This is a genomic window from Bacillus sp. RC252 (assembly GCF_044909215.1).
In the GTDB taxonomy this organism is placed as follows: domain Bacteria; phylum Bacillota; class Bacilli; order Bacillales; family Bacillaceae_G; genus Bacillus_A; species Bacillus_A mycoides.
In genome coordinates this window covers 115344-173014 of sequence record NZ_JBIYDV010000008.1, presented here as the reverse complement: position 1 = coordinate 173014, position 57671 = coordinate 115344, and the positions used below count along the sequence as shown (strand labels likewise).

Annotated in this window: 60 protein-coding genes, 1 pseudogene and 2 other annotated features (2 of these 63 cut by a window edge); of the genes and pseudogenes, 36 read left to right on the top strand and 25 right to left on the bottom strand. The window is 36.9% G+C overall.

What is annotated here, in order from left to right; all coding sequences use genetic code 11:
* Positions 1 to 827, top strand: the 3' portion of a protein-coding gene (locus tag ABH960_RS13950; protein ID WP_219301718.1) for an RluA family pseudouridine synthase. The gene continues 67 nt to the left of window position 1, outside the view; 827 of the gene's 894 nt are visible here — the last part of the coding sequence; its start codon lies beyond the left edge, outside the window; it ends in the stop codon at positions 825 to 827.
* 45 nt (positions 828 to 872) lie between these two features.
* Here ABH960_RS13950 and ABH960_RS13945 read toward each other — a convergent pair whose 3' ends face one another.
* The 7 genes from ABH960_RS13945 to ABH960_RS13915 form a co-directional block, all read right to left on the bottom strand.
* Positions 873 to 2267 (bottom strand): peptidase G2 autoproteolytic cleavage domain-containing protein, encoded by a 1395-nt coding sequence (locus tag ABH960_RS13945; RefSeq protein WP_404445862.1) that lies wholly within the window; start codon positions 2265 to 2267, stop codon positions 873 to 875.
* Positions 2268 to 2490: 223 nt separating this feature from the next.
* Positions 2491 to 3231, bottom strand: coding sequence for a bis(5'-nucleosyl)-tetraphosphatase PrpE (gene prpE, locus ABH960_RS13940; RefSeq protein WP_404445858.1), 741 nt, complete (start codon positions 3229 to 3231; stop codon positions 2491 to 2493).
* Between the two features lie 79 nt (positions 3232 to 3310).
* The gene (locus ABH960_RS13935) at positions 3311 to 4471 is read right to left on the bottom strand and encodes an FtsW/RodA/SpoVE family cell cycle protein (protein WP_404445855.1); all 1161 of its coding nucleotides are present in this window, start codon (positions 4469 to 4471) and stop codon (positions 3311 to 3313) included.
* A 130-nt stretch (positions 4472 to 4601) separates the two neighbouring features.
* Positions 4602 to 5528: a glycosyltransferase family 2 protein gene (locus ABH960_RS13930; RefSeq protein ID WP_404445852.1), complete on the bottom strand. Its 927-nt coding sequence runs from the start codon at positions 5526 to 5528 to the stop codon at positions 4602 to 4604.
* Positions 5529 to 5534: 6 nt separating this feature from the next.
* Positions 5535 to 6293, bottom strand: coding sequence for a class I SAM-dependent methyltransferase (locus ABH960_RS13925; RefSeq protein ID WP_404445849.1), 759 nt, complete (start codon positions 6291 to 6293; stop codon positions 5535 to 5537).
* Positions 6294 to 6517: 224 nt separating this feature from the next.
* The gene (locus ABH960_RS13920; protein WP_113937689.1) at positions 6518 to 7363 is read right to left on the bottom strand and encodes a TylF/MycF family methyltransferase; all 846 of its coding nucleotides are present in this window, start codon (positions 7361 to 7363) and stop codon (positions 6518 to 6520) included.
* 123 nt (positions 7364 to 7486) lie between these two features.
* The gene (locus tag ABH960_RS13915) at positions 7487 to 8329 is read right to left on the bottom strand and encodes a BclA C-terminal domain-containing protein (protein WP_404445845.1); all 843 of its coding nucleotides are present in this window, start codon (positions 8327 to 8329) and stop codon (positions 7487 to 7489) included.
* Between the two features lie 165 nt (positions 8330 to 8494).
* On the opposite strand from ABH960_RS13915, the gene ABH960_RS13910 reads away from it, so the two are divergent.
* The 10 genes from ABH960_RS13910 to ABH960_RS13865 all read left to right on the top strand — a co-directional run bounded on the left by ABH960_RS13910 (position 8495) and on the right by ABH960_RS13865 (position 16516).
* Complete coding sequence (locus tag ABH960_RS13910; protein ID WP_404445842.1) at positions 8495 to 9592, top strand: tetratricopeptide repeat-containing glycosyltransferase family 2 protein; 1098 nt, start codon at positions 8495 to 8497, stop codon at positions 9590 to 9592.
* A 155-nt stretch (positions 9593 to 9747) separates the two neighbouring features.
* Entirely contained in the window at positions 9748 to 10437 is a 690-nt protein-coding gene (locus tag ABH960_RS13905) for a class I SAM-dependent methyltransferase (RefSeq protein ID WP_002125965.1), read from the top strand.
* Positions 10434 to 11120, top strand: coding sequence for a glycosyltransferase family protein (locus ABH960_RS13900; RefSeq protein WP_002140852.1), 687 nt, complete (start codon positions 10434 to 10436; stop codon positions 11118 to 11120). The genes ABH960_RS13905 and ABH960_RS13900 overlap by 4 nt, the downstream gene beginning before the upstream one ends.
* 11 nt (positions 11121 to 11131) lie before the next feature.
* Positions 11132 to 11812: a glycosyltransferase family protein gene (locus ABH960_RS13895; RefSeq protein ID WP_404445838.1), complete on the top strand. Its 681-nt coding sequence runs from the start codon at positions 11132 to 11134 to the stop codon at positions 11810 to 11812.
* Between the two features lie 14 nt (positions 11813 to 11826).
* On the top strand, positions 11827 to 12564 hold the full coding sequence (locus tag ABH960_RS13890; protein WP_215555590.1) for a sugar phosphate nucleotidyltransferase: 738 nt from the start codon (positions 11827 to 11829) through the stop codon (positions 12562 to 12564).
* An 8-nt stretch (positions 12565 to 12572) separates the two neighbouring features.
* Positions 12573 to 13118, top strand: a complete 546-nt coding sequence (gene rfbC, locus ABH960_RS13885; RefSeq protein WP_404445834.1) for a dTDP-4-dehydrorhamnose 3,5-epimerase — start codon at positions 12573 to 12575, stop codon at positions 13116 to 13118.
* A gap of 15 nt (positions 13119 to 13133) precedes the next feature.
* Positions 13134 to 14105, top strand: coding sequence for a dTDP-glucose 4,6-dehydratase (gene rfbB, locus ABH960_RS13880; protein WP_404445831.1), 972 nt, complete (start codon positions 13134 to 13136; stop codon positions 14103 to 14105).
* 11 nt (positions 14106 to 14116) lie between these two features.
* Complete coding sequence (rfbD, locus tag ABH960_RS13875) at positions 14117 to 14971, top strand: dTDP-4-dehydrorhamnose reductase (protein WP_215552755.1); 855 nt, start codon at positions 14117 to 14119, stop codon at positions 14969 to 14971.
* A 108-nt stretch (positions 14972 to 15079) separates the two neighbouring features.
* Positions 15080 to 15850 carry an enoyl-ACP reductase FabI gene (gene fabI, locus ABH960_RS13870; protein WP_002011384.1) on the top strand — a complete coding sequence of 257 codons (771 nt, stop codon included), beginning with the start codon at positions 15080 to 15082 and terminating at the stop codon, positions 15848 to 15850.
* A 147-nt stretch (positions 15851 to 15997) separates the two neighbouring features.
* Positions 15998 to 16516, top strand: coding sequence for a CotO family spore coat protein (locus ABH960_RS13865; protein ID WP_002030408.1), 519 nt, complete (start codon positions 15998 to 16000; stop codon positions 16514 to 16516).
* Between the two features lie 48 nt (positions 16517 to 16564).
* Here the strand turns inward: ABH960_RS13865 and exsY are convergent, their stop codons facing one another.
* Positions 16565 to 17029: an exosporium assembly protein ExsY gene (gene exsY / locus ABH960_RS13860; RefSeq protein WP_002125979.1), complete on the bottom strand. Its 465-nt coding sequence runs from the start codon at positions 17027 to 17029 to the stop codon at positions 16565 to 16567.
* 124 nt (positions 17030 to 17153) lie between these two features.
* On the opposite strand from exsY, the gene ABH960_RS13855 reads away from it, so the two are divergent.
* Complete coding sequence (locus ABH960_RS13855) at positions 17154 to 17513, top strand: DUF1360 domain-containing protein (RefSeq protein ID WP_000899658.1); 360 nt, start codon at positions 17154 to 17156, stop codon at positions 17511 to 17513.
* A gap of 164 nt (positions 17514 to 17677) precedes the next feature.
* Entirely contained in the window at positions 17678 to 17863 is a 186-nt protein-coding gene (locus tag ABH960_RS13850) for a hypothetical protein (protein ID WP_002064286.1), read from the top strand.
* Positions 17864 to 17939: 76 nt separating this feature from the next.
* On the opposite strand, the gene exsF is transcribed toward ABH960_RS13850, so the two are convergent.
* From exsF to ABH960_RS13820, 6 genes are all read right to left on the bottom strand, one after another.
* Positions 17940 to 18443 (bottom strand): exosporium protein ExsF, encoded by a 504-nt coding sequence (gene exsF / locus ABH960_RS13845; protein WP_002011391.1) that lies wholly within the window; start codon positions 18441 to 18443, stop codon positions 17940 to 17942.
* A 167-nt stretch (positions 18444 to 18610) separates the two neighbouring features.
* A complete protein-coding gene (gene cotY / locus ABH960_RS13840; protein WP_404445824.1) occupies positions 18611 to 19081 on the bottom strand; it encodes a spore coat protein CotY in 471 nt (156 codons plus the stop codon).
* 143 nt (positions 19082 to 19224) lie between these two features.
* Complete coding sequence (locus tag ABH960_RS13835; RefSeq protein ID WP_016094540.1) at positions 19225 to 21291, bottom strand: ATP-dependent helicase; 2067 nt, start codon at positions 21289 to 21291, stop codon at positions 19225 to 19227.
* 99 nt (positions 21292 to 21390) lie between these two features.
* Positions 21391 to 21813, bottom strand: a complete 423-nt coding sequence (locus ABH960_RS13830) for a GNAT family N-acetyltransferase (RefSeq protein WP_404445821.1) — start codon at positions 21811 to 21813, stop codon at positions 21391 to 21393.
* A 1-nt stretch (position 21814) separates the two neighbouring features.
* Complete coding sequence (locus ABH960_RS13825) at positions 21815 to 22333, bottom strand: YjcG family protein (protein ID WP_113733636.1); 519 nt, start codon at positions 22331 to 22333, stop codon at positions 21815 to 21817.
* Positions 22334 to 22423: 90 nt separating this feature from the next.
* Positions 22424 to 23155, bottom strand: a complete 732-nt coding sequence (locus ABH960_RS13820) for an alpha/beta hydrolase (protein ID WP_002135007.1) — start codon at positions 23153 to 23155, stop codon at positions 22424 to 22426.
* Between the two features lie 199 nt (positions 23156 to 23354).
* Here ABH960_RS13820 and ABH960_RS13815 point away from each other — a divergent pair, with 199 nt between their 5' ends.
* The gene (locus tag ABH960_RS13815) at positions 23355 to 24266 is read left to right on the top strand and encodes a DMT family transporter (RefSeq protein WP_000806933.1); all 912 of its coding nucleotides are present in this window, start codon (positions 23355 to 23357) and stop codon (positions 24264 to 24266) included.
* 181 nt (positions 24267 to 24447) lie between these two features.
* Complete coding sequence (locus ABH960_RS13810) at positions 24448 to 25023, top strand: Crp/Fnr family transcriptional regulator (RefSeq protein ID WP_404445817.1); 576 nt, start codon at positions 24448 to 24450, stop codon at positions 25021 to 25023.
* On the opposite strand, the gene ABH960_RS13805 is transcribed toward ABH960_RS13810, so the two are convergent.
* Entirely contained in the window at positions 25013 to 25684 is a 672-nt protein-coding gene (locus tag ABH960_RS13805; protein ID WP_404445814.1) for a DUF4386 domain-containing protein, read from the bottom strand. The two genes, ABH960_RS13810 and ABH960_RS13805, sit on opposite strands and share 11 nt — an antisense overlap.
* An 88-nt stretch (positions 25685 to 25772) precedes the next feature.
* Between ABH960_RS13805 and ABH960_RS13800 the strand changes: the two genes are divergently transcribed.
* Complete coding sequence (locus ABH960_RS13800) at positions 25773 to 26216, top strand: PH domain-containing protein (RefSeq protein WP_404445811.1); 444 nt, start codon at positions 25773 to 25775, stop codon at positions 26214 to 26216.
* Here ABH960_RS13800 and ABH960_RS13795 read toward each other — a convergent pair.
* Positions 26195 to 26593, bottom strand: a complete 399-nt coding sequence (locus tag ABH960_RS13795) for an Ig-like domain-containing protein (RefSeq protein ID WP_002064293.1) — start codon at positions 26591 to 26593, stop codon at positions 26195 to 26197. The two genes, ABH960_RS13800 and ABH960_RS13795, sit on opposite strands and share 22 nt — an antisense overlap.
* Before the next feature lie 163 nt (positions 26594 to 26756).
* Entirely contained in the window at positions 26757 to 28235 is a 1479-nt protein-coding gene (gene putP / locus ABH960_RS13790) for a sodium/proline symporter PutP (RefSeq protein WP_269480915.1), read from the bottom strand.
* Between the two features lie 307 nt (positions 28236 to 28542).
* Positions 28543 to 28781 (top strand) — a binding site (T-box leader).
* Positions 28782 to 28823: 42 nt separating this feature from the next.
* Positions 28824 to 29068, top strand: a binding site (T-box leader).
* A 51-nt stretch (positions 29069 to 29119) separates the two neighbouring features.
* On the opposite strand from putP, the gene trpE reads away from it, so the two are divergent.
* The 10 genes from trpE (at position 29120) to ABH960_RS13740 (ending at position 38314) form a co-directional block, all read left to right on the top strand.
* Entirely contained in the window at positions 29120 to 30538 is a 1419-nt protein-coding gene (gene trpE / locus ABH960_RS13785; RefSeq protein WP_002086925.1) for an anthranilate synthase component I, read from the top strand.
* Positions 30535 to 31122 (top strand): anthranilate synthase component II, encoded by a 588-nt coding sequence (locus ABH960_RS13780; RefSeq protein WP_002086924.1) that lies wholly within the window; start codon positions 30535 to 30537, stop codon positions 31120 to 31122. The genes trpE and ABH960_RS13780 overlap by 4 nt, the downstream gene beginning before the upstream one ends.
* The gene (gene trpD, locus ABH960_RS13775) at positions 31119 to 32144 is read left to right on the top strand and encodes an anthranilate phosphoribosyltransferase (protein ID WP_002140867.1); all 1026 of its coding nucleotides are present in this window, start codon (positions 31119 to 31121) and stop codon (positions 32142 to 32144) included. Before ABH960_RS13780 ends, trpD begins: the two co-directional genes overlap by 4 nt.
* A 1-nt stretch (position 32145) precedes the next feature.
* Entirely contained in the window at positions 32146 to 32907 is a 762-nt protein-coding gene (trpC, locus tag ABH960_RS13770; protein WP_404445806.1) for an indole-3-glycerol phosphate synthase TrpC, read from the top strand.
* Positions 32904 to 33518 (top strand): phosphoribosylanthranilate isomerase, encoded by a 615-nt coding sequence (locus ABH960_RS13765; protein WP_219376099.1) that lies wholly within the window; start codon positions 32904 to 32906, stop codon positions 33516 to 33518. The genes trpC and ABH960_RS13765 overlap by 4 nt, the downstream gene beginning before the upstream one ends.
* Positions 33515 to 34708 (top strand): tryptophan synthase subunit beta, encoded by a 1194-nt coding sequence (gene trpB, locus ABH960_RS13760; protein WP_002086917.1) that lies wholly within the window; start codon positions 33515 to 33517, stop codon positions 34706 to 34708. The genes ABH960_RS13765 and trpB overlap by 4 nt, the downstream gene beginning before the upstream one ends.
* Positions 34709 to 34711: 3 nt before the next feature.
* The gene (gene trpA / locus ABH960_RS13755; protein ID WP_404445801.1) at positions 34712 to 35488 is read left to right on the top strand and encodes a tryptophan synthase subunit alpha; all 777 of its coding nucleotides are present in this window, start codon (positions 34712 to 34714) and stop codon (positions 35486 to 35488) included.
* A gap of 74 nt (positions 35489 to 35562) precedes the next feature.
* Positions 35563 to 35913: a DUF4029 domain-containing protein gene (locus tag ABH960_RS13750; protein ID WP_002086916.1), complete on the top strand. Its 351-nt coding sequence runs from the start codon at positions 35563 to 35565 to the stop codon at positions 35911 to 35913.
* Between the two features lie 127 nt (positions 35914 to 36040).
* Positions 36041 to 37540: an L-lactate permease gene (locus ABH960_RS13745; RefSeq protein ID WP_404445797.1), complete on the top strand. Its 1500-nt coding sequence runs from the start codon at positions 36041 to 36043 to the stop codon at positions 37538 to 37540.
* A gap of 90 nt (positions 37541 to 37630) precedes the next feature.
* Complete coding sequence (locus ABH960_RS13740; RefSeq protein ID WP_219301738.1) at positions 37631 to 38314, top strand: DUF2278 family protein; 684 nt, start codon at positions 37631 to 37633, stop codon at positions 38312 to 38314.
* 14 nt (positions 38315 to 38328) lie between these two features.
* Here ABH960_RS13740 and ABH960_RS13735 read toward each other — a convergent pair whose 3' ends face one another.
* Positions 38329 to 39162 (bottom strand): hypothetical protein, encoded by an 834-nt coding sequence (locus ABH960_RS13735; protein WP_219301739.1) that lies wholly within the window; start codon positions 39160 to 39162, stop codon positions 38329 to 38331.
* A 200-nt stretch (positions 39163 to 39362) separates the two neighbouring features.
* Between ABH960_RS13735 and ABH960_RS13730 the strand changes: the two genes are divergently transcribed.
* Together ABH960_RS13730 and ABH960_RS13725 are read left to right on the top strand one after the other, a co-directional pair.
* Positions 39363 to 40145 carry a zinc ribbon domain-containing protein gene (locus ABH960_RS13730; protein ID WP_404445794.1) on the top strand — a complete coding sequence of 261 codons (783 nt, stop codon included), beginning with the start codon at positions 39363 to 39365 and terminating at the stop codon, positions 40143 to 40145.
* Between the two features lie 19 nt (positions 40146 to 40164).
* A complete protein-coding gene (locus ABH960_RS13725) occupies positions 40165 to 41403 on the top strand; it encodes a TcaA 3rd/4th domain-containing protein (protein WP_404445791.1) in 1239 nt (412 codons plus the stop codon).
* A gap of 166 nt (positions 41404 to 41569) precedes the next feature.
* On the opposite strand, the gene ABH960_RS13720 is transcribed toward ABH960_RS13725, so the two are convergent.
* Positions 41570 to 41992: a hypothetical protein gene (locus ABH960_RS13720; protein ID WP_404445788.1), complete on the bottom strand. Its 423-nt coding sequence runs from the start codon at positions 41990 to 41992 to the stop codon at positions 41570 to 41572.
* A gap of 197 nt (positions 41993 to 42189) precedes the next feature.
* Here ABH960_RS13720 and ABH960_RS13715 point away from each other — a divergent pair, with 197 nt between their 5' ends.
* Complete coding sequence (locus ABH960_RS13715) at positions 42190 to 43524, top strand: FAD-dependent oxidoreductase (RefSeq protein ID WP_404445785.1); 1335 nt, start codon at positions 42190 to 42192, stop codon at positions 43522 to 43524.
* 158 nt (positions 43525 to 43682) lie between these two features.
* Complete coding sequence (locus ABH960_RS13710) at positions 43683 to 44093, top strand: DUF3908 family protein (RefSeq protein WP_002030461.1); 411 nt, start codon at positions 43683 to 43685, stop codon at positions 44091 to 44093.
* 31 nt (positions 44094 to 44124) lie between these two features.
* On the opposite strand, the gene ABH960_RS13705 is transcribed toward ABH960_RS13710, so the two are convergent.
* From ABH960_RS13705 to odhA, 6 genes are all read right to left on the bottom strand, one after another.
* Entirely contained in the window at positions 44125 to 44715 is a 591-nt protein-coding gene (locus tag ABH960_RS13705; RefSeq protein ID WP_404445781.1) for a class I SAM-dependent methyltransferase, read from the bottom strand.
* Positions 44716 to 44807: 92 nt separating this feature from the next.
* The gene (locus ABH960_RS13700; protein ID WP_404445778.1) at positions 44808 to 46370 is read right to left on the bottom strand and encodes a SagB family peptide dehydrogenase; all 1563 of its coding nucleotides are present in this window, start codon (positions 46368 to 46370) and stop codon (positions 44808 to 44810) included.
* A gap of 22 nt (positions 46371 to 46392) precedes the next feature.
* A complete protein-coding gene (locus ABH960_RS13695; protein ID WP_404445775.1) occupies positions 46393 to 48342 on the bottom strand; it encodes a TOMM precursor leader peptide-binding protein in 1950 nt (649 codons plus the stop codon).
* Positions 48339 to 50258, bottom strand: a complete 1920-nt coding sequence (locus tag ABH960_RS13690; RefSeq protein ID WP_404445772.1) for a putative thiazole-containing bacteriocin maturation protein — start codon at positions 50256 to 50258, stop codon at positions 48339 to 48341. Before ABH960_RS13690 ends, ABH960_RS13695 begins: the two co-directional genes overlap by 4 nt.
* Positions 50259 to 50383: 125 nt before the next feature.
* Positions 50384 to 51652, bottom strand: coding sequence for a 2-oxoglutarate dehydrogenase complex dihydrolipoyllysine-residue succinyltransferase (gene odhB / locus ABH960_RS13685; RefSeq protein WP_404445769.1), 1269 nt, complete (start codon positions 51650 to 51652; stop codon positions 50384 to 50386).
* 129 nt (positions 51653 to 51781) lie between these two features.
* Positions 51782 to 54649: a 2-oxoglutarate dehydrogenase E1 component gene (gene odhA / locus ABH960_RS13680; protein ID WP_404445766.1), complete on the bottom strand. Its 2868-nt coding sequence runs from the start codon at positions 54647 to 54649 to the stop codon at positions 51782 to 51784.
* An 826-nt stretch (positions 54650 to 55475) separates the two neighbouring features.
* On the opposite strand from odhA, the gene ABH960_RS13675 reads away from it, so the two are divergent.
* From ABH960_RS13675 to ABH960_RS13650, 6 genes and pseudogenes are all read left to right on the top strand, one after another.
* Positions 55476 to 55691 (top strand): helix-turn-helix transcriptional regulator, encoded by a 216-nt coding sequence (locus ABH960_RS13675; protein WP_002140896.1) that lies wholly within the window; start codon positions 55476 to 55478, stop codon positions 55689 to 55691.
* Positions 55688 to 56065, top strand: coding sequence for a hypothetical protein (locus ABH960_RS13670; RefSeq protein WP_001109902.1), 378 nt, complete (start codon positions 55688 to 55690; stop codon positions 56063 to 56065). Before ABH960_RS13675 ends, ABH960_RS13670 begins: the two co-directional genes overlap by 4 nt.
* A 28-nt stretch (positions 56066 to 56093) precedes the next feature.
* Positions 56094 to 56276 (top strand): DUF3976 domain-containing protein, encoded by a 183-nt coding sequence (locus ABH960_RS13665; RefSeq protein ID WP_002086895.1) that lies wholly within the window; start codon positions 56094 to 56096, stop codon positions 56274 to 56276.
* A gap of 134 nt (positions 56277 to 56410) precedes the next feature.
* A pseudogene (locus ABH960_RS13660) lies at positions 56411 to 56773 on the top strand (hypothetical protein).
* Positions 56774 to 56789: 16 nt separating this feature from the next.
* Entirely contained in the window at positions 56790 to 57059 is a 270-nt protein-coding gene (locus tag ABH960_RS13655; RefSeq protein ID WP_404445762.1) for a hypothetical protein, read from the top strand.
* An 80-nt stretch (positions 57060 to 57139) separates the two neighbouring features.
* Positions 57140 to 57671, top strand: the 5' portion of a protein-coding gene (locus tag ABH960_RS13650; RefSeq protein ID WP_404445759.1) for a hypothetical protein. The gene runs 14 nt beyond the window's last position; 532 of the gene's 546 nt are visible here — the first part of the coding sequence; the start codon lies at positions 57140 to 57142; its stop codon lies beyond the right edge, outside the window.

Below are 57671 nucleotides of genomic sequence, written 5' to 3'. Positions count from 1 at the left end.
TGAAAACAAAAGGGATTTCGAAAGCTGCTTTAACGGATATAAAGTTCCGCGGGGGAGCAATTGAAGTAAACGGTCAACACACAAGTGTTCGTCACAAGTTACAAGCTGGTGAAGAGTTACAAATCTTTTTTCCAGTGGAGGAAAGAAGTGAAGGGATGGAAGTGGAAGAAATCCCTTTATGTATCGTATATGAAGATGATGCGGTTCTTGTTATAAATAAAGAAGCAAATATGTCGACGATTCCGTCTAGGGAGCACCCGTCAGGAAGTATTGCAAACGCTCTTTTATATCATTATGATAAACAAAATCTTGCAAGTACGGTGCACATTGTGACGAGGTTAGACCGTGATACTTCAGGGCTTATGTTAATTGCGAAAAATAGATTCGTTCACCACCTTTTATCGAAGCAGCATCAACAAAAAGGGGTGAAACGAACGTATGAGGCAATCGTTCATGGGACTATTTTAGAAGAAGTAGGAACGATTGACGCGCCAATCGGACGAAAATCGGATAGTATTATCGAGCGAACTGTCTGTGAAGATGGTCAAAGAGCTGTTACTCATTTTAGAGTGATGGAGAGTTCTTCCGATAAGACGCATGTAGCGCTTGAGCTCGAGACGGGAAGAACACATCAAATTCGTGTACATATGGCATATATAGGACATCCGCTACTTGGGGATGATCTATACGGTGGCCGAAGAGATGTGATAAAACGTCAAGCGCTGCATAGTACATCTTTGACGTTTTATCATCCTATTTTAGAAAAGGGAATGACTTTTACCGTAAGTATCCCAGAGGATATGCAATACGCTTTACATAACAATTAAAAGGGAACAAAATTCTTATCATAAAAAGAATTTTGTTCCCTTTTTTTAGCGAAATAATATTAAAATTTGATTTTCACCAGTACGTTTTATAACGAAAAAGCCACTTTCAGCTTTTGTGGCAATGCCGTCATCATTTGGACGACAATATCCGTGTGTTTCGCAAGTGCCGTCATCACGTACTAACATTTGTCCAATTAATCCGACAGGAAGCCACTCAGTACGGTCTCTTCTTGATATATACTTACAAGCTGGATCCCATTCTGTATTTAAAAGGGGGTGTATTTCTTGTTTGTTAGTACGTGTATATTGACGTTTTCCGAAGCTGTCTGTTTCATAGCGTTTTTGCCAACTTAAAGCACCGCTATTTCCTATGAGAGCAGGAGTAGCGCTGGATATGCCTAATATGAATGTATCATTTGAAGTAGCTTTTCGAATTTTTTCTTCGCTACTAAATGTAATGAAATAGCCGATATCAATAGGGCTATGATCTGCTGCCTCAAACATTTGTGCAAAATCAGTACCACCTGCATTGTAAGAAGCACCATCGATATACATTTCTCCGTTATGGGCAAGCCATTTGGCACCTATATTATAATCAGTGTCATTTGTCCCATTTGCGATAAACCAGGAATAAGCTTCTTCTGCTGTACCAAATTTCCCCATAATATGGCTGCCTGCAAAATTAGCTGTTGATGTATGATTTCCTTCCGCATGAGATGAGAATCCGTTAGCGATAGTTGCGGTTCCTTCTGCATGTGCTGCTTCTCCCAAAGCAATTGCATGTTTTCCTTCTGCATGAGAATAAGAGCCGCCTGCTGTCGTTTCACTTCCTTCGCTATGCGAACTATGTCCAGTTGCCTTTGTTTTTGTCCCTTCTGCATGAGAAAAGGGACCCGTTGCATGTGTAAGAAGCCCTTCTGCATGTGAAGCGATTCCATCAGCTTTAGAGTGAAGTCCTTCTTTATATGCGTGACGAGCTCCTTTGTTATTTTCTTTTTTTATAGGTGTAGGTACAGGAGCCTGAATAGGGGCGGATCCTTCTATTTGTACATCGTTGCCCGAGATTAATGCTTCTTTTATTTTTTTTACTTGATTTATAATAGTAGCTGGAATTTCTGGTTGTACTTTTTCCTTTATTGCTGCAGGAATGTTTTCTTCTATATTTTCTTGTATCTTTTCCGAATTAAGCACAGGTTCATCATTATTAGAAGCGAGCTTCTTTTTTTGTTTTGCTTTTATTTTCCTGCTATCTATAATTCGCCTCATAACAGCATTTTCTAAAGAGATATATTTTTCTCTCGGTTTGCTTTTTTTTGATGACTCTTGTTCTTCTATTTCTTCTATAGCTGCAGCTCGAATACTGCACCAGTTGTTAATTCCATACATGGGATAGTATAAAGGGTGGAATTTTCTTTTTTGTTTAGAAGATTTTTTCTTCATTCCGTCACCTCCTGCGACAGTATATGCCGTGCAATTAAAAAAAGATGCACTTTATTGCATCTTTTTTTAATTGCTTTATCTAGTTTTAGTGTGGAATATGTCTAGAAAACACCATGATCCTCTGCAAATCGTGAATTGTATTAAGTAGAGGTATTTATCCCGATTGGTGCGGGCTAATAATCAGTGGGGGATGAACAAAACCCCCACTGATTAAAGTTTCACTTTATGAAATTGGGCGGAACTTTTCAGGGACAAAAGGTAGGGAAGAAGGGACAGAAACGGTCTCCAACTCAGGGTAACGTAGTCCAGTTAGTTTACCACCAAATACAGCACCAGTATCAATATTGACTGTATGATTCACAAAGCGAGGTTCATTGACAGGTGTATGTCCATAAACAATCCATGTTTCACCCTTATACTCTTTCGCCCAATCTCGGCGGACAGGTGAGCCGTCAGGGTGTTTTTCGCCTGTAATATCACCATATAATACAAAGGTTTGTACTTTTTTATCTTGTCTTCCTATGTAATCTTGCCGAATACCAGCGTGACAGACGGTTAATTTTTTTTCATCCAGTATGTGATATAGCGGTGATTGTTCGTAAAGAGTAATGAATTTTTCTTTTATTATTTGTTGCTTATTAGAAGGCAATGCTTCATATTCTGCAACAGTTGTTTCGAGCCCATGAGCGATTGTAACATTACGTCCAAGGAAGAAACGATACAGTTTATTACAGTGATTCCCTGGAGCATAATAAGCATCTTTTCTATTTATTACGAGCTCCCATACAATTTCAATCATCCGTAATGAATGAGGACCTCGGTCTGTAATATCACCAACGAATGCAAGCCTTCGTTTTGTGTTATGAATTGGGATACCACTATCCCAGCTATACCCGAGTTTCGTTGTTAAATCTTGAAACTCTTGGAAGCATCCGTGAATATCACCTATAATGTCATATTTCATATTTAAACCTCCAGCTCATTTTTTCATTAGTATATCTAAAATGGACATAGAAAAAAACCATACCGTTTTTCGATATGGTTCATTTAAACATAAAGATTTTAGTTCTTGAGCGTACGTTTAAAATAAATCCAATAGCAACCATATATGTGAGCAGTGAACTCCCGCCGTAGCTCATAAGCGGTAACGTTATTCCTGTAATAGGGAGTAAACCAATTGTCATCCCAATATTTTGGAATACTTGGAACGTAAACATTCCAATTGTACCAGCACAAATATAACTACCGAAAGGTTCATTGCTTTCTAAAGCGATATGGATCATTCGGTAAATGAGTAAGAAAAAAAATGAAATAATAACACTTGCTCCTAAAAAACCGAATTGTTCAGCGATATTTGTAAAAATAAAATCTGTATGTGGCTCTGGAAAATATACTTGTCTATTTTCCCATCCTTTTCCTTGCATCTCTCCTGATCCAGTAGCTAAAAATGCTTGTCTTAATTGGTATCCTTGTGCGTCATATTCATAAGGTGCAAGCCAACCATAGAAGCGATTTAATTGATATTCTTTTAGAATGTGCTCTTTAAAGAACTCTGTATGCGTGAAATAAATATATGTTAAGGTAGAGCCTATGGCGAAAATACCGGAGGTTAATCCGAGGATAAAGCGCCAACGTATACCAGAAACTAAAACCATTGTTGCAAGCATCGCTGAAATGACCATTGTGTTTCCTAAATCAGGTTCTTTTGCGATTAGAAGTAGTGGAGGTAAACTAGCTGCAAATATTTTTAAAAGTAAAATGAAATCTTCACGAGTTGTCCGAAAAAGGTATTTTTCATTATGATTCGCTATAATTCGTCCAACGACGATAATCAAAAATAATTTCATAATTTCAGAAGGCTGAAAGTTTCCGATGCCTGGAAGTCTGTACCACGCGGTAGCCCCTTTAATTGTAACGGCGCCAGGAACTTGAAGTTCTAGGCCAATTAGAAGTATGAGTGCAAAGCTATATAAATACCAAGCAATTTGTTTATAGCGATCGAAATCAATAATCATAATAACACCAATGGCGATAAATCCAATGGCATACCATTGGATTTGTTTTAATACAAAATTTACGTTTTGTAAAAATGGTGGTAAAGAAGCTTGTGCACTTGCGATAGCAAAGCAGCTAACAATCCCAATGGCAAATAAAATGAATATTAATATGTAGTCTATTTGATATTGAGTGTTCGGATCTTTCACTGTATGAATTCCTTTCTACTGCTCTCTATATTAGTGGGTTTTAGTTGGTGCATCACATAGTTTAAAAAGAATGTATGAACTATACGCATTATTCACGTAAAGCTCACACATTTTATTTTCGCAGAATAGACTAATGATGTAGCTCTTTTATAATTATGTCCAAACAATGGGAAAGACGTACATGTGTATCTGGAATGAGGTTTGGTAGCTGGCTATAATATTCTAAGGAATTTTTACACCATTTATAAGCGCTAATTAGACCTAGTCTATAATCTGTATTATCTTGTAAAAATCCGTATTCTTTTGAAGTTATAACGAGGTGCGTAAAATCCTCAGATCCTTCAAGGAGCTTGCTGTGTATTTGTTGCCCAGTATGGTAGCGAAATTGGCTTAAAGGTTCGGATATGTATACTGCGTTTCCTTTAGAAAGTAAGGAAATCCATGATGCCATATCGACACTACAAGAATAGTGCCTTCCTTTTAGCGTGCCGAAGGGTTCAGTGAGTAACTGTTTTCTAAACAGAATAGTTGTAGGCTCACCGATAATGTTATGTCCACCTTTTAACATCCAGTCGCCTAAAAATATTCCGTTTAATTGAATGTCTTCGCTATATAATCTTTGTGTTGGATGAGCATCTCCAATTAAATTTCCGTGATCATCAATACGTACTCGATAAGAAGTTATAAGAGCGAGATTTTTATTTGTGTCTTGCTCAAAATAAGCCATCATTTTTTTTATTTTATGATTATAAAACACATCATCGTCCATTAAAAAATTTATATACTCCCCATTAGATTTCTCTAAGAGCATAAGATCGTTATGAAATTGTCCTAAAGTAGTGGTATTTCGAATGTATGTTATGTTTTTATAATTAGGTAAATACTGTTCATTTATTAAGATTTCTGTTTCATCATTTGTACTATCGTCTCCTATAATAATTTCAATGTTTGGATAAGTTTGTGCTAATGCACTTTCTAGAGCGATTTTGAAATAATGTGGTCGATTATAAGTGGGAATAAGGATGGAAACGAGAGGTGGCTTTTTTTCATTATTCATACGAAACTACCTTTCAGAAGCTTTTTTTGTAAGAACGATATCTTGATAACTTGTATACTCATTTCTGCCGCACCATAAACCATAATGCGGTTTATTAATTACCTCTAAGCCATATTTATTTAATAAGATGCGGATATCTTCTTCAGGATAGGCAACTGCAAAATTAGGAATATCTTTATTCACAACATAACAATTTTCAATTTGATGATAAAAACCTAATGTACTTAGCCCTGAATTTAAGTAATAGGATGATTCAGGGTTAATGAGAAAGAAGGTAATAAAACATCTCCCATCTTTTTTTAGAACACGTACAATCTCAGATACGTAATGTTCTAATTCTTTCGGAAGGAGATGGGTAAATACAGAAGTTAAAAAAACAAAATCGAATGAATCATCTTCATATGGAAATTTGTATTGAGAAGCATCTTCTTTTCCTTCTGGGTTGTAGAATTGATTATATATATCAACGTGTTCAAAATGAAAATTGCTACGGGCAGCTGAAATATTATTTTTGCACCATGTAATGCCATCTTTAAATAAATCAAATCCATAATAAGCTCCATCATCACCTAAGTAATTCATTAATGGAACCGCCATTCGACCGACACCACAACCTACATCTAACACTGTTTCATTGGATTTTAAACTACCAATTTGAATAAAATGCTTTATGAATTCTTTTCCAACCTTTTGAAAGTCGCCACCTACATATTGGACGAGTTCGGGAGGTGGGATTAATACGATTTTTTTTTCAAGCTCGCTCATAATTTCACTCCTTCCTTGTAGTAAATAGGGAACCAACATTTTTAATATGCAGCTAACATTTTATAGTGGGAGGGGAAACGATATTAGAACTGTTGTGATATGTAAAAAGCTCCCTAGAACAACTGGAAATAGTAATGGGAGCTTTTGTTTTTATTTATCATGCTATTGGCGAAGGCTAATAATTAGTGTGAGATGGAGAAACCCTAACTGAATAAAGTTTCGCCCTATTCTTTTCGCCAATAAACCCCGAATACATCAATTTTAGTAATAGGAGCTTTTAAGTTTCTTTGATTTCTAAAGTCTGTCACAGCCTCAGCACATGGTGGTAGCCCATAGTCATCGATAATTATATAGCCGCCCTTAGAAACTTTATCGTATAAGTTTACGAGACCATCCATCGTTGATTCATACATATCACCGTCAAGGCGAGCAATCGCAATTTTTTCTATCGGTGCTGACGGTAAAGTATCTTTAAACCAACCTTTTAAAAACTTTACCTGGTCATTTAATAAATCGTATTTTCTAAAGTTTTCTTGTACTTGTTCTAAAGAAACACGTAAATAATCAAAGCTGTGTAAGTAATCGCCGAAATCTCTCGGGTATTGTTCTATATTTGGTGTTGGGAGGCCCTCAAATGAATCGGCAACCCATACATTGCGATCAGTAATGTTGTTTGCTTGTAAAAAACCATTCATAAAAATGCACGATCCCCCGCGCCACACACCTGTTTCAATAAAATCACCTTCTATATTTTCACGGACAACTGTTTCTAATGCTTCATGTAATTGATTCATGCGTTCCCGGCCGATCATACTGTGTGCTGCTCTTGGCCAATCCATTCCGTCTTGACGTTCGCTTTTTAAAACATTAGGTTTAATAATTTTTAAATTATGATTTTCTGCATATTGTTTAATAAATAAAGGGAGTGGAACTGTAACGGGTTCGTATGGAAGTTCCTTAGATATATGTAACGAAGCAGGTAAATATGGCTCATACTCTAGCCATATTTCAAACAGAATTGTTTTCTTTAACAACTCGAGATAAAGCCGGACAGCAGATTTATTTTCCATATAGATGCCTCCTGCGAAATGTCATACAACAATATGATTATGTAGGTAGTGAAGGTTTCATGATTGAATTCATAATTGAAAAAGCAGTAAAACTGATATCAGTTTTACTGCTAAGTAAAAAAATTAAGCGATTTTTTCAATAATAATGGATGCACTTGTACCAAGAGCTAGAGATAATCCAAGTCCTGTAACAACAGCTTCAACCATTGATGGCGTTATTGTAATTTGTGTAATTGCCTGGATAACGAGAGGCGCTCCAAGTGAGATTAAACTTGTTCCAGCGCCAGGTATATTAACGCCGTTCACTTGAATTGCAAGGCTACCTAATACACTTACTAATGCAGTATATGCGATAACAGTAATTTTGTAGAATCCAGTTTCACTTATGATGAAAGTATCGGCATCTAATTGAGAAATTGCTGTACCAAACTGAGATCCAACAGTATTAAATGGTACTGGCTCATTAACTCCAAGAGCTACGCTAATTGTAGCAGAGTTAAATGCATACAATCCTGCTGGAAGTCCTAATCCAGATGGCCCAGTCGGCCCAGTAGGTCCAGTGGCACCAGTTGGCCCAGTCGGTCCAGTTGCGCCAGTGTCTCCAGTAGGCCCAGTCGGTCCAGTTGCGCCAGTGTCTCCAGTAGGCCCAGTCGGTCCAGTTGCGCCAGTGTCTCCAGTAGGCCCAGTAGGCCCAGTCGGTCCAGTTGCGCCAGTGTCTCCAGTAGGCCCGGTAGGTCCAGTCGCGCCAGTTGTACCAGTGTCTCCAGTAGGCCCAGTCGGCCCAGTAGGCCCAGTAGGTACGGTAGGTCCAGTAGGTCCAGTAGGCCCAGTCGGTCCAGTAGGCCCGGTTGGAAGTGTAAACGGTGGTATTGGTGGTAAAGTTGGACCTACAAGATTAGGATCAAATGCACTAGCTGATAAGAATTCATCAGGATTTAAGCCATCTGAATAATTATTATTTGACATAAATTCACCTCCATAAAGCTTTCATTATATAGTAGATGCAAAATCACAAGAAAATGACACGGACATTTGAATTATTAAAAAGAAATCTTAAATAGCTTGAACAAGTTAAAAAAATGGAAAGTTTATTGTATGTATAACATATGATTGAGTTGGAAGAGGGTGATTATGTTGAACAAGCAAGGAATTACAATTAGTCTATGTATGATTGTTCGCGATGAGGAAAATACAATAGATCGATGTTTGGACGCGGTAGAAAAAATTGTTGATGAAATTATTGTAGTTGATACAGGATCCACTGATCGAACGAAGGAAATTGTAGCAAAATACACTTCTAACATACACGATTTTCCGTGGATTGATGACTTTGCGGCAGCTAGAAATTTTGCGTTTTCAAAAGCAACGCAAGAATATATATTATGGTTAGATGCTGACGATGTGTTATTAGAGGAAGCTCAAGAATCACTGAAAACATTAAAACGAGAGTTAGATGGTAAAGTTGACGCTGTTTCTATGCCTTATTATCTTGTAATGGATTCTAATGGGAAACCTTTATATTGCACAAGAAGATATCGACTTGTAAAGCGTGAAAAACAATTTCAATGGTTTGGAAAGGTGCATGAGTATTTAGCTGTTTCTGGTGAGATTTACAATAGTAATGTCGCCATTACACATAAGAAAGAAAAAGAAATAACGAATCGTAATTTGAAAATTTTTCAAAATGCTGTAGCAGCTGGAGAAGAATTAAGCCCGAGAGATTTATTTTATTACGGTAATGAATCTATGGATAATCAAAAATACGACGATGCGGTTCTTCTGTATGAAACATTTCTTAATCAAGAGGAAGGATGGCATGAAGAGAAAATTTATGCATGTGGTAAGTTAGGAGATTGTTATGCGAAGTTAGGAGACTGGGAGAAGGCAGTTGAAACTTGTACGAAGTCGTTTCGTTATGGTATTCCTAGAGGAGAGAATTGTACAAGAATAGGATATATATATATGGAACAACAAAAGTATAATGAAGCGATATTTTGGTTTAAGCTAGCAACTGAAGTGCCGCTAGCAGAGGATAGCCCTTTTCACAGTCCGGCTAGTTATACGTGGATTCCATATTTACAAATGTGTATTTGTTATAGCAGATTAGGAGATCAAGATAAAGCTTATTATTATAATGAATTGGCAGCTTCTTATGTTCCGAATAATGCTGCGATTGAATATAACCGTAAATATTTTAGAGGCGTCTATGATAAACAATATAAAATGTAATTTGTTCTATTTTTAGGAAATGACTTGTCGCTATTCTAATGATAGTAGAATGGCTATATATTAGAGTATCGGTAATGCAACCAATAGAGATGGCATCCTTTGTAGAATATCTTTTGTTTCTATTTCAAATTCAATTTGCATAAGGAGTGTGTGAAATGAATCGGGAGAAAAGTTCTTTATACGAAGAAAAATCTGAACATTATTATAATGCGATAAATCCTAATTTATTCAAGCATATAAAAAAGGAATGGCAAGAAGTTCTTGATATTGGTTGCTCGAGCGGTGCATTAGGGGCGGCTATAAAAGAAAATGGAGCACGTGTATCAGGAATTGAGGCGTTCCCAGAGGCTGCCGAAAAAGCGAAAGAAAAATTAGATCATGTTATTTTAGGTGATATAGAAACAATGGATCTTCCTTATGAGAAGGAACAATTTGATTGTGTCATATTCGGGGATGTATTAGAGCATTTATTTGATCCGTGGGCTGTCATAAAGAAAGTAAAGCCATATATAAAAGAAAATGGTGTGATTTTAGCTAGCATACCAAACGTTGCGCACATTTCAGTATTAGCTCCCTTACTCGCTGGAAATTGGACGTATACAGAATATGGCTTATTAGATAAAACGCATATTCGTTTCTTTACTTTTAATGAAATGCTAAGAATGTTTTTAAAAGCAGGATATTCTATTAGTAAAGTAGATCGTGTATATGTTGATCATAAAATATATGAGCCACTTATTGAAGAGTTATATGGAATTTGTAAAAAGTATCGTCTTGGAAGTGGCTTCATGGCTGAGACAGTTGTATTTCAATATATTATTGAAGCAGAAAAATCACAATTATGAGTGCTGCAGAAAAAACAATACTATTTGTTACATGTATAAATGATCGGAAATTGTATGCACAATGTGCGCGACATATATTGAAATTGGCAGTACCTCCTGGGTATACTATACAATTTATGCCGATTCGAAATGCAAAAAGTATGACGAGCGGATACAATCAAGCCATTTCACATCCAGCGAAGTATAAAGTGTATTTACACCAAGATGTCTTTATTATAAATGGAGCCTTTCTATACGGATTAATTCAATTATTTGAGGAGCATGAACATCTTGGGATGATTGGGATGGTTGGATCCCAATATGTTCCTCCAAATGGTGTATGGAACGAAGGGCGTGGGATTGTCGGGAAAGTCATTGGTTATATGAACGATTTGTTTTATATGGCAAGTTTAGAGCAACCATTTCATGAATCAAAAACGTTTATTCCTGTGGAATGTATTGACGGTTTATTGATGGCGACACAATATGATATTCCGTGGCGAGAGGACTTATTTGATGGGTTTGATTTTTATGATGTATCCCAATCTTTTGAATTTAAAAAAGCTGGGTATACAGTCGGTGTCCCTGTGCAGCGTGATGCTTGGTGTATTCATTATCATTTCGATGTAAATATGACGAACTATGAAAAGTATAGAAAAGTATTTGTAGAGAACTATATGTCAGATGTGAATAAGGAAGAATAGAGGGCTACAAAATGAAAGATCATACAATATTAGTTGTTGTTTGTGTAAATAATGAAGAGCTTTTCGAGCAATGCGAAAGGCAAATAAGAAACATTGTTGTTCCCCCTGGCTATGTAGTGCAAATTTTTCCGATACGAGATGCGAAAAGTATGGCAAGTGCGTACAATCGAGCACTTTCATATCCGGCGAAATATAAAGTATATACACATCAAGATACTTACCTTATTAATCGTGATATGTTTTGTACCCTCATTTCTCTTTTTAAAGAAAATGAAAAGCTTGGTTTAATTGGAGTAGCTGGTGCTCAGTTTTTACCGAGTAACGGGATATGGTGGGAAGGGAAAAATTTAGTAGGGAAAGTGATTGAGTACAGAAGACAGAATTATCAATTATTAAATTTGGATCTGGGGTTTTATGGAAATCGATCTTTTATGTCAGTGCAAGCAATCGATGGTTTACTCATGGCAACGCAGTATGATATTCCGTGGCGAGAGGATTTGTTTCAAGGATTCCATTTCTATGATGTGTCACAGTCTTTAGAATTTCAAAAGGCTGGATATTTAATTGGTATCCCTAATCAAGCAAATCTATGGTGTATTCATTACAACGGAGATGAGTTTGATGCGGATACATATGAGAAATACCGGGAAATTTTTGTGGAACATTATAAAGATGTGCTATCTCCATCATAAGGGAGAGATGAAGGATGAAAGGGATTATTTTAGCAGGCGGGACAGGGTCGAGATTATATCCAATAACGAAAGTAACAAATAAGCATTTACTTCCTGTTGGGCGGTATCCGATGATTTATCATGCGGTATATAAGCTGAAGCGATGTGAAATTACAGATATTATGATTATTACCGGTAAAGAGCATATGGGAGATGTTGTGAGCTTCCTAGGAAGTGGTCAAGAATTTGGTGTGTCCTTTACGTATCGTGTGCAAGATAAGGCGGGCGGGATTGCGCAGGCGCTAGGACTTTGTGAAGATTTCGTAGGAAATGATCGGATGGTAGTTATATTAGGAGATAATATCTTTTCAGATGATATTCGCCCGTATGTTAAAGAGTTTGCAAGTCAAAAAGAAGGGGCTAAAGTGCTGCTTCAATCTGTAGAAGATCCCGAGCGATTTGGTGTAGCGCATATTCAAGGCCGAAAAATAATTGAAATTGAAGAAAAGCCGAATGAGCCGAAAAGTTCTTATGCTGTTACGGGAATTTATTTGTATGATTCGAAAGTCTTTTCTTATATAAAAGAATTAAAACCTTCCGCAAGAGGGGAACTTGAAATTACAGATATAAATAATTGGTATTTAAAACGAGGAGTACTTACTTATAATGAAATGAGCGGCTGGTGGACTGATGCGGGAACGCATGCTTCTCTTCAAAGAGCGAATACGTTAGCGCGGGATATAAACTTTGGGAAACAGTTTAATGGAGAATAGGTGAAAATATGAAAGTTGTAGAAACAAATTTTGCCAATGTGAAATTGTTAGAACCGAGATTGTTTGAAGACGAGCGAGGTTTTTTTACTGAAAGTTATAATAAGAAGATGCTAGAAACGTTAGGGATTACGCATTCATTTGTGCAAGATAACGTATCTTATTCAGCACATTCGGGGACGATTCGAGGGCTACACTTTCAAAAAAATCCGAAAGCACAAACGAAACTCATTCAAGTTATGCAAGGTGCAATATATGATGTTATCGTTGATTTGCGAAAAGATTCACCTACATTTAAAAAGTGGAGAGGTTATATTTTAAGCGCAGATAATCATAGGCAATTATTAGTGCCGAAAGGATTTGCTCATGGTTTTTGTACAATTGTACCTCATACAATTGTTATGTATAAAGTAGATGAGTATTATAGTGCTGATCACGATTCCGGTTTGCTTTGGGAAGATAAAGAATTATCAATTCCATGGCCGGTAACAAATCCTATCTTGTCCGATAAGGATCGAATATTGCCATTACTTCAGGAATATGAAGATAGTTTTTAAGTAGGAGAGTTGTTTATGAATATATTAGTTACAGGTGGAGCTGGATTTATTGGAAGTAATTTCATTCACTATATGTTAAAAAACTATGAAACATATAAAATCATTAATTACGATGCATTAACATATAGCGGGAATTTAAATAATGTAAAGTCTATTCAAGAAAATCCTAACTACTCATTTATAAAAGGGAAAATCCAAAATGGAGAGCTGCTGGAACATGTTGTTAAGGAACGTGACGTGCAAGTAATTGTAAATTTCGCAGCTGAATCACATGTGGATCGTAGTATTGAAAACCCAATTCCTTTTTATGATACGAATGTAATAGGTACAGTCACGCTGTTGGAGTTAGTGAAAAAATATTCACATATTAAACTTGTGCAAGTATCAACAGATGAAGTATACGGTTCTTTAGGGAAAACAGGAAAGTTTACTGAGGAAACCCCGTTAGCTCCAAATAGTCCGTATTCTTCAAGTAAAGCGAGTAGCGACATGATAGCCTTATCTTATTATGAAACGTATCAATTACCAGTTATTATAACGCGTTGTTCTAATAACTACGGACCGTACCAATATCCTGAGAAATTAATTCCATTAATGGTTACGAATGCGCTTGAAGGAAAGAAACTACCATTATATGGTGATGGATTGAATGTAAGGGATTGGCTGCATGTAACGGATCATTGTAGTGCAATTGACACCGTTTTGCATAAGGGATGTGTAGGAGAGGTATATAATATCGGCGGAAATAACGAAAAAACAAATATAGATGTTGTGGAACAAATTATAAAACTTTTAGGGAAAACGAAAAAAGATATTGAATTTGTAACAGACCGTTTAGGTCACGACCGTCGTTATGCGATTGATGCACAAAAAATGAAGAATGAGTTTGAATGGGAACCGAAGTATACGTTCGAACAAGGATTAAAAGAAACGGTGGAATGGTATAAAAACAATGTGGACTGGTGGAAACCACTAAAAGAAAAGTAAGGGGCATGTAGATGAAAGAACGGATTATCATAACGGGAGCGAACGGTCAGCTAGGGAAGCAACTACAAGAAGAGTTGAATTCTGAGGAATATGACATATATCCATTTGATAAAAAGTTATTAGATGTAACAAATATATCCCGAATTAAGCAAGTGATACAAGAAATAAAGCCACATACAATTGTTCATTGTGCAGCGTATACGAAGGTAGATGGTGCTGAGAAAGAACAGGATCTTGCTTACTTAATAAATGCGATTGGAGCTCGAAATGTAGCGGTTGCTTCACAATTAGTAGGGGCTAAGTTAGTGTATGTCAGTACTGATTATGTATTTCCAGGTGACAAACCGGATGGCTATCATGAATTTCATAATCCAGCACCGATAAATATATATGGAGCTTCTAAATTTGCAGGAGAGCAGTTCGTAAAAGAGTTACATAATAAATATTTTATAGTTCGTACATCGTGGTTGTATGGTAAGTATGGAAATAATTTTGTGAAAACGATGCTACGATTAGGAAAAGAGAGAGAAAACATATCTGTTGTAGCTGATCAAGTTGGTTCTCCTACGTACGTGGCGGATTTAATTACTGTGATTAATAAGCTCATTCATACATCCTTATACGGTACGTATCACGTATCAAATCGCGGTTCATGTTCTTGGTTTGAATTTGCTCAAAAAATATTTTCGCATACAAAAATAAGAGTGAATGTGTTACCTGTGTCGACTGAGGAATTTGGATCGGCGGCAGTGAGACCGAAATATTCGATCTTTCAGCATAAAATGCTACAATTAAATGGTTTTTTACAAATGCCTACTTGGGAAGAAGGATTAGAAAGGTTTTTTATAGAAACAAAAAGTCATTAACAAATTTATGTTAGTGACTTTTTTGTTTGCCTTTAAGAGGTTTTATGGTACTATAATTATAGTATCAGGTACTAATAACAAGTATAAGTATTTCTGGGAGGATATATCATGGAACTATTACAAGGGAAAACATTTGTTGTTATGGGCGTTGCGAACCAAAGAAGTATTGCATGGGGAATTGCTCGCTCTTTGCATAATGCAGGTGCAAAATTAATATTCACATATGCAGGAGAGCGTTTAGAAAGAAACGTTCGTGAACTAGCGGAAACATTAGAAGGCCAAGAATCACTTGTATTACCTTGTGATGTAACGAATGATGAGGAACTTACAGCTTGCTTTGAAACTATTAAGCAAGAAGTTGGTACAATTCACGGTGTTGCTCACTGTATTGCTTTTGCAAATCGTGATGATTTAAAAGGCGAATTTGTAGATACTTCTCGCGATGGATTTTTACTTGCACAAAATATTAGTGCATTCTCTTTAACAGCTGTAGCAAGAGAAGCGAAGAAAGTGATGACAGAAGGCGGAAATATTTTAACTTTAACATACCTTGGCGGCGAGCGCGTTGTGAAAAACTATAACGTTATGGGTGTTGCGAAAGCTTCATTAGAAGCTAGCGTGAAATATTTAGCGAACGATTTAGGACAACATGGCATTCGCGTTAACGCTATTTCTGCAGGACCAATTCGTACGTTATCTGCGAAAGGTGTAGGCGACTTTAACTCAATCTTAAAAGAAATTGAGGAGCGCGCACCACTTCGTCGTGCGACGACTCCAGAAGAAGTTGGAGATACAGCAGTATTCTTATTCAGTGATTTAGCACGCGGAGTAACAGGTGAAAACATTCATGTTGATTCAGGATATCATATTTTAGGATAAATATAATAGGAATTAAAGTTTAAAAAGGACAGTCTCTAAACGTTGAGACTGTCCTTTTTAATTGTTCCCAGAAAGAACGATTTTTAACGAAAGTTCTAGCCACGTTATGAATATAACTATAATAGTACACGATTTATCCAGCTACGTATGGAAGTGGGAGGGACGAGTGTGAAGAATAAAAATAAAAGTTCAACAGTTGGAAAACCGTTGTTATATATTGCACAAGTAAATTTAGAACTCGCTGCACCGAAAATAAAAAGAATTATTTTAACGAATTTCGAAGATGAGGATCAAAAAGAGCAAAGTAATAGAAATGAAAGTATTGTAAGTAGTGCTGTGGAAGAAGTGGTAGAACAAGAGAAACAAGAACCACGAGAGGAGCCTCAAGTGGAGGTGGAAGAAAAAGTAGAGGAAGAGCAAGTGAGAACGGTCCCTTACAATAAATCCTTTAAGGATATGAATAATGAAGAAAAAATTCATTTTTTATTAAATCGTCCTCATTACATTCCAAAAATAAGATGTAGAATAAGAACGACGACCGTCTCATATATAGGATCGATTATATCTTACCGTAATGGCATTGTATCCATTATGCCACCAAATAGTATGAGAGATATTCGATTATCTATAGAAGACATCAAATCGATTGATATGGCCGGCTTTTAAATATGTAAAGGTGGTAGAAAACTTCTACCACCCCAATAGTTTTTTAGTTTACTTAACTATAGAAACGTCGCGTAAGCACTGAATAGCACAGAAGCAGCTTAAATCAACAGTAATGCAAGTAGATGTCGAGATTAATCTTGCATTTGGTATAGCTAAAAACGTACAAATTGGATCGTCGCCAGGTGGTACAGGAGACCCATCACCTAATACTACAGTTAACACACGTAGGACAGCACAGCTATCGTCATCTACGCTTTCTACACGGAAAATTGGAGATTGGCAGCTAGTAAGGCTTGAAGATGGTGCAAATGCTTCAAATGGCGTTCCAGCTTTTGTGTATAAAATAAAAGGGCGTGTATTTGCTACTGCTGCTGTATTGTGTGCTCCTAAAAATGGAATTTCACAACCAGAACCACATGTTGAACTAGAGCAATCTTGTAGTTCATTGATGAATTTTACGACGTCAACTACGCAGTGAGAAGAGCTATGGTGTTTATTTTCGTTACAACTCATTAATGTCACTCCTTATCTTCTTGTTTGTATTTACATTAATAAGATATTGGAGTGGGGGAGATTTGGTCACAATCTTAAGACCTTTTTTTTTAAATAGGCTAAAGAGGATAGGGAAGGTGGAATTATGTTATTTACAAGCTGGCTTTTATTTTTTATTTTTGCGCTAGCTGCATTTAGGTTAACTCGTCTTATTGTTTATGATAAAATTACAGCTTTTTTGCGAAGACCGTTTATTGATGAGTTAGAGATTACAGAGCCTGATGGAAGTGTATCGACTTTTACAAAGGTGAAAGGGAAAGGATTAAGAAAGTGGATTGGAGAATTATTAAGCTGCTATTGGTGTACAGGTGTGTGGGTTAGTGCTTTTTTATTAGTTTTATATAAATGGATTCCTATTGTTGCAGAGCCTGTACTAGCATTATTAGCCATTGCAGGTGCAGCAGCGATCATTGAAACAATTACAGGATATTTTATGGGAGAATAATAAAGTGAAAATTTAATCAGTGTGGGGCATCCCCCGCTAATTATCAGCCCGCACCAATCGGGATAAATCTTCATGATGTTAGAAAAAGCGGAGTTTAAGAGGATGCGGGAACGGAAATAAAGAGTTGTTCATATAGTAAATAGACAGAATTGACAGTAGAGGAGATGTTTGCTGTGAGCAATAATCCAAGGCAAAATTCATATGATCTACAGCAGTGGTATAACATACAGCAACAGCAACAAGCACACCAACAGGCATATCAAGAACAGTTACAGCAACAAGGGTTTGTGAAAAAAAAGGGATGCAACTGTGGGAAAAAGAAAAATAAAATAAAACAATATGAAGAATGAAACACTCATGTTACTGTGAGTGTTTTTTATTGTAAAAATAAAAAGCGGTATTTCAATTAAGAAATACCGCTTTTTACTAGCTAATTTGTGCAACTGTTAATGCTGCAGCACGGATGTCTACAGTTCCAAGCAGTTCAACTGGTACAATTTGAATTAAGTCACCAGGGTTTAAGTTAATAAGAATAACACCACTGGATACGTCTACTTCACCAGTACCAATAACGTTAGAGCGAACCGCTGTACCTGATCCAGGAATAATGTTAGCTGGTGTACCTAATGATAAGAAGAAACGACCAGCTTCTGGTGCAGTAGGAACGTTATCAAGACTGATCGTTAATGTATAACTGATTTGATAAATACCAGCTACTTGAATTCGAATACCGTCTCCGACACTTACTGTATTATTTATTACAGGAACAGTAATATTTGGGTTTGGACTTACGCTAGGTAATAGTAGTGGTGTGAATAGTGAAGCGAACTGAGGTGCAGAAGCGTTGAAAGCAAAACCGAAGGCAGGTAGTGTACTAGCTGGTTTCGCCTCACAATCAATGTTATTAAATTCGCAATCAGAAGAGAACATGTTTTTCACTCCTTTATCTGTTTCTACTTTTAGTTAATGAAAAGGACAGGTTCTATGTTCTAGACAAGTTCCCAATTTTATAAAAAATACATAATAATACCTTTTAAGCATGGATTGGGTGGCAGAATCATCTGCCACCCAATCCATGCTTAAATTAGTATTCAGTTTTATATAGAAACATCGCGTAAGCATTGAATAGCGCAGAAGCAACTTAAATCAACAGTAATACAAGAGGAGGTTGATACTAATCTTGCATTTGGTACAGCTAAAAATGTACAGATTGGATCGTCACCAGGTGGTACAGAGGTACCATCACCTAAAACTACAGTTAATACACGCAATACAGCACAGTCATCATCATCTATACTCTCTACACGGAAAATTGGAGATTGGCAGCTAGTAAGGCTTGCAGATGGTGTAAATGCTTCAAAAGGTGTTCCAGCTTTTGTGTATAAAATAAAAGGACGTGTATTCGCTACTGATGCAGTGTTATGTGCTCCTAAAAATGGAACTTCGCAACCAGATCCACATGTTGTGGTTGCACATTCTTGTAGTTCATGTATAAAACGAACGACATTAGATACACAGTTGAAATCACAATCATGGTGTTGATGATCTTCATTACAATTGCAGCTCATTATGTTCACTCCTTATCGTGAGTTCTGACATACACTATTACAATATGAACGGGATATGGTTGATATTACGTTAATTCTCAGGATAGAAACAGGGAATTTATATAGAGGGGATGTACATATCGTGATATGGAAAAAGACACCCATTATTTAATGGATGTCTTTTCAGGTAAATCTTTTTGCGTAGTATATAGAAAACGAGATATATCTAGTTTCTTTCCTCTGAAAAATTGCGGGGAGGAAATGTAAAGTTCTTCTTTTGCGCGTGTAATGGCGACATAGAGTAATCGTCGTTCTTCTTCTAATGCTTCAGAAGTCTCCGTCACACGGTCATTTGCATCTTTTAAAGAAGAAGTATGCGGCAATATACCATCGCTTGCTCCGAGTAAAAAGACGCATGGAAACTCAAGGCCTTTCGCGTTATGAATTGACATAAGCGATACAGCATCTTTTTGCGGCATTGTTTTTAATGCTTCCATTTCTTTTTGACCTTGAATGGCCTCGTTAATAAATTGTAAGTAAGCTGGAATATCCGTAAAGCGAGTTGCTGATTCCATTAATTCTTCTAACATTTCTTCTTGTATGTCCTTATGCATCGTAAAGGAAGAACGATCATTACTTTGTAAGTACTCTAAATACTTTCCTTTACCATGAATAATTTCTTTCAATGCTTTTTTCGGTTCAAGTTCTTTTATAAACTTAATAAAATCGATTCGCTCATTTACTTTTTTAACTTGAAAAGGTTTCAAGCTTGGGTTTAGTAATAGAAAATGAAGAAGAGAAGGGAAACGGCCCTCACCATATTTCCATTGTTCACGTTCAATAAATGAAATGCACTCATCACGGCCAATATACATTGTTGGTAATATATTTGAAAGTGATTCGAGGCGGAACGGTTCAAGCACGAGTCGTAAGTGATCTAATACGGGCCTAATTAAAGAATGTTCGTAGAACGATTGGCTCGCTCCATGTTTAATAAATGGAATCTTATGAATTGTAAGCTGATCAAGTAAAGAACGGCTTACAGAATGTGTACGATATAATAAACAAAAATCTTTATAATTTCGTTCACCACTATCTACTTTTTCCTGAATGAGTTGCAAAATTTGATTTGCTTCATCAAGAGTTGTCGCAGGTCGTGCATAAAACGGCTGTATGCCATCGTTACGAACAGAATATAGCTCTTTATCAAAACGTTCTTGATTGAGCTTAATAACTTCATTTCCAAGTCCTACGATAAATGGATTAGATCGATAATTCGTATTAAGTGCGATAATCGTAGTATTATCAAATTCCTTTGGAAAAGATAAAATAATTTGGTGACTTGCCCCTCGCCAGCCGTAAATCGCTTGATCGTCATCACCTGCGATAAATAAATTATTTCTCGGCGTGGCTAACAATTTTACAATTTCATATTGTGCATACGACGTATCTTGAAACTCATCTACTTCAATGTAATGAAAACGCTCTTGTAATTGAGTAAGCAGGGGAGCGTTATTTTCTAACATATAATACATTTCTAATAAGATGTCGTCAAAATCGATATAATTGTGTCGTTGTTTTACCTCTTCGAAACGTTCGTATACTTCTTTGAACTCTTGTTCAACCGGTGTTTTCGCTTTTACATCTTTCGGACGATTCAATTTGTTTTTCTCAAGTGAAATCATAGCGAGTATCGTTTCGGCATCATAATCGTCTTTTAAGCGCAATTCTTTCAAAATTTTCTTTATCATAATTTGTTTATGTTTTTCATTTGCTAAAATTTGCTGATTATATCCTTGACTACGAAGCAATTTTAAAAAGACAGAGTGGAATGTACCAGCAACGACATAGCTACTTGCGGCATGATTCATACCAGGTAAATTCGCTACACGGCTTCGAATTTCTTCAGCTGCTTTTTGTGTAAACGTCAGCAGCAAAATATTTCGCGGATGGACATGTTTTACATTAACTAAATAACCAACGCGAGTTGTTAAAACAGATGTTTTACCACTTCCAGCACCAGCTAGTGTAAGGACAGGTCCTTCTGTCGTTTGCACTGCTTCTAACTGTTTTTCATTTAAATAAACACCTTGCTGTTCTAAAGCGCGGAAATACGCCGCATCTGCATCTTCTTCCATAATTAAATGGGTAGATGTTTTCGGAATATGATACGTCGCTTGCGGAATACCAGCGTGTGTTAACGATTTTTGTGAAAATTTTTCTTGTGTCATATATTCACCTTCAAAACTATAGCATCAACATTTAACTTTAGCGGAAGAAAAAGAAAATAGCAATGTAAAAAACAGGAGGGGCTACCTCCTGCTACAAAATTATAATTCTTTTATCATTACGACGTGCGGGATATTTGCTTCCATAAACACATCAGAAGCCGTCACGTATCCTAGCTTCTTATAGAAAACTTCAGCATGTGTTTGAGCATGGAGTTTCAATTTCGGTAGAGACTCTTCTTTTGCATGCGCTTCAAGTGCATCCATAATGATTTTGCCAATGCCTTTTTTGCGATGGGAAGCTAGTACGCAAATGCGTTCCATCTTTCCAACTCCATCAACGATGCGGAAGCGACCAGCACCAACTGGAACATCATTATCATATATAACAACGTGTGTTGAAATTTCTTCAAACTCATCATACTCTTCTTCTGCAGAAACACGTTGCTCATTCACAAATACTTGCTTACGTACAGAGAATGCATCTCTTAGTTGTTCGTCCGTTTGTACGATTTGTGCGTGCAAATTAGTTGTTCTCCTTTCCAAGGTGGAATGTTTCATGTACAGTCCACGTTCCATTTTCTAATTGGTATAGAAGGTGGAAACGATCGATTGGTTGTTCATAATAGAAATCTTTCATACGTAATCGACCTAATACATCAGCATGCTCTGCATCTGATAAATCTTGACCGATTGTTAAATGAGGTACGAAAGAGTATTCACGCTCTTGTGTAAAGAAACCATTATGCATTTCTTCATTTAAGAAAGTTAGTTCAGGTGTTTTTTCTACTTTAAAATAAAGGACATTATTAACAGGTGCGAATGAACCGACTTTTCCAACATGAAGGGTGAAAGGGTTCGTTTTACTTGCGATTGTATGTAACTCGTTTACAATCGATTCTAGTTGATCATCTTGCGTCTCAAAGGGTGTTTTCAATGTAACATGTGGCGGAACTAATGCGTAGTGCGGATCATAACGTTTACGCAATCCGTTCGCTTTATCTTGAATCATTTTTGATGGGAAAATTACAATTCCTAATTTCATGTTCCAATTCCTCCCTTTGCAAGTCTAGTTAGATTTTGAGAATAAATCTCTTTATCTATTATATCAAATTATTCTGAATACCGCTCTCTATTATTTCATTGATAGAATATGAGAAAAAGCTCTCGGTAAATCAGCTTGCCAATACTTCCAAGTGTGATTCCCTTCAAACTCTTCATAATGCGTGATGAAATTTCTATCTGTAAGAAGTTTATTTAACTCGCGATTTGGTTCTACGAAATCAGATACTTGTCCGTCTGTGCGCTTTACAGCTGTTTCTTCTGTTCCAATGATGTGATAAAGTTCTAACGCCTGTGGATCTTTGAAGTCTTTTGCTAAGTTCATTACTGTTTCATCAACAAATGGTGATTGCATAACGACTTTACCGAATGTATGCGGATACATAAGTGAAGTCATGAAAGAAACTGTACCGCCAAGAGAATCTCCAATTAAAACGCGTCCTTTACCCATTTGATACGTTGGATAATTTTCATCAATATATGGAGCAAGCTCGTGAGCAAGGAAGCGAATGTAAGCAGCATTCTTTACATCATTTGGGAAATATTTTTCCTTACGATCGTGTACATTTTTATATGGAATACCGACAATAATTGTGCGGTCAATTTCTTCAGTTTCGCGAAGGCGCTCAATTACACGGTGCGCTTTACCAAGCTGAAAATAATCTCTACCATCTTGTGCAATAACAACCGTATGCTTATGGAGAGGTGTGTAATTTACTGGTAAATAAACAAGAAGTGTAAGTTCCTCTTGAAGTGATGTACTAAAAAATGAAATTTCTTCAATTCTCCCTATTGTTTGATTCATGTATATCCCCCTAAATAAAAATTTACTATGATTGTAACAGCGACGCTTGTAGTGAAAAGGAAAGAAATATTCACTAATAGGTGCCTCAATTTATATTTTACCATAATGGTACGAAGAATCTAAAAAATTAGTATTTAAGTTATGAAAGAAAACGGATATAATGAAGTGGGATTTTTACAGGTGAGAGGGGAGACAGGGTTTGAAACAAGAAAAATCAATCGCACTACCATTAGCAATTTCTATTATAGCAATTTCATTCGCAGCAGTTTTTGTAAAGATGTCCTCAGCACCATCTTCTATTTTAAGTATGTACCGATTATGGATTATCGTACTTATTATGCTGCCAATCGTTTGGAAAAAGCGGGAAGAGTTCCATAAGATTCAAATAAAAGATTGGGGATTTTTAATTGGATCTGGATTCTTTTTAGCGCTTCATTTTCTTTTATGGTTTGAATCTTTAAAGCATACAACAGTTGCTAGTTCAACGATTATTTTAGCACTTCAACCGATCGTATCTTTAGTTGGAGGTTTCTTCTTATTTAAAGAAAGAACAACCTATTCAGCCATTGCGACGATGGGTATCGCTATATTAGGTGTAATGTGTATTGGTTGGGGAGATTTAGGTTTAAGTAAACAAGCAATTTATGGAGATATATTATCCTTTTTAAGTGTAATAGCGGTTGTCGGTTATTTATTTATCGGGCAAACGACAGTAAAGAAAGTATCACACTGGATTTATAGCTTTACAGTTTTTGCATTCGCAGGTATTTTTATGGGGATTTATAATATCGTGCTACAAGTACCTTTTACAGGTTATACGAAGTGGGATTGGACTATTTTTCTTTTACTTGCGATTGTGCCGACAGTGTCACATGTCATTAATAACTGGCTATTAAACTACGTAAATGCAACAACAATTTCAATGAGTATTTTAGGAGAACCAGTTGGGGCATCTATACTAGCGTTCTTCTTACTTGGAGAAAAATTAAATGCAATGCAAATTATCGGTAGCATGCTCGTATTGTTTGGTGTATCTGTTTTCTTACTACAGCAACAAAAGCGAACAGCAAAAAATGTGGTGAACGAACCGGCTTATACACAGGAATTATAACGAGTTTATTCTAATTTGCGAAAAGAGAAGTTATTGGTAACTTCTCTTTTTTTTGTTCCATGCAGAAAATAAAACAGATTAATAGGGGGAATTCCCACCATGTAGCATGAAAAAAGATAATATATAGTGGAGTTACATCATACGTTTCTCATACAAATATAGAGGGGGAAGGAGAGACAAAATGAAAGAGATTTTAATGAAATACATGACAAATCTTACAACATTAAGTGAAGAGCAGCAGCGCATGATCGTAGAAGAATTACAAATTGAAGAGTATAAAAAAGGAACAGTACTCCTAAGACAAGGAGATGTTCCGTCTAAATGTTATTTTGTATTAAAAGGATGCGTGAGGCAACATTGTATAGATGAATCTGGAAAAGAAGTTACATCAAATTTTTATACAGAAGAACAAGCAATCGCGAATTTCAACCATCATAAACAAGATAAATTATCCCCACATACGTTAACGTGCCTAGAAGATTGTCTAGTTGTAGTTGGCGATCTGTATAGTGCAAAGGACATGTATAAGAAATATTCACAGTTAGAAGAAATGACGCGCCAAATGATTGAATACAATTTTGGTGAAGTACAAGAAGAACTTACATTATTTATTACATCGACACCAGAAGAGCGCTACAAATCATTATTACAAAAACGACCTCATTTAATCGATCGTGTTCCTCAATATCAATTGGCAAGTTATCTGGGTATTACGCCAGAATTATTAAGCAGAATTAAGAAACGACTCAAACAGTAGAGTTTTTTCCACCTCTAAGCAATAGCCATATACTAAATCCTAGTTCACCTGCGATCATCGGTAGTTGAAAGACAACGTTAAGAATGGAAATAATCGCATCATATTGTGAAAACATCGTATTCATTACGTTAATGATGATATAGCCGATTGCAGCAATGAGCAGTAATATACTAATAGTTTTCGGTATGTTTTTAGATTGAAAGGTTACGTATCCTAAGGTGAGAAGATGTAAGCCGAAAATGATTAATCCTACAGACCAAATGTATTCAAAAGCTTCTAGAAATAACATTGTATATGCTTCTGAATTAGCAACTGTGTTTTTTGAAAGAAGTAATACAAATATTAAATTGAATATAGCAATCCCAAGTATAGCTGTATAAATAAGACGAAGACAGGCAGCTAGTAATGAGAGGCTAGTATGGATAGGTTTTAGAAAGAAATAAAGAGCCCACGAGGCGATAATATCCGTAATGAAAATGATAATCCATCCGAAAATTTCAGCTTTGAAAAGTGAACTTGAAGTTTGAATATTATGGAGTGTCGTGCTCGCATCTCCTTGTACAACGAGATTTCCGTGAACAAAACCGTAAGAAAAAAATGCAGCAAATGCCATAATAAGAAGAGAAGCACCAGCAAATAAGGCAAACTTTCGTTCATTCATATGTCGTCCTCCTATTTCAATATTACTTTTATTTTAATAAGGGAAGGAGGAGAAGTCATTGACTTAAATCAAGAGAGGAGAGAGCGTAATGGAATTTCCATCAAAAAAAGATGTATGGTTATATCCAATTTTTTTCATTGTTTTAGGCGCCTGTTTCGCTCCAATATTTGCAGGGAGAGAATATTTTCTCTTATTTTTTACAATTCCATTAGCTATACTGTTTAGTTGGAGTTGGTTTTCAACAAAATATATCGTTAAGGAAGAAATAATTATAATTACATCAGGTCCCGTTAAAAAACGTATATTTATACGAGACATAAAACGAATTTCCAATACAAAAAATCCAATCGCAGCTCATGCACTATCATTCGATCGATTAGAAATTGTTTACGGATCATATGAAACAGAACTTATTTCTCCAAGAAATAAAGAAGAATTTATTTTGTTGTTAAAAAGAAAAAATCCTGGGATTGACATAAAGAGAGTGGATTCATATCTACTCTCTTTATGTCACTTTGGATTTGTCATATAAGGTTGCACGTGAACGACACATAAGTCGCGGAATTTTCCTTCGGCAGTTGTGACAATTACGACTGCTCTTCCTGCACTTTTTCCAGTAATCGTTACTGTCTCACCTTTCGGATAGATGGTGATGACGTCGGAGTTCATATTTGTCCAAATAAGCTCTTGATTCTTTGCCTGCATTGGCAAAACGGAAGCTGATAAATCGGCACTTTGTCCGGTTTTTATTTTAAGCTTATTTTTCTGTATATGAATACCAATTACAGATATAACAGAAGGAGCAATTGAAATTTTGGATGGATTAGGTTGTATGTTTAAACGAGAAGTAGAAGTGTTTGTGATAGGTGAAAATTTTCTTATATGTTGTTGCTGTAAAGATGCTAACATTGTGGAGTCCCCTTTCTGTATAGGTGTCGATACTAATAATATAAAGGAAGAATGTTATAGTAAATTTAACGAAACATAAAGAAATTGTTAAATTCGAGAAGAATATTGTCGAAATGCGGTTAAAAGAAAGCTCTGCTGTTATCGTAACAGCAGAGCTTTCTTTTTATAGATTATGAATATGTTGTTTTTCAAAATTCTCAAATTGCTCTTCAACTTCTTTTGAAGGTTTAGTTAGTAAACTAACAATTATGATCACTATTAAACTAATAGCGAAACCAGGAATCATTTCATATAAGAAATCTTTTAGAAACTTAAACTGTGTCCAAATAATTACTGTGGTTGCACCTGAAATCATACCAGCAAGCGCGCCCCATTTCGTCATACGTTTCCAATATAAGCTTAATAAAATAGCAGGTCCAAATGAAGAACCAAATCCAGCCCAAGCATATCCAACAAGAGCTAAAATCGTATCATTTTGTTTAAGCGCTAATGCACATCCAATTAAAGCGATACCAAGAACAGCCATACGACCGACAAATACAAGTTCTTTATCAGAAGCAGAACGCTTAAAGAATGTACGATATAAGTCTTCTGTTACTGCACTTGAAGTAACGAGCAACTGAGAAGAGATTGTGCTCATAATAGCTGCTAAAATAGCGGCTAATAAAAATCCAGTAATAAGTGGATGGAATAAAATTTTTCCAAGTTCAAGGAAAATTGTCTCTGGGTTAGATAATGTCAAACCTTGTTGTGAATAGTAAGCAATACCGATAAGACCAGTAAACATAGCTCCGACAACAGAGAAAATCATCCAGCTCATACCAATTCTTCGCGCGCTTTTAATTTCTTTTACAGACGAAATTGCCATAAAGCGTACGATGATATGAGGTTGTCCAACATAACCAAGGCCCCATGCGAATAAAGAAATCATTCCTAAAGTAGAGGCACCTTTAAAAATATCTAGACGTGTTGGATCTACAGATCGAATTGTATCAAATGCAGGTCCAAGTCCGTTTGTATTCATAATTGTTACGATAGGAACAAGAATAAGGGCAACTACCATAATGATTCCTTGCACGAAGTCCGTCCAACTTACTGCTAAGAAACCACCAAATAATGTGTAAGCTACAACAACGCCTGCTACAATGAGTAATCCAACATGATAGTTCATACCAAATGAATTTTCAAATAATACAGCGCCTGAAACTAATCCTGAAGCTACATAGAAAGTAAAGAAAATCATAATAACAAGTCCGGATACTAAGCGTAGCATGTGAGATTTGTCGTGGAAACGGTGTTCCAAAAATTCTGGAATAGTAATAGAGTTGTTTGCAATTTCAGAGTAGGTACGTAAGCGAGGAGCGACATAAAGCCAGTTTGCGTATGCGCCTAGTGTTAGGCCGATCGCAATCCAACTACTACTTAATCCAACGCTAAACATTGCACCGGGTAATCCCATTAAAAGCCAACCACTCATATCAGATGCTCCAGCACTTAATGCTGTTACTGCGGGGCCTAGTGTACGCCCGCCAAGCATATAATCTGTTAAGTTGGACGTTCGTTTGTAGGCGAAATAGCCGATTACTAACATCCCGAGCATGTAAATAGAGATAGAAGTTAAAGTTAACATCTGCGTACTCATGTAGTTCCCCTTCCTTTTGTCATGTCTTTTGATGCGTTATGCATATTTATAATCTATCATGATTATTCTGAAAAATCCATACAGAAATACGAATTTTCAGAAATGTAAGCGTTTTTTGACATCGTTTTACTTTTTAAATATATAAATTTCAGACGAAAAAACCTTAATTTTAATAGAGTATTTATTATATTTACATAAAAACACGTTGTTTTGTCAATATAATATTGAAAGAAGGGAGAAATATTTTTTTAAAAAAAGTATTGACTTGTGAAAAAAGTTAGGTCTATAATGAGTGCAACTTAAAAAAATGCAAGCGTTGATGAAGAAGAGTACACATGATGAACATGTCAGAGAGCTGATGGTTGGTGCGAATCAGTATGGGATTGATGTGGAATGGGCTTCGGAGCTTCCAAACCGAAACGAAAGAAGTAGGCTTTGGCGACATGATCTCATCGATACAAGAGACACGTATTATTTTTTGATACGGCAAAGTGCGTTACATTCGTAACGAATTAAGGTGGCACCACGGGAGTACCCGTCCTTTCTATAGGATGAGTACTCCCTTTTTGTGTACAAAAAATTAAATATGTTAAATCGTTTAAGTAAGAAGAGTACGTATATTGGAGACGTTTCAGAGAGCCGGGGACAGGTGGGAGCCCGGTGCGGTGCCATATACGGAATGGGCTTACGAGAGGTATGCTGAACAATTATTTTCAGTAGGCAACCCGGGTTCCGCCGTTACAAGGATAAGGTATATATTTTGTACCTGAATAAAGCGGGATGCTTTTGCGTCCAACCTGAGGTGGTACCACGGTAAATTTATCGTCCTCTACATATTTCGATATGTAGGGGACTTTTTTATTTTTCAGAGTGAGGTGAAAGGCATGATGACAAAAGAGGAATTTATGAAGCAAAAAGAACAAAGAAACACATTTTTAGTAATCGCTGAAGAAGAAGGAGATAGCATTACGCCAATTTCTTTATATAGACGTATGAAGGGAAAGAAAAAGTTTTTATTAGAAAGTTCGCAGCTTCATCAAGATAAAGGGCGCTATTCTTACTTAGGGTGTAATCCTTATGGAGAAGTGAAAAGCGTTGGTATAGAAGTAGAGCGAATGATGTATGGGAAAAAAGAAAAGCTGCAGGGTAACGTACTGCAAATGCTAGAAGAGGTAATCGCACCAGCGCAAGTAGACAGTCCATTTCCGTTTTGCGGGGGAGCAGTTGGATATATTGGCTATGACGTCATTCGGCAGTATGAAAACATTGGAGCAGATTTACACGATCCATTAAATATTCCAGAAGTACACCTTTTACTATATCGTGAGTTTACCGTTTACGATCATTTACGCCAAAAGTTGTCATTTGTATATGTATGCAGGGAAGACGATTCAGCTTCTTATGAAGAAGTATACGAAAGATTGCAAGTATACAAAGAGGAAGTGCTAAAGGGAGAAGAAGCGGAAGTAAATGAAATACAATCAATATTATCATTCACTTCTTCAATAACTGAAAAAGAATTTTGTGAAATGGTAGAAACAGCGAAAGAATACATTCGGGCCGGAGATATTTTCCAAGTTGTATTATCCCAGCGTTTGCAAAGTGAATGTATTGGAGATCCATTTGCATTATACCGGAAACTTCGAATTGCAAATCCATCACCATATATGTTCTATATCGATTTTCAAGATTATGTTGTACTTGGCTCTTCGCCGGAAAGTTTGTTATCAGTAAGAGAGGATAAAGTGATGACAAACCCAATTGCTGGTACGAGGCCGAGAGGGAAAACGAAGCAGGAAGATGAGGAAATCGAAAAAGAACTGTTAGGAAATGAGAAAGAGCGAGCAGAGCATATGATGCTTGTGGACCTAGGACGAAATGATATTGGCAGAGTAAGTGAAATTGGCTCTGTGACGATAGATAAATATATGAAAGTAGAAAAATACTCTCACGTTATGCACATTGTATCTGAAGTTTACGGAACATTGAGAAAACAAACGAGTGGATTTGATGCATTAGCGTATTGTTTACCAGCTGGTACAGTATCAGGTGCTCCGAAAATAAGGGCGATGGAAATTATTAATACGTTAGAGCATGAAAAAAGAAATGTATATGCCGGAGCGGTTGGATATATTTCATTCTCAGGAAACCTTGATATGGCGCTAGCAATTCGAACGATGGTTGTAAAAGACGAGAAAGCGTACGTTCAGGCAGGAGCGGGTATCGTCTACGATTCAGACCCGGTTGCTGAATATGAAGAAACATTAAATAAAGCGAGAGCGCTTTTGGAGGTTATGAAATGATTGTACTTATCGATAATTATGATTCGTTCACATATAACTTGTATCAACTATTAGGCGAGTACGAGAAAGAAATTGTTGTCGTAAGAAATGATCAAATAACAATTGAACAATTAGAGGAGATGAAGCCGAAAGGAATTGTGCTCTCGCCAGGACCTGGGAAACCAGAAGATGCTGGAATTTGTATCGATGTTATTCGTCATTTTTATAAGAACGTTCCCATCTTAGGGATTTGCCTTGGCCATCAAGCGATCATATCCGCATTTGGAGGAGAAATTGTTAGAGCAGAGCGCATTAAACACGGAAAAACATCGCGTGTGAAACATAACGGAACGTCAATCTTTTCGTACGTAACGCAGCCGTTAACAGCGATGCGTTACCATTCACTCGTCGCAGTGCAAAATAGTTTGCCGCAGTGTTTTGACATACTTGCGACAGCGATGGATGACGGAGAAATCATGGCAGTTCGTCACAACTATTATCCGCTCTTCGGATTACAGTTTCACCCAGAATCAATTGCAACAGAAGAAGGAGGAAAGTTAATACGTGCCTTTTTAGCAGAAGTGAAAGAGGAGGAGAGAGTATGAACAGTTATCTTCGAAAATTAGTAGAGGGACAACATTTAACAGAAGAAGAAATGTATGAAGCGGGACTTCTTTTATTAAGTGACAACATATTGGAAAGTGAAGTTGCAGCTTTCTTAGTATTGCTGAAAGCGAAAGGCGAAACAGCAGAAGAAATATACGGTCTCGTTCGTGCTCTTCGCGAAAAGGCATTACCGTTTTCAAATCATATAAAAGGCGCGATGGACAATTGCGGAACGGGTGGTGACGGTGCGCAAACATTCAATATTAGTACAACATCGGCATTTGTACTTGCCGGAGCTGGTGTAAAGGTTGCGAAACATGGAAACCGCGCTGTTTCTAGTAAAACAGGAAGTGCTGATTTATTAGAAGAACTCGGTGTAAACATAAGCTGTACGCCGGGTGAGATTGACTATTTATTAGAGAATGTAGGTATTGCCTTCTTATTCGCACCAGCGATGCATCCAGCATTAAGACGCATTATGAAAATAAGAAAAGAATTAAACGTTCCGACGATTTTTAACTTAATTGGACCGTTGACGAATCCGGTTAATTTAGAAACACAATTTGTCGGTATTTATAAGCGAGATATGTTATTGCCGGTAGCGGAAGTATTGCAGAAACTTGGCAGAAAACAAGCGCTCGTCGTAAACGGAAGTGGCTTTTTAGATGAAGCATCATTACAGGGAGAAAATCATGTCGTCGTTTTAAAAGATAATGAAATAGTAGAAATGAGTATTGATCCAGAAAAGTATGGTTTTTCAAGAGTGAAAAATGAAGAAATTAGAGGTGGGAATTCAAAAGAAAATGCAAAGATTACACTCGGAGTATTAAGCGGAGAAAAGAGTGTCTATCGCGATACTGTTTTATTAAATGCAGGTCTAGCCCTTTTCGCAAATGGAAGAGCAGAAACGATTGAAGAAGGAATTACACTAGCAACGCACAGCATTGACTCTGGAAAAGCATTAGCCAAACTAAACTTATTAATTGCAGCAAGCCATGAAAAATTAGAAAGGGTGAATTAAAATGGGGACGATTTTAGACAAAATTGTAGAGCAAAAGAAAGTAGAAGTTGCGGAGTTATATGAAACATATTCACCAGTGAAAGAAAAAAGGAAAACACACTCACTTGTAAAAGCTTTAGAGCAGTTTACTGTAATAGCAGAGGTAAAGCGAGCGTCTCCATCAAAAGGCGATATCAATTTACACGTTGATGTGCCAAAACAAGTGAAAACATATGAAGAATGCGGTGCTGGAGCAGTTTCGGTTTTAACAGACGGTCAATTTTTTAAAGGGGCGTTTCACGACTTACAAACGGCAAGAGCAGAAAGTAACATTCCGCTTTTATGTAAAGATTTTATAATTGATAAGATTCAAATTGATAGGGCGTATGAAGCAGGAGCAGATCTTATTTTATTAATCGTTGCAGCATTGTCAAAAGAGAAATTAAACGAGCTTTATAACTACGTGCTAGAAAAAGGATTAGAAGCGATTGTTGAAGTTCATGATGAACAGGAATTAGAAATTGCAATCCGATTAAATCCGCACGTTATCGGTATTAATAACCGTAATTTAAAAACATTTGAAGTAGATTTAAGCCAAACTGAAAAGCTCGGAAAACGACTGAATGAGGAAAACCTACTTTGGATTAGTGAAAGTGGTATTCATTCAAAAGAAGATATCATCAGAGTCAAACGAGCTGGTGCAAAAGGCGTATTAGTCGGAGAAGCGCTTATGACATCATCTTCTATCAGTACCTTTTTTGAAGACTGTAAGGTGAGCATATGAAAGTGAAGATTTGCGGAATCACTGATATGGAAACAGCGAAAAGTGCGTGTGAATATGGCGCAGATGCAATCGGATTTGTTTTTGCAGAAAGTAAACGCCAAATCACTCCAGGGCAAGCGAAAGAAATTATTGGGGAAATTCCAGCCCACGTTTTCAAGGTCGGTGTTTTCGTAAATGAATCAGTCGAAGTGATCCAGAAAATTGCAGAGGAGTGCGGGTTAACGCATGTGCAACTACATGGGGATGAAGACAATGATCAAATCGTAAGATTGAATATTCCGTCTATAAAAGCGGTAGGAGTAGCTTTAGAGAAAGATATTGAATGTGCGAAAAAATACGATACAGATTATCTGTTATTTGATAGCCCGAAAGAAAAGTTCCACGGAGGAAACGGAAAGACATTCTCATGGGAGTTACTTGCACATATGCCAAAAGCATTGCGAGAGAAAACGATATTAGCTGGCGGATTAAACATCCTTAATATAGAAGAAGCAATTCGAACTGTTCGGCCATATATGATCGATGTGAGCAGCGGAGTAGAGACAGAAGGAAAGAAAGATTTGGAGAAAATAAAACAATTTATTAAAAAAGCGAAGGAGTGTTCCAAATGAATTATGCATATCCAGATGAAAAAGGGCATTACGGTATATACGGAGGACGATACGTTCCAGAAACGTTAATGCAATCCGTATTAGAACTAGAAGAAGCATATAAAGAAGCGATGCAAGATGAAGCGTTTCAAAAGGAATTAGATCATTATTTACAAACGTACGTTGGAAGAGAAACACCGCTTTATTTCGCTGAAAATATGACGAAGTATTGCGGCGGAGCAAAGATTTATTTGAAACGTGAAGATTTGAACCATACGGGAGCTCATAAAATTAACAATACAATCGGTCAAGCACTTCTTGCGGTAAGAATGGGTAAGAAGAAAGTTGTCGCTGAAACTGGAGCAGGACAACACGGAGTTGCAACAGCTACTGTATGTGCACTTTTCGGTTTAGAATGCGTCATCTTCATGGGAGAAGAAGATGTGAGACGACAAAAATTAAACGTGTTTCGAATGGAATTACTCGGAGCAAAAGTAGAAAGCGTTGCGGCAGGTAGCGGCACGTTGAAAGATGCGGTAAACGAGGCGCTTCGTTACTGGGTTTCACATGTACACGATACGCACTACATTATGGGATCAGTTCTCGGGCCACATCCATTCCCGCAAATTGTTCGTGATTTCCAAAGTGTAATTGGGAAAGAAACGAAAAAGCAATACGAAGCGTTAGAAGGGAAATTACCAGAAGCAGTCGTTGCTTGTATTGGCGGTGGTAGTAATGCAATGGGAATGTTTTATCCGTTCGTACACGATGAAGAAGTTGCTCTTTACGGTGTTGAAGCAGCTGGAAAAGGTGTTCACACAGAAAAGCACGCAGCCACTTTAACGAAAGGAAGTGTCGGTGTTTTACACGGATCGATGATGTACCTTCTGCAAAATGAAGAAGGGCAAATTCAAGAAGCACACTCTATTTCTGCAGGGCTGGATTACCCAGGTGTTGGGCCAGAACATAGCTTGCTAAAAGATATTGGCCGCGTTTCTTATCATTCCATTACAGATGAAGAAGCGTTAGAAGCATTTCAATTATTAACGAAAAAAGAAGGGATTATCCCGGCATTAGAAAGTTCACATGCTGTTGCATACGCTTTAAAACTAGCGCCGCAAATGAAGAAAGACGAAGGACTTGTCATTTGTTTATCCGGCCGCGGTGATAAAGATGTAGAGAGTATAAAACGTTATATGGAAGAGGTGTAAAAAATGGGAGTAGAAAAAATTATAGCAGCGTTTGAAAATGGCAAGAAAGCATTTATTCCGTATGTAATGGGCGGAGATGGTGGACTTGAAAAGTTAAAAGAAAGAATTCGTTTTCTTGATGAAGCAGGAGCAAGCATCGTTGAAATTGGTATCCCATTTTCAGATCCAGTCGCAGACGGTCCAACTATTCAAAGGGTAGGAAAAAGAGCATTAGATAGCGGTGTAACATTGAAAGGTATTTTTCAAGCATTAATAGAGGTGAGGCAAGAAGTTCAAATTCCATTTGTACTTATGACATATTTAAATCCAGTACTCGCATTCGGAAAGGAACGTTTCATTGAGAGCTGTCTTGAAACAGGGGTGGACGGTATTATCGTTCCAGACTTACCGTATGAAGAACAAGACATTATTGCACCGCTCCTTCGCGTGGCGAATATCGCTTTAATTCCACTCGTTACCGTAACGAGCCCTATTGAACGAATCGAAAAAATTACGAGTGAATCACAAGGATTCGTCTACGCCGTTACAGTAGCGGGTGTAACGGGAGTACGTCAAAATTTTAAAGATGAGATTCGTAGTTACTTAGAAAAAGTAAAAGCACACGTCCACTTACCAGTAGTCGCAGGATTCGGTATTTCAACACGAGAGCAAATTGAAGAAATGATTACAATATGTGACGGCGTTGTCGTTGGAAGTAAAGTCATTGAGCTGTTAGAAAATGAAAAGCGAGAAGAAATTTGTGAGTTAATACATGCAGTAAAAGAAACAGAAGAGGCTTAAGTCTCTGCTGTTTCTTTTGTGTAATAAATGTTAAAATATACAGAAAATACTTATAACTTAGAGGGTGAGAAGGCATGCTAAGACGTAAACTATTATATCTTCTTTTAACTGTACCATTATACGCTTGGCTCATTAGCATGACGAAAATAGAGTTGATGGCTCTGTTTTTAGGATATGTATTCATCTTTTCCCAATTAAATCGAATACAAGAGCAATCTATTTTAGAAGTATGTATATTTTCGGTTAGTATAGAACTATTTAGTATCGTTTCGATTGTATTATTAAGTGAATTATTCCAATGGATCCATTCATTTGAATTAATAAAACTTGGGAATATTGTATTGCAAGTAATATGTGCTTATATTGTGTTTGTTGTACTAGAAAAAATGATTGGACAGCAGACGGTTTTTCAGGATAAAAGATAAAATATTAGTTATTCAAAAAAGGAGCCAAGCGGCTCCTTTTTTAAATCTGTTATAAAAATAATTGAAAATCATAACATCTGTTATATAATAGTTAAAAATTGCACTTTTTACGAAAAGAGATGATAGCATGGCCATATTGTTGGCACTTATCCCGATTATGATGATTTTTATTTGTTTGTTTTTGTTTAAACAAACGTCATTAAGAGCCTCACTAATCTCTTATGCCGTTTCTGTCGGAATCGTTTTACTCTCGCCAACGTTTCAATTAGGGATAAGTGAAACTGTGCACGCAACAATTAAAGGGTGGTTAATTTGTTTCATTGTCGGATACGTTTTATTTTTCGGTATTTTTTTATTTCACCTCATGAACAAAATGGGATACATTGATCAAGTAGCACGGTTTCTAGAACAAGTCACGCGCGATCGATTATTGCAAATGCTTCTTATGTGTTTTGGTATTTGTCCACTTATTGAATCAGTGAGTGGATTCGGAATTGGTTTTATGGTTGCAGCACCTATTTTTCTTTCGCTCGGTTATAAACCGTTTCAAGCTGTGCTACTATCGTTTATCGGTTTACTTGCAAGTTCATGGGGCGCGATGGCAACGGGTACGATTATCGGTTCTCAGCTTATTAACATGCCGCTCACAACTCTTGGTACAAATACAGCATTATTAAGCATCCCGATTTTCGCATATTTTATCTTCCTTTCTTTATACGTTGTCGGTGGCTGGCAGGCAGTTATAGAAAAGTGGAAGGAAGGAGTAGGATTCTTTCTATTATTTTCTCTCGGAATCTATCTTTCTAACGCATACGTAAGTGTTGAACTAGCAGGGATATTAAGTTCTATCGTTACCATTTCATTTGGTTTTTTAATCATTAAGTTAAAAGGAAAAGATGAGCAAAACCTTTTAACAGAACATGCGGCGGCTACGGAGAGAGAAGTATCGATTATAAAAATTATTAGCCCTTATATATTCTTAACAGTTTGTATTTTACTTTCTCGCCTCGTTCCAGCATTACATGATTTTCTTAGGTCATATGCAGTTCTCGATTTAAAATCATATTCTTACAAACTAGAGCTACTATATTCGCCAGGATTTTGGCTCGCCATGACTTGTTTATTTACAATTATTTTCTTCCGCATTCCATCTAATGTTATTAAACAATCACTCTCGCAAACGATAAAACAATGGATTCCTTTCGCTATTACAACGACGATGTTCATTGCAATTTCAGAACTAATGGGCGCATCTGGTATGCATTCATTACTCGCAAAAACAGCTGGTGAAACCTTTGGTACCTTTTTCGTTTTCGTTGCTCCATTCATAGGCGGAATTGGCGGTTTTTTAACTGGTAGTAACGCAGGATCAAATGCGATGTTTATAAAGCTACAAATGCAAACAGCCCAAAACGTAGCACTCCCGTGGCAATACGTCACGACGCTCCAAAACACCGCATCATCAGTAGCGACAATCGCTTGTCCATCACGGATTACACTAGGCGCGTATTTATGCAATATCCCGTATCGTGAAAATGAACTATTAAAGAAGACGACGTTAATGATTTTTGGTGCGGTGTTACTTGTAGTAGTGGAAGTTTTCTTTTGGTATATATTGAGAAATTAAAAATCCTCCTAACATAGGAGGATTTTCTTTATGACTGGATAATGTTTTAAATATGAAAAGCTTCTACTAAATGAATAGGAGATGAAAGGTATGCCCTTAAAAAACTACGGTGTATTAAAAGGTACAGTTATACAATCTAAGATTGGAAAAGGCAAAACACCTCATTATCAAGTTCATTTACAAGGTGAAGCAGGAGTAGATTATCGCATTGCAATTAACGTGAAATCGCAAAGTTATCCATCGGAAGTTTTATATTTTGCGAGCGACGATATTCGATCAGAGGCGATTCATATTTTACCGACATTACCGTTCGGTTTTACAGAAATAAAAAATAATGAACCGAAAGTAGCTTTAGATTATGTAAGAGGTAATTTATTTGATTCCAAGCAAATGATTCCTTTACCTGCTGAAAAAGCAGGAGTTGATAATGATTTAAATGAAAAGATAGAGCGTTATATAAAGCGAGCAATAGAAGAAAAGGCGATTATTTATGCGTTTGGTGAAAGGTGGGGACCAGAAGAAAAGGTTCCGGATTCGTATTTTCACTTTACACCTGGAAACGGTATACACGATATTCATATGAATCAAGGGAATGTAGAGAAATGGCAAGGTGATGATGGCAAATGGCAAGACGGTGGGATATTGATTCACTTTGAGAAGAAGGAAGAGTGGATTGGTATTTTTCTTGCCTTTCAGTCACAGTCATGGTGTACCGATGAAGAAGGGCATGCTCGTGTTCCGGTTGAGCATTGTGATTATAAGAGAAATAATTGATGGGAAGAGGGCGTTCACAATGAACGCCCTCCTCTTATTTTATAAAACACAAAACTCACAAGTGTAGAAATACAAGAGAAAAGAAGCGCCACACTAGAAAACGCAATGAGATACATATTATACTTCATCATTTTTCCGATGAGTTGGTTACTATCGTACTGAAAAAGTCCTGCAATTATATTGAATAAAAATAACATGATAAACATGACGATAACACCGTCTATTGATCCTTTAATGTCTGGTTTACTTAAAGCGATATGTGCAGAAATACAAATGGCGATAAATAAAAATAACCAAAATGAAGGATTCAATAAATTGTTAAATGTAAATAAGCTTTTCAATAATACAAACGTCGATAGTAGCATGTTTTGGATCATGTCTAAGTTAATAGAAGTCGATGCAACAGTTTTTTCCAGATTCGTATTAAATAAATAATATGACTCTGGTACGAAATAGCGCATTAAAAGTATTAAGGCAGTAATACCAGAAATAATAGGACCGATGCCGATAAAGAAATTACCGATCCGTTGATATACGCTTTTTTGATTGTATTGATGTTGGACGTAACCTAAAGCTCCTTGACTTGTATCTGTCGGGAAGAACTGAGTTGCTACAATTTTATGGCGGAATAATAGACACATAATTGCATGTCCAAGCTCATGAACGGGAACACCGATCCATGCAGTTAAAAGAAATCCCTTCCTACCAAAAGCTCTCGACCAATACGTTCGTGTGAGAGATTCTAAATAACCTAATATAAATCCAATTACAATGATGACACCAATTAAAGAAAATAATTGGATCACGCTTGTAAGGAGTGTTTGAAAAATCGAGTTTACAAATTCCACTGTCTTCATCCAATCTGTTTAAAGTTTCACTTTATTTGCTCTGTTTCATAATACCATTATTTTTCTATAATACTAGCACACATAGTTTCGTTTAAAAGAAGGATTTCATATTCTTTTTCTTGTAGTCATGTTTTATGTACAAAGTCATATATTGAATTTGTAACACCCTATAAGGTATATGCTTAAGGAGGGATGAGAGAATGAAATGTCCGGCATGTCATACTGAAAATGCAGCGGAAGCAAGGTTTTGCGGGAATTGTGGACATTCGTTAACGGAAGAAGTGGTAGCGAGTGGTGGGCAGGAAGAAGGGCAGCTATCGCGCCCGGCACGAGTAAAGGAAACTCGTCCGAATGAAACGGTAGAGCAAGCGAAACAATTTGCAAGTGGCTATTTTCAGTTCTTTAAAAATGCTTTTAAATCACCATCGGCCATTATGGAAAGTGGAAATATTGAAGTGCGAAATGGAATTGTAAGTCTTGTGCTTATTTGTTTTTTAGGAGCGTGTATTTTTTATAGAATGATGAGCGCAGCGGCGACTGTTACGAGGACATTAGTGCCAGATATAGCTACTCCTACTTTCTTTGGAGAATCTGTAATGGTCTTTTTCTTTTTATTAATTTTAACTTTATTTGTCGGATTTATTATTTTTGTAAGTGGTAAGATGATGAAATCATCTTTTTCTTTTCTTGAAGCATTCGGTATATGGGGGACGATAGCGACGCCAGCTATTGCTATACTAGTTCTTTCTTTTCTATTTAGTTTCCTATTGATCTTTTTTTTACCAATCTTATTAGGGCTGGCTACAACGTATATGGGAATTAGTATAATTGTAGCTATATTAAAACTAGACAACGGCGGAGTAGATCCTGTTTACACACTTATTATCGCAAATGTTTTAATCGGAATTGCAACGTTTATCGTGTTTTGGTCTTACATTAAAACGATAATCCAAACCTTTATCGGGGGATTAACAGGCTTCTAACGAAAAGGTGGTTGAACGGATGAATGTATGCACAAAGTGCGGGACTCATTTTGAAGACAGTGTGCAATTTTGTCAAAACTGCGGGACGAAGAGGCGGGATCCTGTAGTAAAGAAGCAGAAAATGAGCAAAGGGACAATAATTGGAATTACACTTTTAACATTTTTTATTATAGTATTGGGCGGATTATATGCGTATGGATCTTCATATTACTCACAATCATCGCAAGTAGAGAGAATTATTACTGTTTTACAAGAGAGGGACGGGGAGAAATTAGCTGAGATCACCACGGCAGATGATCCAGCCGTTATTGTCACAAGAGAGAGTGTAACGCCTCTATTTTCATATATAAAAGAAAATCCATCTTACGTGAATGAATTGAACGAATATTTGAGGCAAGGTGAAAAACAAGGGGATGGAATAGAAAGAGCAGATTTTTCTTTAACGAAAGACGGAAAGTATTTCTTTTTATTTGATCGGTATAAATTGAAAGCGAAGACGTATTATACGACGCTGCTTTCAAATGAAAAAGGTACATCTTTAAAAATGAACGGAAAGGAAATTGATAAGACAAATGACAAAAAGTTTGAGAAGCAATATGGACCGTTTCTTCCAGGAACTCAAGTGTTTCAAGCGGAATATAAAAATGACTATGTAAAACTATCACGAGAGGAAAAGGCTGTACTTATAAAACAAAATCAAAATAATGTAACGGTAGATTTAACGTTGCAAGGGCAATATATTACAGTTCAAACGAATGCGCCTGGTGCAACATTGTACGTGAATCAAAAGCCAGTTACAGCGTTGACCGGAGAAGAAATTAAGTGGGGACCGGTAGCGACCGATGGAAGTGCGGCGATTTATTTAGAACGAAATGGAGAAAACGGAAGGGAAACGACAAAGGTAGAAACGGTAACGGCACTGTCGGCTTATAATCTTCCATTCCAAAAGAAAGGTATAGAAAAAACAGTTGTTTACAATGTTACTCCACCGCCTACGACTCATTATGTATATAATGGTTTCATCTTCCCTGATAGTGATATTCGAAAATTAACGAGTACGGACTTAACATATTTATCGAAAGAACAATTGAAAATAGCAAGAAACGAAATATACGCAAGACATGGACATATGTTTCAAACGAAAGATATGCAAGCGTATTTTTCAAAACAGTCTTGGTATAGAGAAAATCCGTATTTTACAGGAACGTTAACGAGTGTGGAATCTTATAATGTTGAACTGATTAAATCAAGAGAATAGAGCGTGTGAAAAAGGTACAGTGCATAACTGTACCCTTTTTTATCCCTTTATTTGCGGGCAGTAAGACTCCCATTTCAAAATTCGCCGAATGAGAGGAAGGTAGGTGGGAGATAACTGCCCGATTGGTGTGGGCAATAACCCTACTGACTAAAGTTTCATTTTATGATTATTTAGCTGGACCAGGATCCCTTGAGAAAAAGATATGAAAGAGGAATGTGACTTTGCTTGCTCCTCCTGATGTACTTGCTTGCACATCAGATAAAGAACTAGACGTTAAAGCAGCTTCGGAACGAGGAGGGACGATTATTTTGAGAGCATCGTCTGATTCTGAGGATATAGTAACTGTTATTGTATCCTCAGAAAAATTTACAATTTTAACAGTACCAACTGGGAAGATGGATTTGCGAGCGTGTGAGGCAGAAGCAAAGCGAGTCGATTTCCAAATAGTTTGTGAGAAAGTGTCATTATCAGATAACCAAGCACGTGCACTGTATAAAGTTACACTAACGGTAAACTCTTGTTCAAGCGGGAGGGCTGGTCTCGGTTCTATCGGTTCCTCTGGAAGCTGGACGAGAAGGCCGGCGCACATGTATATTTCACCTACTTTCAATAGTTGCTGTTATAGCATATTAAACATGTTGTTTATAAGACACGACACTTACCTAGTAAAGCATGTTTGTGCACCAAATTTGAAGATGAAATTCTCTTTCTTTACAATAGAAGTAGGTGTTATTTCTACAAAATATGGAAAACGTAAAGAGTATGTAAAAAAGAAGGAGTGGTAAAGTGAACTATGTCATTATTGGCGGAGATGCAGCTGGTATGAGTGCAGCGATGCAAATTGTTAGAAACGATGAAACGGCAAATGTTGTAACGTTAGAAAAAGGTGAAATTTATTCATACGCTCAGTGCGGATTACCGTATGTGATTAGTGGTGTTATCGCCTCTACTGAAAAGTTAATTGCACGCGATGTAAAGACGTTTCGTGATAAATATGGGATTGATGCGAAAGTGCGTCATGAAGTAACGAAAGTAGATACGGAAAAGAAAATTGTGTATGCAGTACATACGAAGACGAAAGATGTATTTGAATTTTCATATGACCGTTTATTAATTGCGACTGGTGTACGCCCTGTTATGCCGGATTGGGAAGGTAAAGATTTACAAGGTGTTCATCTTTTAAAAACAATTCCGGATGCTGAGCGTATAGTAGACACGCTACAAACAAATGGTGTTGAGCACGTAACGATTATTGGCGGCGGTGCAATTGGTCTAGAGATGGCAGAAACATTTGTAGAACTAGGAAAGAAAGTAAGAATGATTGAGAGAAACGATCATATTGGCACAATTTATGATGCGGATATGGCGGAATATATACATAAAGAAGCAGATAAACATAATATTGAAATTTTAACAAATGAAAATGTAAAAGCGTTTAAAGGAAAAGAAAGAGTAGAACAACTGGAGACGGATAAAGGGACGTATAAAACTGATCTCGTTTTAGTATCTGTCGGTGTACAGTCAAATACTGATTTTCTTGAGGGGACAAATATACGTAAAAACCATAAAGGTGCAATTGAAGTAAATGCTTATATGCAAACGAATGTGAAAGACGTATACGCTGCTGGTGATTGTGCAACACATTACCATGTTATAAAGGAAATGCATGATCATATCCCGCTTGGAACGACTGCGAATAAACAAGGGCGACTTGCCGGACTCAATATGGTTGATAAACGAAGGGCATTTAAAGGTACGTTAGGTACGGGCATTATTAAATTTATGGATCTGACGCTCGCAAGAACAGGCTTAAATGAAAAAGAAGCGAAAGGGCTAAACATCCCGTATAAGACGGTCAAAGTAGATTCAACAAATATGGCGGGCTATTACCCGAGTGCTTCGCCACTTCACTTGAAATTACTATATCACGCCGATACGAAACAATTGTTAGGCGGACAAGTAATTGGAGAAGAGGGCGTAGATAAACGTATTGATGTTATCGCAATGGCACTTTTCAATAAAATGAGTATTCACGATTTAGAAGATGTCGACTTAAGTTACGCACCACCATATAACAGCGTTTGGGATCCAATTCAACAAGCAGCAAGGAGAGCGGAATAGCACTTTTTAAAGTGCTATTTTTTTGTGAAAGGGGAATAAATAAAGTTTCACTTTATTTTGAATATACCGTTCACCCTTGAAAACATAGTACGTATCGCTTATATTGTCATATAGTATTTATTTTTTAATAAAGTAATGAACGAACCAGGGGGCACAGTATGGCAATTAACATGAATACAATCGAAGAATGGATTGCTGAATCAAATGCAAGAAACGAAGAAGACTTAGGAAACGTTGTTGAAGAGATGAAAGAAGTATGTGTCGGACTTGATAATGCGACATTAATTTATACGAAAAACGTATTTTGTTTCGGTAAGAAAGTAGAAGTATTCTTCTTCTTCCAAGATCACGTCGTTATCGGAGAAGAGAAGGAAGAGTATATTGAGATTGAAAAATTAAAGTATGATGATATTACAAATAGTAACTTAAAAACAAATGACAAAAATACAACGTTAGAACTTAAGTTTTCTAACGGGAAAGCTATTAATTTAGATAGTCTAAATGATAACTACGGTACGAAAAACTGGTTATTTGCTAGACAAATTAAGAGTATTTTTAAAGTAATCTAGTGAAAAAGCAGGCCTTGAAAGGTCTGCTTTTTTACTTATTTCCTATTAAACAAAGGCATCCTCTTTCTTCATAACATTTCACGCTTGTAAATCCTGTTTTATAAAATAGGTTTACTAATTCTTCGGTCGTCTTAAATTTATCCATATGATATTGGATTTTGAAAGTTTCAGCGACTAGTAAAAAGGATCCATTCGGTTTTAAGACGCGAAATACTTCTTTCATATTATTCTCAACATCAGGCCAAAAGTAGTGGGTTTGAAAAGCGGTAATGAGATCAAAGAAGTCCGGATGATATGGAATAGAGGAGACGCTTGCCTGATGAATAATTACTTTCGCTGCTTTGACATCCTTCATATTTGCTTTCTTTGAGTTTTCAACAGCTTGATTGGAGTAGTCGATCCCGTATATTTTCCCAAGCGGAGTTTGTTTTGAAAGAGTCTGTATAGTTTTACCACCCCCACAACCAATATCTAAAATAACTGCATTTTCACGTATATGTATTTTTTGTAAAGCCCAATTTGTTAGTCTCGTATGCGCAGCATTCATAATGCAAAGCATAGAGGAACCAATTGTCCCGCGGGGATTTTTCGCTTGCTCGATTAATCTTTTTAAAATACTCAATTCAAACTCTCCTTTTATATAAGAATATGTATTTATTTCGCTTTTAATAATTTAACTCCTTCAAAAAAAGCACGCCATTAATCGGCGTGCTTCTAATTATGCAAGGACCCTTTTAGCCAATTCCGCGCCCGATACGCCCCAACCGGAATTTGAATGAGTGAAGTTTCATTTCCGGCATCAATCCCGTACAATTGATCGCATGAATTTGTATCAAAACTTAGTAACGGATGCCCGGCCATCCCCATAGCGGTCGCAGCTAAAACGAGTTTATGAACGAGCATGCCAGCTTCCATTTGATGAATGCGATATCCTCTATAACCTAATTTATTTTTATAGTAATCTTTATTTCCGATTACATGTAGACAAAGTGGTACTTGAAAAAGATTTACGTTATCCATCGTCATACTAGATTGAAGCGGATAACGAAGGTCTCCGTACCGAATTGGCTGTATGGAATGTGTCCTACTGTTATAAGCGTAAGCGCCGTTTTCTATGTCTTTTACGTTATAAAAACATCCATATAGTGAGACTCGTGCATTTTCATTTACATACTTGCCATCAAGGTCGTTGTAATAAGGGAAGGAGAGGCTCGCTTCTTGTAGTAAAGTAGCGAGCTCGGCTGCATCCCATTTCGTTAAAATGAAGTCAGAATCAGGTGAATATCGTTTTTTACAAAGTTGTAAAAAATCATATGATAAACGTTCCACTTTAGGTAGCTGCATAGCGTGTGCACTATATTGTTGTCGTTCTTCACAGGTAAATGTTTGGAAGTGTTCTGTTGATTCAATCATAGATGACGCGTTTATTTTTTTTATCATCGGATAGTCATCTACATGTTTTGAACGAACGAAATGCTCATGTGTTAACGGCGGGATTTGCTGCAACAAGTCATGAGAAGTAATAGTTTTATTTTTACGATGATCATCATGAAACCAATCTGTATTCGGTTCTGTACTTAAAGGAATAACAGCATACACACTTTCTTCACCTTCTGACAGTCCAAGTAAATGATTCATTGCCCGGTCTAGAAATTGAAAATATACACCATTTGTATAACCGAATTGTTTTGCGCATTCAAGTAATTGACCGATTAGAACACCACTATCTAATCCTTGCAGACGATACGAAAAGTTATTGTATTTAAAGAAGTTTTTCCAAAACATAGTGGATACAAATGCAGCACCAAAACAAGAATGTATGTTACAACGATTGCCGAGTGCTTCTGTAAGATAAGAATCGAAATTTCCTTCACGAAGTAAGATAAGACGGTGGTGCGCGGCGTCGTAATGGTAAATGCCGTCTGGATAATGATCAATTTTTAAATACATATATAATTCATTTGGATATAAAGCACCCCCAGAAGGGATGAATCTTCGGAATAGAGTCGTTGTTTTATTATTTTCTAGGTTAGTAGTAGGCTGACATAATTGTGTTAAACCAAATGAGTACCAAAGATAATGACCGATTTCCTCTAAGTTAGGTTTAGTAGAAGAATTTCGCAAAGTTAATGGGATTTCTAAAGAGAGAGGGATGACTGGTAAATTTCGATATAATTTATAAGGAAGTGGTGCGTCTTCCCAGTTAATCTCTTTATCGGACGACATAATTTCATTAATAGAAAAATGGAGATGATGTAAAAAAGTATCAGGTTGCATCAAATTTCCCCCTCACTATGAATTATGGAAACGGATGCGGATGTGGATTTAAACTTTCATTCGTTAAAGGCTCAGCCCAATATCCAAGTGTCATCGGTACGGTATACACTCTATCCAGTCCTGTAACCCGAGTGAGATGGTGACCGAACGTCATCGGTAACATGCCTGGAATAATTACTTTTACACAATGTAAGCCGTTCTTTTCTATAAGGGGGACCGTTTGATCTACAACAATTACTTCAAGTCCAGATTGATGTAACCTGTTTAAAAGTTGATGAAGATCAGATGTTAAATCCATATCAAATGATTGTAATGCATTCATTTCTTGGAACGTTTGCACCGGAGCATCATCACGTAAAAGGAAGTGAAGACGCTCTTCCGCTTCTTTCAATCCATACAGCATACTATGGTCTTCCATTTGCGAAACAAGATATGGATCTTGTAAACAGTTTTCATATTTCTCTCTTTTTTGTTCAAGCTCTTCATCTGTTATAAGTAACATGCCCGCTATTTCATGAATTGCATTTTTTACAGCTCGAATTGGTTCCATATGTGCGCCGCCAGCACAGACGAGATTCATACCATCTTGCCTTGTATTTTTCGCAATGACCCATATGCTCGGAATACCATGTTCCATCGTCGCGTTGAAAACGTATAATTCATATCCAGTAATTGTGCGTAAGCGTTCAATCATTAATTGCAATTCAGTATCATTGGCTGAACTAAGATCGAGACGGGGAAGAGGTAATTCGGCATACCAAGTGAGCAAAAAGGCGTCACGCTCTACAATTTCTAAAATGCCGTGAAAAATTGCTTCTTCTAAACTACCACCAATGGCACATCCATTTGATGTTTCATACACGAAAGCATCTCTATGACCAAGGCTATAATAAGCGATTGATTCTGGAACTAGAAGGGGCCTGCTTTGTAATAAAGAATATCCCCATACCCAGTTTTGCTCATAATCAGGATCAAACGGCTTAAATGGAAAACTATCACGATTGTAATGTCCATTTGTATGTACACCAAGTGTGAGGGGATTCAGTGCAACATCTTCTAGCTCACGAAAACTGCCATGTACATTTGTTTTTTTTCCACGAGGCGACATACCGCAATAGCGTTCTAACCCTTCTAAAATAGCGGTTGCTTCACTAAGTGCAAATGAATGAGTCCGGCCCGCGACACCTTCATTTCCAAACAGTAACGGCATGTTTATAATGACATCAGCAAACGGTAATAAAGAATGTTGCATTTGGCCGTTTAAAATACCAGTCCGGTAATCTAAATAGTCTCTCGTTAAAAATGTGTTTAGCTCATGAATGGAACGACAGCGATACGTTTCAGTACTCGTTTTCAAACTTGGTTGTAAAGAAATTTGCGCTGCATCTGCTGTATCGTCAGGCAAATTGCTGCATACCGGACAGAGAGGGTCTGGAAGAAACGAATTCCGGGTACAGTGTAACGTTTGTAAGTCCAGTAAAATGAGTTCGTTTTCTAAAGAAGAATATCCATGAGCTAATATTTTCTCTGTTTCAGCATGAATGAGCTGGCACATTTGTAACATTCCATTTTGGGTGGCGCGTACATCACGCCTCGTCACGTTCTCTGCTTTTAATGCATATTTTCGTTGTAGTTCCCACATTTCTTTTTGATCAAAGCCAGCTATAAACCGGCGTCCATCAGCGCAGTGGGAACATCCAGTTGTAAGAGGCTTCACGTAAGGACCGATAATACCTTCACCAAACGAAGTAAACGCGCGAAGCCACGGAATATTATTTGAGCGAAAGATAAGCTCAGCATCACGATGTACGGAAGAAGGAGACCCGTCATGTAAGACGAGAGCAAGATGAATGTTTTCAGGGAGAGCTTCTGTAATTGTATGCTGGCGGATGAGTGAATATTGCTTACACAATTGCTCATGTACATAGTCTGTGAGTAGGCCATCTCCTATAAGTAGTATGTTTTGAGTCATTGGTCATCCTCCTTTGCAATTAATACCCCATATACACCGTCTAAGTTGTCTCTTAAAAATGACTCAATAGCTAAATCAAAAACGAATGGATACAAGTTGTTTTCCATTAAATTTTGCAAAGCAACTTGTAAAGACTGTACGCCTGGAATTTCTTCCTCTTCTTGTATTGCTACTCTAACAGGATCCGTACTATATAAAACAATGGATGATTCCGGTAACATATTAGCTTTATAAGGAATCTCTTCATTTTGAATATGAAGGAGTGCTTGTTGCAGAGCATTTCTTAATGCGAGTGTTATATTAATATTTGCCGCACCATACCATCTATCATTAATACCGATCCAAACGACAGGAAAACCAAGTAACTCCTCACTCATTCCTACTTTAGGTATTTCATGAATTGTAGAGAGAGCATCGTAGTAAAACCTACAATGTTTATCATGAATTTCGGTTAAATAAAGCTCTGTAATCTCTTCTAGCATATGTGATTGGCGTTCGTATAACTTATTATTTAAATGTTTTTGGAGAGCTCGGTATACACCTTCTGTCATCGTTTCCCCAGCACCAATACCGATATCAGTATGTTCGGGGATAAGACGATGAATCATTTCAGCTACATATGTTTCAACTCCTGTTAAACCAGCTTCGCGGCGTGCTTCATTATGAGTTAATCCACCGCAAGTTATAGTAGGAAGGGGAGAGGTAGGTCCGTCTGATAATGGATTTACAACTTGAATATTGCACTGTGATAAAGGCAATTGGTGTAAATCTTGTTCATCCCACATGTGGAATATGCCAGCTTCTTTAGAAGTTAACGTATCAAAAAAACGAAAAAGTTCAGTTGAAGTATATTGTCCGGAACGTTGGGCAAGGTTTTCTTGAAGATTTTGCACCGTATCAATTGTAAAGATTTCATCGGTTGCGAGAAGATGTTTTATGAAGGGGTGCCACTTTCCTTCAAGTGTTTCCAAGTTTAATAAAAAGAATTGAGGATTATGCTGCCTATGTGAATCTTCAGCGACATGTTTAAATAACTCAAAAACGATAACATTTGCTAACATTGCAGATGCAATTGGTGAGAAAGGTTCAGGTGGATTTTCACTTTGTAAAATAGTTTCGTGTAGACGATGCCAAGCTGATTCCCAGCATTCCTCACGGTCTGTGGTTACGACGGGTCCAGCTAAACCAATTCTTGATAAGCAAATAGCTGGTATGAAATTTTTCTTAAACTCTCTACAAATAGTATGGATTGCTCTTAAACTTTCAATATCTCCATTTTGGGAAACGTATAAAATCCAGTCGAAAGGCTCGAATACTTCATGTAAAGGGCGATCAATTGTAATATCTATTTCTTGAATAAGTACATTGTCATCATTTGCATATGCACGTTCGCTTAGTTCATGAATTCGATCGTAGTTTGTTTCAGCACGATCTGTAACAAGATAATGGAATGTAGGTAAACCAGATTCTAATAAAGAAGAAACTAGGGAAGTAAGCATATCGCCAGAACCAATTATAAGCACATTTGCTGCGCGGTACGTTTCGAATTTTAAAGCGCCTGAATGGGAATCAGCTTCTAAAAACTCAATTTGCGAAGCATATCTGTCGAGTAATGCACTGTTTAATTCGTGGGGAGCATCTTGGCTTACATCACGAATGAAACCATTTTCATATAAAATCTCTCCAATTTCAAATACACGATTTTGATAGGGGAGAGGGAGACCATCGGTTATTTCTGTCAAAGAATGATTACCGTTAAACATAGGCATTAATTTCTCAATCCAGTCATAAATTCCATCACCATCCATACGGAATGAACTGGAGTTATTTCGAAAGTAAACACCCCCGTTTGAATCGGGGAGGAAAAAAGTATCCTTATTTGCTTTAAGTTTTGCATGAACTGGAAGGTTATTCATGTTTATCCCCCTTACGTTTTAGGCATACATTGTTAGTCTATGTAGTGTGATTTGTCCCATATGAACATAATGAAAAAAGGCTGTAGAATGATTCATTCTACAGCCTTTAATAGATTAATAATCTATCAACCTTCTAATAATAATGATTTTGGATCTTCAAGCATATCTTTAACAGCAACAAGGAAGCTAACCGCTTCTTTACCATCAACAATACGGTGATCGTAAGATAGTGCAAGGTACATCATTGGACGGTTTTCCATACGCTCGTTATCGATCGCAACTGGACGTACTTGGATTTTATGCATCCCTAGAATACCTACTTGTGGACTATTTAGGATTGGTGTAGACATTAGAGAACCGAACACACCACCGTTTGTAATTGTAAATGTACCACCTTGTAGCTCTTTTAATGAAAGTTTATTATCGCGTGCTTTCAGACCTAAATTACGAATCTCGCTTTCAATTTCAGCGAAGTTCAATTGATTAGCATCGCGTACAACTGGAACAACTAATCCATCTGGAGCTGCTACTGCAATACCGATATCATAGAATTTTTTAATGATAAGCTCATCGCCTTGAATTTCAGCATTTAATAATGGGAACTGTTTTAATGCTGCAACAACTGCTTTTGTGAAGAATGACATAAAGCCAAGACGTACATCATGTTTTTTCTCGAAAGCATCTTTGCGTTCTTTACGTAATTCCATGATTGCACTCATATCAACTTCGTTAAATGTAGTTAACATTGCAGATGTTTGTTGAACTTCTACAAGACGTTTTGCAATTGTTTGACGGCGGCGGGACATTTTCACACGCTCAACTGGTTTTTCGAATTCAGTTTTTGCAACTGGAGCAGGAGCTGGACTTTTTGGAGCAGCTGGTGCTTCTTTTGGCGCTGCAGCGTGAGCTTGTACATCATGTGGTCTCACACGTCCAAGTGGATCTGTGCTGCGTACGTCGTTTAAGTCGATTCCTAATTCACGAGCCATTTTGCGAGCAGCTGGTGATGCGATAGGACGATTTGTATTTGGTAAACCTTGTAACGCTTTATTTTGTTCAGCACTTGGAGCTGCTGCTTTAGGTGCTTCAGTAGTTTCAGTAGTTTCTTGTTTTGGTTGCTCAGCAGGTGGTGCTGGTGTACTTACTGCAACTCCTGCGCCGTTTGCATCTAAAATTGCGATAGTAGCGCCAACTTCAACTGTATCCCCAGGTTCGCCTAGTAACTTCGATACAATACCTGAATCCTCTGCAATGATTTCTACATTGACTTTGTCAGTCTCAAGCTCAACAACGCTGCCACCTTTCTCAACTTTGTCGCCTACGTTGATAAGCCATTGTGAAATAGTTCCTTCTGAAATAGATTCTGCAAGCTCAGGTACTTTAATTTCGATCATTTTAAATGTCCTCCCCTTATTTGCCTAACGGTGTGTTTTGTCTTCTTTAATCTTCGGTAATCTCCATTTGTTAGCCTGGCTGTGGCAGACTATCTGCCATAGCCAAGCCTGAAAAACTCATTGTTACTTTCAGTTGCTGAAAACTTCAATTTCTTGTTTATCTTGACGGAAGTTGTACTTCACATCTAAAGCGTGTGCAACGATTAATTCTTGCTCAGCTTTGTGAGCGAATGGATCGCCACCAGATGGGCTAGAACGATCCGGGCGCCCAATGTAACCTGTTTTCACTTTATCCCCAGCTAGTTCGAACAGAATTGGAGCCATGTAATGCCATGCGCCCATATTACGAGGTTCTTCTTGAACCCAAATGATTTCTTCTAAGTTTTTAAAGCGTTTAATAATAGATTGAACTTTTTCAGCAGGGAATGGGTACAACTGCTCGATACGAACCATATGAACTTCATCTAGGCTGTACTCATGCTTACCACTTTCGATTTCTGCTGCTAAGTCAATTGCCATTTTACCTGTACTTAAAACAAGACGTTTTACTTTGTTTGGTTTCGCACCAAGGTTTTCTTGTTCTAAAGCAGGTTGGAAACGTCCTTCGCTTAACTGACTAGCAGTTGAAAGCGTAAGTGGATGACGTAATAAACTCTTTGGCGTCATAAGCACTAACGGTCGAACAGCTTCTGTTCCTAAGATAGATGCTTGACGACGTAAAATATGGAAGTATTGTGCCGCGCTCGTTAAGTTTGCAACTGTCCAGTTGTTCTCAGCAGCTAATTGTAAGAAACGCTCTGGACGTGCACTAGAGTGCTCTGGCCCTTGACCTTCATAACCGTGTGGTAATAGAAGAACTAAACCAGATTTTTGACCCCATTTTGCTCTTCCTGCTGAAACATATTGATCAAATAATGCTTGCGCAGTATTTGAGAAGTCACCGTATTGAGCTTCCCACATAACAAGAGTTTCTGGAGCAAATACGTTGTAACCATATTCGTAACCAACAACAGCAGCTTCTGATAACGGACTGTTATGAACAGAGAATGATGCGTTAATGTTCGGTAAACGGTGTAATGGTGAATATGTTTCGTTTGTATCAGTATCGTGTAATACGATATGACGGTGCGCGAATGTACCACGCTGTGAATCTTGACCAGTTAAACGAATTGGCGTACCTTCTTGCAAAATTGAAGCGAATGCTAACGATTCAGCAAGTGCCCATTCAATTTTACCGTTCTCTTCAAGAGCATCTTTACGGCGCTCAAGAATTTTCTTCACTTTTGGATATACGTTAAAGCCTTCAGGCCAAGATAATAGTCCTTCATTAATTGCACGAAGTGATTCAATTGAAACACCAGTGTCAATCGGCTGGATTCCTTTTGCAACAACCTCTGGAACTTTAACGTGAATTGTTGCAGCACTCGTATCAGCTGGTGGCACTTGTGCGTATTCAGCCTTTAATTCCTCTTGTATAAACTGAGTAATTGTTTCAACCTCATCTGCATTCAGAACGCCAGCAGATTGTAATTGATCTGCATAAATTGTTCTTACAGTTGGGTGATTTTTAATTTTTTTGTACACTTGTGGTTGCGTAACTGCTGGATCATCCATTTCGTTATGACCATATCGGCGGTAACCGATTAAATCGATTAAGAAGTCCTTTTTGAACAGCGTACGATATTGGATCGCAAGGTTTGCAGCAGCAAGACAAGCTTCCGGATCATCAGCATTCACGTGAACAATTGGAATATCGAAACCTTTTGCAAGGTCGCTTGAATATTTAGTAGAACGAGAATCATAGCTATCAGTCGTAAAGCCGACTGCATTATTTGCGATAACATGAATAGTTCCGCCAGTTTGGTACGCATTCAATCTACTTAAGTTGAGTGTCTCAGACACAACACCTTGACCAGGGAATGCAGCATCACCATGAACTAAAATTACGAATGATTTTGTAGTATCTTGTTCTGGAAGACCAGATTTTTTACGATTCTCTTGAGCAGCACGTGCGAAACCTTCAACAACAGGATTAACGAACTCAAGATGACTCGGGTTATTTGCTAATGTAACACGAGTGCTAACTTCTTCATTACCAACGACTTGTTCTCTACCTAAATGGTATTTCACGTCGCCAGTCCAGCCAGCATTTGCCACTGCACCTTCTATTTTTGCATGTTTGAATTCTGCAAACATGTGATTATATGGCTTTTCTAATACGTGAGCGAGTACGCTTAGACGACCACGGTGAGCCATACCAATCATGACATCTTCTACGCCGTCTTTAGCACCTTCAGAAACAATTTCATCTAGTACAGGTACAAGCATATCAACGCCCTCTATTGAGAAACGTTTTTGACCAACGAATGTTTTATGCAAGAATTGCTCGAAACCTTCAACAGCAGTTAAACGTTTTAAAAGAGCAGTTCGTTTTTTATTTGATAATGGTTGACGCAATGAATTTGATTCCACCATTTGATGCAACCACGCGCGTTCTTCACTATCTTGTATATGTGAGAATTCATAAGCTAAAGATTTTGTATAAACGTCTTTTAATCTATGAATTACATCAAGTGCAGTGTGAATACGCTCTGGTGCATCTTGCCATACTGTTTTTGCTGGAATCGCTTTCAAGTCAGCATCGCTCAGTTCGTTCATTGTTTTCTCGATAAGAGATTGTCCGTTTGCAGCATCTTCCATCGGATTAATGTGAGCCAATGTATGCCCGAAAGAACGAATCTGTTCAACAAGTTGAACGACTTTAAGAATCTTTTCAATGTTCCCTGTGTTTTGAGGAGAAAAATGTGTTGCTGTGTTGTCCCCTGTTACGACATCATCTTGAAACGAAGGAGCTCCAAAAATTTCAAAAAGCTCTTGTAATTCCGGATCAACAGAACCTGCTCCAGTTACGTAAAGATCATACTGTTCAATAACATAACCAAGGTTCGGACCATGGAACTTGGCCCAAGGGTTTGTCGTTGTATTCTTCCTCGTCATTTGTTTAAACCTCCCAATGCATATAATCCTTTTTCCATACAAAAAGGTGCATTTTGCTCTTTTCAATAATTGATGAACCAATAATCAATGTAAATGTTTTTCTTTACTCTTATGTTATTACAATAATTTACATAATACCAAACACTATTACTTATCTGTTTTGTAAAAAAACATTCACAATAACTTATCACCCAAGTTAATCTTTCATGTTATAAAGTAATTTCACGGGAAAACGGGGTGGATATATTTGGTATACCTACATTAATACCTATAATTGTTGCATTTAAATATAAGTATAACTATCAGAATGTTTCGATAAAGTTTAGTTCGAATTATGTATATTGGAATAATAAGCGCTTTCATTGATATTATACAACAATATAACGGAATATAGTATAAAAAATAAAAAATTATGAATTTACCATAAACTTTATCTCGATAGTGTTAAATATCGAAAGGAAAATGAAGGATTTCTACAAAAAAAGTGGCTATACATAAAAAATGCTTCATAAACCGTTAGTTTCTATAAATATGGCGAAAAACAACGTAAAAACAATAGCGCATTTCACCCGATAAAGAGCAGAATGAAACATTTTAAAAGGATAAAACAAATATGGAGATATTAAATTTTCATAAAAACGGGGAGGAGATATAGTAACGGCTATATACATTGTTCCATGTTTCATTTCAAAATAGACGTGCTGAATTTGAAAAAGTTTCTTCTATATAAATAGAATGAAACATAGACGAAATGAATGTAAAGGAAACTTGACGTAAAGTTTCCTTTACATATATACTCGGTATAAGGAAGGAGGGAGAAATTTCCTTGGAAAATAAAATGGTTGAATACCGAAAAAAATTTGGACTATCTCAAGAAAAATTGGCTGAGAAACTTGGAGTTTCCAGACAAACCATTATCTCAATTGAAAAAGGGAAATATGATCCATCACTTCCATTAGCATTTGAAATAGCAAAAGCATTTCAGACAACGATAGAACATGTATTTATTTATGAAGGAAAAGAAGAGGGGGAGAAAGGATGAATTATTCACAAAAGTACTTTGTAATTATGGGGATTATTTTTCTATTTATGAGTGGATTTATGATATTAACAGGTATAATGACGCATTCTGCACCGCCAGCTATAACTTATCCATTGCTTGGGATGATGATTATGAGTTTCTGCCTAAGTTACTTGCACCCACAATTTAAAGAAAAAGACGAGCGAATGAAACTTATTCGTTATAAAGGGATGTTCGTGACCTTTTTTGCACTAACCGCATATTATCTTCTTTTCTCTATCGGCTTAAACTTAAAAATACTTACACTATCTGCTACTGAACTATTGAACATACTTATGGCACTCACGATGAGTACAGTTTTTATATCGTTTGTTGTTTTATCGAAAAGATATTAAGATGTAAAAGAGAAAGGAAGATTAACATATGCAAATGATGTATGCTTTTGGCATGGGGCTTGTATTATTTTTAGCCGTATTCTTATTTATTCGTAAAGACGTTCAGGGCGGAACGTTAACGAAACGAGGATTTTATAAAATGATCGGCTGTTTAGTTGTTATGTTTATAGCGATTATCGTAATGATCGTTTTAATAAATCAGTCATTATAGAATTTAAAAATGGAACCTTACTTTTGTAAGGTTTTTCTTTTTGAAAATAAAACTAAAAATCACCATAAAATCCATTTGCTATCTATATCTTGTATTATATAATCCAATAAAATGATAGATAAGGAGAATAGTATATGAATAAAAAAGCTATCTTCTTTATAGCAGTATGTCTACTACTTATAGCTAGTATTACTTATATAATATGTAACAAACGAGAACAAGTGCCACCTATGTTAGTATGGGAGAATCAAGAATACTACGTTATGGATGAACCTGCCAAAATAGAAGAAGTAGGGCAAAAACTTGGCGAAGTAACAAAGAAAATTGAAACAATCAAAGAGCCTACTAAAGATAGTGAATCCAACGTATTATAAGAAAAAACAGAAGTATTTGAGATGATTTTAGAAGAAGAGGATGAAAGGCCACCTATACTCGTAAAAGAACCTAAGGGTGAAGAATATAGAGTAGCAAGACCGATGTTAAAACAAGTACTATAATGAAAAGGAGACTCATATGCAGACAGTACCTTCATATCAATGGTCGTTAAGAAAAATATTTGTCTTTTTCCTTTGCTTTATTTTGCCTCCTATCGGTGCCATTTACATTTTGATGAATAGGGAGGCGCTACAAAAGAGAGACCTCATTTTATATTTATTATTTGCTGCTATTAATATATCGCTTTGGTTATCACTTATGATTTTTGATCGGAGTATGTGGATGGTAGCAGGGTATTATGTACTTGGAGCAGTTGTTATTGTTTTTTCGAATATGAATAAGAGATAAGCCAGCAACCTTAAAGTTGCTGGTTTTTATTTTGATATTTATAATGAAGAAACAAATTTTTAATAGAGAGTAGTGACGTTATGAGATGGAAAGAGGGAACGTTTGAAAACATAGAAACGAATGACTCATCTATTGAGCAAATTATAAATACGTTTAAGGAACAAAACTTAAATGGTGGCGCAATAATCAGCTGTTTTAAAGTAAATGACGAACAATTTTTCAACGAAATACCTTATGAAAGAGATAGATACGAGCATTTTTTTAGAAAAATTTTCAACTCTTTAGATATAATCAATAACTTAGAGGAATTAAAAATACATACATCAGAAAAATATAAGTTTCAATTTGAATATAATAGCGCGGTAATGCTTGATGGGAGTATTGCATTTCAAATTATAAGAGGAGGAGCATATAAAGGCTTTTCGGAGAGACCAGTAATGGCGAAGCAATTAGCGAACAATGTATGCCAATGCATGTTCCAAGATCGATATGAAGATATTACAGTGTTCGAAAACCACAGCCCTTGGACAGAATGGTTTTACGATGTTGCATGGGATAATACTTGGATGGTATTGGATAGTAAGGAGCATAAAATGTGGTTAATTTGTGCTA

Coding starts and splice junctions, on each gene's coding strand:
- ABH960_RS13945 (WP_404445862.1), bottom strand. CDS start 2,267: ATGAAGAAAAAATCTTCTAAACAAAAAAGAAAATTCCACCCTTTATAC.
- prpE (WP_404445858.1), bottom strand. CDS start 3,231: ATGAAATATGACATTATAGGTGATATTCACGGATGCTTCCAAGAGTTT.
- ABH960_RS13930 (WP_404445852.1), bottom strand. CDS start 5,528: ATGAATAATGAAAAAAAGCCACCTCTCGTTTCCATCCTTATTCCCACT.
- ABH960_RS13925 (WP_404445849.1), bottom strand. CDS start 6,293: ATGAGCGAGCTTGAAAAAAAAATCGTATTAATCCCACCTCCCGAACTC.
- ABH960_RS13920 (WP_113937689.1), bottom strand. CDS start 7,363: ATGGAAAATAAATCTGCTGTCCGGCTTTATCTCGAGTTGTTAAAGAAA.
- ABH960_RS13915 (WP_404445845.1), bottom strand. CDS start 8,329: ATGTCAAATAATAATTATTCAGATGGCTTAAATCCTGATGAATTCTTA.
- ABH960_RS13910 (WP_404445842.1), top strand. CDS start 8,495: ATGTTGAACAAGCAAGGAATTACAATTAGTCTATGTATGATTGTTCGC.
- ABH960_RS13905 (WP_002125965.1), top strand. CDS start 9,748: ATGAATCGGGAGAAAAGTTCTTTATACGAAGAAAAATCTGAACATTAT.
- ABH960_RS13900 (WP_002140852.1), top strand. CDS start 10,434: ATGAGTGCTGCAGAAAAAACAATACTATTTGTTACATGTATAAATGAT.
- ABH960_RS13895 (WP_404445838.1), top strand. CDS start 11,132: ATGAAAGATCATACAATATTAGTTGTTGTTTGTGTAAATAATGAAGAG.
- ABH960_RS13890 (WP_215555590.1), top strand. CDS start 11,827: ATGAAAGGGATTATTTTAGCAGGCGGGACAGGGTCGAGATTATATCCA.
- rfbC (WP_404445834.1), top strand. CDS start 12,573: ATGAAAGTTGTAGAAACAAATTTTGCCAATGTGAAATTGTTAGAACCG.
- rfbB (WP_404445831.1), top strand. CDS start 13,134: ATGAATATATTAGTTACAGGTGGAGCTGGATTTATTGGAAGTAATTTC.
- rfbD (WP_215552755.1), top strand. CDS start 14,117: ATGAAAGAACGGATTATCATAACGGGAGCGAACGGTCAGCTAGGGAAG.
- fabI (WP_002011384.1), top strand. CDS start 15,080: ATGGAACTATTACAAGGGAAAACATTTGTTGTTATGGGCGTTGCGAAC.
- ABH960_RS13865 (WP_002030408.1), top strand. CDS start 15,998: ATGGAAGTGGGAGGGACGAGTGTGAAGAATAAAAATAAAAGTTCAACA.
- exsY (WP_002125979.1), bottom strand. CDS start 17,029: ATGAGTTGTAACGAAAATAAACACCATAGCTCTTCTCACTGCGTAGTT.
- ABH960_RS13855 (WP_000899658.1), top strand. CDS start 17,154: ATGTTATTTACAAGCTGGCTTTTATTTTTTATTTTTGCGCTAGCTGCA.
- ABH960_RS13850 (WP_002064286.1), top strand. CDS start 17,678: ATGTTTGCTGTGAGCAATAATCCAAGGCAAAATTCATATGATCTACAG.
- exsF (WP_002011391.1), bottom strand. CDS start 18,443: ATGTTCTCTTCTGATTGCGAATTTAATAACATTGATTGTGAGGCGAAA.
- cotY (WP_404445824.1), bottom strand. CDS start 19,081: ATGAGCTGCAATTGTAATGAAGATCATCAACACCATGATTGTGATTTC.
- ABH960_RS13835 (WP_016094540.1), bottom strand. CDS start 21,291: ATGACACAAGAAAAATTTTCACAAAAATCGTTAACACACGCTGGTATT.
- ABH960_RS13825 (WP_113733636.1), bottom strand. CDS start 22,333: ATGAAATTAGGAATTGTAATTTTCCCATCAAAAATGATTCAAGATAAA.
- ABH960_RS13820 (WP_002135007.1), bottom strand. CDS start 23,155: ATGAATCAAACAATAGGGAGAATTGAAGAAATTTCATTTTTTAGTACA.
- ABH960_RS13810 (WP_404445817.1), top strand. CDS start 24,448: ATGAAAGAGATTTTAATGAAATACATGACAAATCTTACAACATTAAGT.
- ABH960_RS13805 (WP_404445814.1), bottom strand. CDS start 25,684: ATGAATGAACGAAAGTTTGCCTTATTTGCTGGTGCTTCTCTTCTTATT.
- ABH960_RS13800 (WP_404445811.1), top strand. CDS start 25,773: ATGGAATTTCCATCAAAAAAAGATGTATGGTTATATCCAATTTTTTTC.
- ABH960_RS13795 (WP_002064293.1), bottom strand. CDS start 26,593: ATGTTAGCATCTTTACAGCAACAACATATAAGAAAATTTTCACCTATC.
- putP (WP_269480915.1), bottom strand. CDS start 28,235: ATGAGTACGCAGATGTTAACTTTAACTTCTATCTCTATTTACATGCTC.
- trpE (WP_002086925.1), top strand. CDS start 29,120: ATGATGACAAAAGAGGAATTTATGAAGCAAAAAGAACAAAGAAACACA.
- ABH960_RS13780 (WP_002086924.1), top strand. CDS start 30,535: ATGATTGTACTTATCGATAATTATGATTCGTTCACATATAACTTGTAT.
- trpD (WP_002140867.1), top strand. CDS start 31,119: ATGAACAGTTATCTTCGAAAATTAGTAGAGGGACAACATTTAACAGAA.
- trpC (WP_404445806.1), top strand. CDS start 32,146: ATGGGGACGATTTTAGACAAAATTGTAGAGCAAAAGAAAGTAGAAGTT.
- ABH960_RS13765 (WP_219376099.1), top strand. CDS start 32,904: ATGAAAGTGAAGATTTGCGGAATCACTGATATGGAAACAGCGAAAAGT.
- trpB (WP_002086917.1), top strand. CDS start 33,515: ATGAATTATGCATATCCAGATGAAAAAGGGCATTACGGTATATACGGA.
- trpA (WP_404445801.1), top strand. CDS start 34,712: ATGGGAGTAGAAAAAATTATAGCAGCGTTTGAAAATGGCAAGAAAGCA.
- ABH960_RS13750 (WP_002086916.1), top strand. CDS start 35,563: ATGCTAAGACGTAAACTATTATATCTTCTTTTAACTGTACCATTATAC.
- ABH960_RS13745 (WP_404445797.1), top strand. CDS start 36,041: ATGGCCATATTGTTGGCACTTATCCCGATTATGATGATTTTTATTTGT.
- ABH960_RS13740 (WP_219301738.1), top strand. CDS start 37,631: ATGCCCTTAAAAAACTACGGTGTATTAAAAGGTACAGTTATACAATCT.
- ABH960_RS13730 (WP_404445794.1), top strand. CDS start 39,363: ATGAAATGTCCGGCATGTCATACTGAAAATGCAGCGGAAGCAAGGTTT.
- ABH960_RS13725 (WP_404445791.1), top strand. CDS start 40,165: ATGAATGTATGCACAAAGTGCGGGACTCATTTTGAAGACAGTGTGCAA.
- ABH960_RS13720 (WP_404445788.1), bottom strand. CDS start 41,992: ATGTGCGCCGGCCTTCTCGTCCAGCTTCCAGAGGAACCGATAGAACCG.
- ABH960_RS13710 (WP_002030461.1), top strand. CDS start 43,683: ATGGCAATTAACATGAATACAATCGAAGAATGGATTGCTGAATCAAAT.
- ABH960_RS13700 (WP_404445778.1), bottom strand. CDS start 46,370: ATGCAACCTGATACTTTTTTACATCATCTCCATTTTTCTATTAATGAA.
- ABH960_RS13695 (WP_404445775.1), bottom strand. CDS start 48,342: ATGACTCAAAACATACTACTTATAGGAGATGGCCTACTCACAGACTAT.
- ABH960_RS13690 (WP_404445772.1), bottom strand. CDS start 50,258: ATGAATAACCTTCCAGTTCATGCAAAACTTAAAGCAAATAAGGATACT.
- odhB (WP_404445769.1), bottom strand. CDS start 51,652: ATGATCGAAATTAAAGTACCTGAGCTTGCAGAATCTATTTCAGAAGGA.
- odhA (WP_404445766.1), bottom strand. CDS start 54,649: ATGACGAGGAAGAATACAACGACAAACCCTTGGGCCAAGTTCCATGGT.
- ABH960_RS13670 (WP_001109902.1), top strand. CDS start 55,688: ATGAATTATTCACAAAAGTACTTTGTAATTATGGGGATTATTTTTCTA.
- ABH960_RS13665 (WP_002086895.1), top strand. CDS start 56,094: ATGCAAATGATGTATGCTTTTGGCATGGGGCTTGTATTATTTTTAGCC.
- ABH960_RS13655 (WP_404445762.1), top strand. CDS start 56,790: ATGCAGACAGTACCTTCATATCAATGGTCGTTAAGAAAAATATTTGTC.